58 protein-coding genes and 1 pseudogene (2 of these 59 running past the window's edge) are annotated in these 55948 nt (G+C 65.5%); 43 read left to right on the top strand and 16 right to left on the bottom strand.

Annotated features, from left to right (window positions below; translation table 11 throughout):
- From ACIPR8_RS16195 to ACIPR8_RS16175, 5 genes are all read left to right on the top strand, one after another.
- Positions 1–21 carry the end of a stage II sporulation protein M gene (locus ACIPR8_RS16195; protein ID WP_446541679.1) on the top strand. Its footprint begins 972 nt before the window's first position, so only the last 21 of its 993 coding nucleotides appear in the window; the start codon falls outside the window, past its left edge; the stop codon is at positions 19–21.
- Positions 11–1579 carry a DUF4129 domain-containing protein gene (locus ACIPR8_RS16190; protein WP_192288256.1) on the top strand — a complete coding sequence of 523 codons (1569 nt, stop codon included), beginning with the start codon at positions 11–13 and terminating at the stop codon, positions 1577–1579. Before ACIPR8_RS16195 ends, ACIPR8_RS16190 begins: the two co-directional genes overlap by 11 nt.
- Complete coding sequence (locus tag ACIPR8_RS16185; RefSeq protein WP_446541678.1) at positions 1576–2724, top strand: DUF4350 domain-containing protein; 1149 nt, start codon at positions 1576–1578, stop codon at positions 2722–2724. Before ACIPR8_RS16190 ends, ACIPR8_RS16185 begins: the two co-directional genes overlap by 4 nt.
- Positions 2721–3764, top strand: a complete 1044-nt coding sequence (locus ACIPR8_RS16180; protein ID WP_446541677.1) for an AAA family ATPase — start codon at positions 2721–2723, stop codon at positions 3762–3764. Before ACIPR8_RS16185 ends, ACIPR8_RS16180 begins: the two co-directional genes overlap by 4 nt.
- A gap of 127 nt (positions 3765–3891) precedes the next feature.
- Positions 3892–5190 (top strand): DUF58 domain-containing protein, encoded by a 1299-nt coding sequence (locus ACIPR8_RS16175; RefSeq protein WP_446541676.1) that lies wholly within the window; start codon positions 3892–3894, stop codon positions 5188–5190.
- A gap of 283 nt (positions 5191–5473) precedes the next feature.
- Here ACIPR8_RS16175 and ACIPR8_RS16170 read toward each other — a convergent pair whose 3' ends face one another.
- Together ACIPR8_RS16170 and ACIPR8_RS16165 are read right to left on the bottom strand one after the other, a co-directional pair.
- Positions 5474–6661 (bottom strand): glutathionylspermidine synthase family protein, encoded by a 1188-nt coding sequence (locus tag ACIPR8_RS16170; protein ID WP_132862404.1) that lies wholly within the window; start codon positions 6659–6661, stop codon positions 5474–5476.
- 4 nt (positions 6662–6665) lie between these two features.
- The gene (locus ACIPR8_RS16165; protein ID WP_192288260.1) at positions 6666–7226 is read right to left on the bottom strand and encodes a DUF1190 domain-containing protein; all 561 of its coding nucleotides are present in this window, start codon (positions 7224–7226) and stop codon (positions 6666–6668) included.
- 340 nt (positions 7227–7566) lie between these two features.
- Between ACIPR8_RS16165 and ilvD the strand changes: the two genes are divergently transcribed.
- Positions 7567–9405 carry a dihydroxy-acid dehydratase gene (gene ilvD, locus ACIPR8_RS16160; protein ID WP_446541675.1) on the top strand — a complete coding sequence of 613 codons (1839 nt, stop codon included), beginning with the start codon at positions 7567–7569 and terminating at the stop codon, positions 9403–9405.
- 30 nt (positions 9406–9435) lie between these two features.
- Positions 9436–10032, top strand: a complete 597-nt coding sequence (locus tag ACIPR8_RS16155) for a hypothetical protein (protein WP_446541674.1) — start codon at positions 9436–9438, stop codon at positions 10030–10032.
- Here the strand turns inward: ACIPR8_RS16155 and ACIPR8_RS16150 are convergent.
- A pseudogene (locus ACIPR8_RS16150) lies at positions 9993–11072 on the bottom strand (integron integrase). The gene ACIPR8_RS16155 and the pseudogene ACIPR8_RS16150 sit on opposite strands and share 40 nt — an antisense overlap.
- Positions 11073–11994: 922 nt before the next feature.
- Here ACIPR8_RS16150 and ACIPR8_RS16145 point away from each other — a divergent pair.
- From ACIPR8_RS16145 to ACIPR8_RS16010, 28 genes are all read left to right on the top strand, one after another.
- Complete coding sequence (locus ACIPR8_RS16145; RefSeq protein WP_446541673.1) at positions 11995–12297, top strand: NTF2 fold immunity protein; 303 nt, start codon at positions 11995–11997, stop codon at positions 12295–12297.
- A 411-nt stretch (positions 12298–12708) separates the two neighbouring features.
- Positions 12709–13272, top strand: coding sequence for an NMCC_0638 family (lipo)protein (locus ACIPR8_RS16140; protein ID WP_446541672.1), 564 nt, complete (start codon positions 12709–12711; stop codon positions 13270–13272).
- Between the two features lie 1649 nt (positions 13273–14921).
- Entirely contained in the window at positions 14922–15206 is a 285-nt protein-coding gene (locus tag ACIPR8_RS16135) for a hypothetical protein (protein WP_446541671.1), read from the top strand.
- Positions 15207–16566: 1360 nt separating this feature from the next.
- The gene (locus ACIPR8_RS16130; protein ID WP_446541670.1) at positions 16567–17094 is read left to right on the top strand and encodes a demethoxyubiquinone hydroxylase family protein; all 528 of its coding nucleotides are present in this window, start codon (positions 16567–16569) and stop codon (positions 17092–17094) included.
- A 523-nt stretch (positions 17095–17617) separates the two neighbouring features.
- On the top strand, positions 17618–18484 hold the full coding sequence (locus tag ACIPR8_RS16125) for a DUF1570 domain-containing protein (RefSeq protein ID WP_446541669.1): 867 nt from the start codon (positions 17618–17620) through the stop codon (positions 18482–18484).
- 1280 nt (positions 18485–19764) lie between these two features.
- Complete coding sequence (locus ACIPR8_RS16120; protein WP_446541668.1) at positions 19765–20172, top strand: hypothetical protein; 408 nt, start codon at positions 19765–19767, stop codon at positions 20170–20172.
- A 10-nt stretch (positions 20173–20182) separates the two neighbouring features.
- On the top strand, positions 20183–20764 hold the full coding sequence (locus ACIPR8_RS16115; protein WP_446541667.1) for a hypothetical protein: 582 nt from the start codon (positions 20183–20185) through the stop codon (positions 20762–20764).
- A 421-nt stretch (positions 20765–21185) separates the two neighbouring features.
- On the top strand, positions 21186–21509 hold the full coding sequence (locus ACIPR8_RS16110) for an energy transducer TonB (RefSeq protein ID WP_446541666.1): 324 nt from the start codon (positions 21186–21188) through the stop codon (positions 21507–21509).
- A 66-nt stretch (positions 21510–21575) separates the two neighbouring features.
- On the top strand, positions 21576–22016 hold the full coding sequence (locus tag ACIPR8_RS16105) for a hypothetical protein (protein WP_446541665.1): 441 nt from the start codon (positions 21576–21578) through the stop codon (positions 22014–22016).
- Positions 22017–22501: 485 nt separating this feature from the next.
- On the top strand, positions 22502–22765 hold the full coding sequence (locus tag ACIPR8_RS16100; RefSeq protein WP_225591932.1) for a DUF2695 domain-containing protein: 264 nt from the start codon (positions 22502–22504) through the stop codon (positions 22763–22765).
- A 56-nt stretch (positions 22766–22821) separates the two neighbouring features.
- Positions 22822–23103: a hypothetical protein gene (locus ACIPR8_RS16095; protein ID WP_446541664.1), complete on the top strand. Its 282-nt coding sequence runs from the start codon at positions 22822–22824 to the stop codon at positions 23101–23103.
- Positions 23093–23731 carry a hypothetical protein gene (locus tag ACIPR8_RS16090; protein ID WP_446541663.1) on the top strand — a complete coding sequence of 213 codons (639 nt, stop codon included), beginning with the start codon at positions 23093–23095 and terminating at the stop codon, positions 23729–23731. Before ACIPR8_RS16095 ends, ACIPR8_RS16090 begins: the two co-directional genes overlap by 11 nt.
- A gap of 413 nt (positions 23732–24144) precedes the next feature.
- Positions 24145–24633, top strand: a complete 489-nt coding sequence (locus ACIPR8_RS16085; RefSeq protein WP_446541662.1) for a hypothetical protein — start codon at positions 24145–24147, stop codon at positions 24631–24633.
- 192 nt (positions 24634–24825) lie between these two features.
- Positions 24826–25152 (top strand): hypothetical protein, encoded by a 327-nt coding sequence (locus ACIPR8_RS16080; RefSeq protein WP_446541661.1) that lies wholly within the window; start codon positions 24826–24828, stop codon positions 25150–25152.
- A gap of 27 nt (positions 25153–25179) precedes the next feature.
- Positions 25180–25722 (top strand): NIF family HAD-type phosphatase, encoded by a 543-nt coding sequence (locus ACIPR8_RS16075; protein ID WP_446541660.1) that lies wholly within the window; start codon positions 25180–25182, stop codon positions 25720–25722.
- A 141-nt stretch (positions 25723–25863) separates the two neighbouring features.
- Positions 25864–26214: a hypothetical protein gene (locus ACIPR8_RS16070; protein WP_446541659.1), complete on the top strand. Its 351-nt coding sequence runs from the start codon at positions 25864–25866 to the stop codon at positions 26212–26214.
- A gap of 115 nt (positions 26215–26329) precedes the next feature.
- A complete protein-coding gene (locus ACIPR8_RS16065; RefSeq protein ID WP_446541658.1) occupies positions 26330–26620 on the top strand; it encodes a hypothetical protein in 291 nt (96 codons plus the stop codon).
- A 204-nt stretch (positions 26621–26824) separates the two neighbouring features.
- Positions 26825–27178, top strand: coding sequence for a hypothetical protein (locus tag ACIPR8_RS16060; RefSeq protein ID WP_446541657.1), 354 nt, complete (start codon positions 26825–26827; stop codon positions 27176–27178).
- 29 nt (positions 27179–27207) lie between these two features.
- Positions 27208–27429, top strand: coding sequence for a hypothetical protein (locus ACIPR8_RS16055; RefSeq protein ID WP_192288283.1), 222 nt, complete (start codon positions 27208–27210; stop codon positions 27427–27429).
- A gap of 190 nt (positions 27430–27619) precedes the next feature.
- Positions 27620–27922 (top strand): hypothetical protein, encoded by a 303-nt coding sequence (locus ACIPR8_RS16050; protein WP_192288284.1) that lies wholly within the window; start codon positions 27620–27622, stop codon positions 27920–27922.
- 61 nt (positions 27923–27983) lie between these two features.
- Positions 27984–28370, top strand: a complete 387-nt coding sequence (locus tag ACIPR8_RS16045) for a VOC family protein (protein WP_192288285.1) — start codon at positions 27984–27986, stop codon at positions 28368–28370.
- Positions 28367–28762 carry a hypothetical protein gene (locus tag ACIPR8_RS16040; protein WP_446541656.1) on the top strand — a complete coding sequence of 132 codons (396 nt, stop codon included), beginning with the start codon at positions 28367–28369 and terminating at the stop codon, positions 28760–28762. The genes ACIPR8_RS16045 and ACIPR8_RS16040 overlap by 4 nt, the downstream gene beginning before the upstream one ends.
- Positions 28763–28796: 34 nt before the next feature.
- Positions 28797–29174 (top strand): hypothetical protein, encoded by a 378-nt coding sequence (locus ACIPR8_RS16035; RefSeq protein ID WP_446541655.1) that lies wholly within the window; start codon positions 28797–28799, stop codon positions 29172–29174.
- Positions 29175–29467: 293 nt separating this feature from the next.
- Positions 29468–29722 carry a DUF2164 domain-containing protein gene (locus ACIPR8_RS16030; RefSeq protein WP_132862387.1) on the top strand — a complete coding sequence of 85 codons (255 nt, stop codon included), beginning with the start codon at positions 29468–29470 and terminating at the stop codon, positions 29720–29722.
- A 14-nt stretch (positions 29723–29736) separates the two neighbouring features.
- Positions 29737–30072 carry a hypothetical protein gene (locus ACIPR8_RS16025; RefSeq protein ID WP_446541654.1) on the top strand — a complete coding sequence of 112 codons (336 nt, stop codon included), beginning with the start codon at positions 29737–29739 and terminating at the stop codon, positions 30070–30072.
- 72 nt (positions 30073–30144) lie between these two features.
- Entirely contained in the window at positions 30145–30489 is a 345-nt protein-coding gene (locus tag ACIPR8_RS16020; protein ID WP_132862386.1) for a GFA family protein, read from the top strand.
- A 653-nt stretch (positions 30490–31142) separates the two neighbouring features.
- Positions 31143–32822 carry an electron transfer flavoprotein-ubiquinone oxidoreductase gene (locus ACIPR8_RS16015; RefSeq protein ID WP_446541653.1) on the top strand — a complete coding sequence of 560 codons (1680 nt, stop codon included), beginning with the start codon at positions 31143–31145 and terminating at the stop codon, positions 32820–32822.
- A 91-nt stretch (positions 32823–32913) separates the two neighbouring features.
- The gene (locus tag ACIPR8_RS16010; protein WP_225591934.1) at positions 32914–33312 is read left to right on the top strand and encodes a c-type cytochrome; all 399 of its coding nucleotides are present in this window, start codon (positions 32914–32916) and stop codon (positions 33310–33312) included.
- Between the two features lie 37 nt (positions 33313–33349).
- Here ACIPR8_RS16010 and ACIPR8_RS16005 read toward each other — a convergent pair whose 3' ends face one another.
- Entirely contained in the window at positions 33350–35215 is a 1866-nt protein-coding gene (locus tag ACIPR8_RS16005) for a prolyl oligopeptidase family serine peptidase (protein ID WP_446541652.1), read from the bottom strand.
- Between ACIPR8_RS16005 and ACIPR8_RS16000 the strand changes: the two genes are divergently transcribed.
- Entirely contained in the window at positions 35214–35864 is a 651-nt protein-coding gene (locus ACIPR8_RS16000) for a hypothetical protein (RefSeq protein WP_446541651.1), read from the top strand. The genes ACIPR8_RS16005 and ACIPR8_RS16000 overlap by 2 nt on opposite strands.
- A gap of 93 nt (positions 35865–35957) precedes the next feature.
- Here ACIPR8_RS16000 and ACIPR8_RS15995 read toward each other — a convergent pair whose 3' ends face one another.
- Both ACIPR8_RS15995 and ACIPR8_RS15990 read right to left on the bottom strand, forming a co-directional pair.
- Entirely contained in the window at positions 35958–41423 is a 5466-nt protein-coding gene (locus ACIPR8_RS15995) for an AAA domain-containing protein (RefSeq protein ID WP_446541650.1), read from the bottom strand.
- Positions 41420–42604, bottom strand: a complete 1185-nt coding sequence (locus ACIPR8_RS15990) for a M48 family metalloprotease (protein ID WP_225591936.1) — start codon at positions 42602–42604, stop codon at positions 41420–41422. The genes ACIPR8_RS15995 and ACIPR8_RS15990 overlap by 4 nt, the downstream gene beginning before the upstream one ends.
- 137 nt (positions 42605–42741) lie before the next feature.
- On the opposite strand from ACIPR8_RS15990, the gene ACIPR8_RS15985 reads away from it, so the two are divergent.
- Complete coding sequence (locus ACIPR8_RS15985; protein WP_446541649.1) at positions 42742–43020, top strand: hypothetical protein; 279 nt, start codon at positions 42742–42744, stop codon at positions 43018–43020.
- A gap of 224 nt (positions 43021–43244) precedes the next feature.
- Positions 43245–43817, top strand: coding sequence for an OmpO family porin (locus ACIPR8_RS15980; RefSeq protein WP_446541648.1), 573 nt, complete (start codon positions 43245–43247; stop codon positions 43815–43817).
- A gap of 255 nt (positions 43818–44072) precedes the next feature.
- On the opposite strand, the gene ACIPR8_RS15975 is transcribed toward ACIPR8_RS15980, so the two are convergent.
- The 5 genes from ACIPR8_RS15975 to ACIPR8_RS15955 form a co-directional block, all read right to left on the bottom strand.
- Positions 44073–45101 carry an NAD(P)H-dependent glycerol-3-phosphate dehydrogenase gene (locus tag ACIPR8_RS15975; RefSeq protein ID WP_446541647.1) on the bottom strand — a complete coding sequence of 343 codons (1029 nt, stop codon included), beginning with the start codon at positions 45099–45101 and terminating at the stop codon, positions 44073–44075.
- 19 nt (positions 45102–45120) lie between these two features.
- Entirely contained in the window at positions 45121–45636 is a 516-nt protein-coding gene (secB, locus tag ACIPR8_RS15970; RefSeq protein WP_132862378.1) for a protein-export chaperone SecB, read from the bottom strand.
- 103 nt (positions 45637–45739) lie between these two features.
- Positions 45740–46177, bottom strand: a complete 438-nt coding sequence (locus ACIPR8_RS15965) for a rhodanese-like domain-containing protein (protein WP_192288295.1) — start codon at positions 46175–46177, stop codon at positions 45740–45742.
- A gap of 67 nt (positions 46178–46244) precedes the next feature.
- On the bottom strand, positions 46245–46679 hold the full coding sequence (locus ACIPR8_RS15960) for a hypothetical protein (protein ID WP_446541646.1): 435 nt from the start codon (positions 46677–46679) through the stop codon (positions 46245–46247).
- A gap of 24 nt (positions 46680–46703) precedes the next feature.
- Positions 46704–47162, bottom strand: a complete 459-nt coding sequence (locus ACIPR8_RS15955; protein ID WP_192288297.1) for a YiiD C-terminal domain-containing protein — start codon at positions 47160–47162, stop codon at positions 46704–46706.
- A 41-nt stretch (positions 47163–47203) separates the two neighbouring features.
- Here ACIPR8_RS15955 and ACIPR8_RS15950 point away from each other — a divergent pair, with 41 nt between their 5' ends.
- The 4 genes from ACIPR8_RS15950 to ACIPR8_RS15935 all read left to right on the top strand — a co-directional run bounded on the left by ACIPR8_RS15950 (position 47204) and on the right by ACIPR8_RS15935 (position 50841).
- Positions 47204–48010, top strand: a complete 807-nt coding sequence (locus ACIPR8_RS15950) for a uroporphyrinogen-III synthase (protein WP_446541645.1) — start codon at positions 47204–47206, stop codon at positions 48008–48010.
- A 114-nt stretch (positions 48011–48124) separates the two neighbouring features.
- Positions 48125–49105, top strand: coding sequence for a uroporphyrinogen-III C-methyltransferase (locus ACIPR8_RS15945; RefSeq protein ID WP_446541644.1), 981 nt, complete (start codon positions 48125–48127; stop codon positions 49103–49105).
- Entirely contained in the window at positions 49102–50364 is a 1263-nt protein-coding gene (locus ACIPR8_RS15940; protein WP_446541643.1) for a heme biosynthesis HemY N-terminal domain-containing protein, read from the top strand. The genes ACIPR8_RS15945 and ACIPR8_RS15940 overlap by 4 nt, the downstream gene beginning before the upstream one ends.
- A gap of 39 nt (positions 50365–50403) precedes the next feature.
- The gene (locus tag ACIPR8_RS15935; RefSeq protein WP_446541642.1) at positions 50404–50841 is read left to right on the top strand and encodes a hypothetical protein; all 438 of its coding nucleotides are present in this window, start codon (positions 50404–50406) and stop codon (positions 50839–50841) included.
- Between the two features lie 45 nt (positions 50842–50886).
- Here the strand turns inward: ACIPR8_RS15935 and ACIPR8_RS15930 are convergent, their stop codons facing one another.
- From ACIPR8_RS15930 to ACIPR8_RS15920, 3 genes are all read right to left on the bottom strand, one after another.
- Complete coding sequence (locus tag ACIPR8_RS15930) at positions 50887–51438, bottom strand: hypothetical protein (protein ID WP_446541641.1); 552 nt, start codon at positions 51436–51438, stop codon at positions 50887–50889.
- Positions 51439–51497: 59 nt separating this feature from the next.
- The gene (locus ACIPR8_RS15925) at positions 51498–52334 is read right to left on the bottom strand and encodes a hypothetical protein (RefSeq protein WP_446541640.1); all 837 of its coding nucleotides are present in this window, start codon (positions 52332–52334) and stop codon (positions 51498–51500) included.
- A gap of 316 nt (positions 52335–52650) precedes the next feature.
- Complete coding sequence (locus ACIPR8_RS15920; protein ID WP_446541639.1) at positions 52651–53931, bottom strand: acetyl-CoA C-acetyltransferase; 1281 nt, start codon at positions 53929–53931, stop codon at positions 52651–52653.
- Between the two features lie 106 nt (positions 53932–54037).
- Here ACIPR8_RS15920 and ACIPR8_RS15915 point away from each other — a divergent pair, with 106 nt between their 5' ends.
- Positions 54038–54925 (top strand): hypothetical protein, encoded by an 888-nt coding sequence (locus ACIPR8_RS15915; RefSeq protein WP_192288304.1) that lies wholly within the window; start codon positions 54038–54040, stop codon positions 54923–54925.
- Between the two features lie 130 nt (positions 54926–55055).
- Here ACIPR8_RS15915 and ACIPR8_RS15910 read toward each other — a convergent pair whose 3' ends face one another.
- Positions 55056–55679, bottom strand: a complete 624-nt coding sequence (locus tag ACIPR8_RS15910; protein WP_446541638.1) for a superoxide dismutase family protein — start codon at positions 55677–55679, stop codon at positions 55056–55058.
- A 44-nt stretch (positions 55680–55723) separates the two neighbouring features.
- On the bottom strand, positions 55724–55948 hold the 3' end of the coding sequence (locus tag ACIPR8_RS15905) for a superoxide dismutase family protein (RefSeq protein WP_313254977.1). It continues 345 nt past the right edge of the window; the window shows 225 of its 570 coding nt (coding positions 346–570); the start codon falls outside the window, past its right edge; the stop codon is at positions 55724–55726.

Here is a 55948-nt window from a genome sequence, read left to right as displayed (position 1 = left end):
GGGAGCGCACATGCGCATTGACCAGCTCGACGTGGTGCTGCGCGCCCGCTCGCAGTGGGAGGCGATGGAGCTGGGCACGGCGCTCGTGCGCCGGCATGCCTGGGCCATCTGGAAGCCCTGGCTGCTGGTCACCCTGCCGGTGTTCGCGCTGCTCAACCTGCTCGGCCTGTGGCTGGACAACTTCTGGTTGCCGGCGTTGGTGATGTGGTGGCTGAAGCCGGCATTCGAGCGGATCCCGTTGTACGTGATCTCGCGCGGTGCCTTCGGCGCGGTGCCGACCACCGCTGAGACACTGCGCGCGCAGCTGCGCTGGGGCTGGCGCGGCATCGGCGCCTACCTGGGCTGGCGCCGGCTCAGCCCGGCACGCTCGCTGCTGATGCCGGTGGACCTGCTGGAGGGTGGCGATGGCCCGCAACGCGGCATGCGCCGGCGTGCACTGGGCGGTGCCAGCTATGGCCACGCCACGCTGCTGACCTCGGTGTGCTGGCACTTCGAGGCCATGCTGCAGCTGGCCGGCATCGCCCTGATCTTCATGTTCATGCCGGTGGAAGACCTGCCCGAATCGCTGCGTGCCTCCTGGTCGCTGATCGGCGACGAAACGCCCGCGTGGGCGTGGATCGGCTTCAACCTGCTGGCCTGGGGCGCGATGACCCTGATCGGCCCGTTCTACAGCGGTGCCGGCTTCGGCCTGTACCTCAACCGCCGCACCCAGCTGGAAGCCTGGGACGTGGAGATCGCCTTCCGCCGCCTGCGCGAGCGCCTGGCCCGGCTGGCGCCATTGATGGTGCTGTTCCTGCTGGTCGGCATCGCGCCGCTGCGCGCGCAGCAGAGCAACGCCCTGCCCGACTCGGTGCTGAGCAACCACAAGGAAACCGCCGCGCCGTCGAACGCGATCGTCCCGGCCACGCCGCATGCGGTGTTCGGCCAGGGCGACGCCGACACCGACGGCTTCCGCCAGGCCGCCGCACGCGCCTACGAGGATCCGCAGCTGGGCGCCAAGCGCACGGTGGACAAGTGGGTGTTCAAGGAACGGGACAAGCCCACGCAGGACAACAGCGACCAGACGCGTGACCCGTCGTTCATGACGTTCGTCTCGCAGGTGCTCGCGCTGATCGGCGAAAGCATCCTGTGGATCGTGCTGGCCGCACTGCTGATCGTGCTGGCGCTCACCGCCCGCTGGTGGTTGCCGTGGCTGCGTGGCAGTGGCCGGCGCACGCGCGAAGCACAGACCCCGGTGCAGCACGACGCGCTGCTGGTGCCCGAAGTGCTGCCGCCGGACATCCTGGGCAGCGCGCGCCGCCTGTGGCGCGAAGGCAAGCCGCGTCATGCACTGGCCTTGCTGTACCGCGCGTCGGTGGAGGTGCTGGGTCAACGTGCCGACATCGTGTTGCCACCCGGCGCCACCGAGGCGCAGTGCCTGCGGGCCTCGCGGCGCATGCCGCAGGAAGCCGACCGCACCCTGTTCGCGCGCATGGTGCGCACCTGGCAGTACGCCGCCTATGCCGGCCGCCTGCCCAGCGAGGACGAGTTCGAGGCATTGATGGGTGAACTGCACCGGCAGTACGGGTGGCGCACGTGAGCGCGCGCCTGCGCTACGGGCTGATCGCGGGCATCGGCGTGCTGGTCAGCGCGCTGGTGGTGGCATGGGTGTTCTCCGCCGTCGAACGGCGCAAGGAGGAGATCACCCTGCCCGCCTACGGCGAGCCCACCTACAACCCGCTGTATGCCCTGCGCGAAACCCTGCACCGCGACGGGCAGAAGGCCGAATCGCGGCGCCAGCTCGACCTGGCCGACATGAAGCTGCAGCCCGGCGACACCGTGGTGATGCTGGACGACCCGCGCCTGCTCTCGCCGCCGCAGGTCAGCGGCCTGCTCGACTGGGTGCAGTTCGGCGGGCACCTGGTCCTGCAGATGCCCGGGGCCGATGAGGAGCTTGATGGCGACGACGCGGGCCTGCTGGAGCAGCTGGGCGTGGAGACTAGCGAGGTCCCGGCACGCTGCCTGCCATGGCGCGTGAACGGCCAGGAGGAGCACCAGGAGTTCTGCTCCGGCAACCGCTTCACCGTGGATGGCAGCACCCGGGTCGAACGCCGCTGGGGCGACGGCACGGATGCCACGCTGGCCTGGGCGCGGCTGCGCTACGGCACCGGCCGCATCGACGTGCTGGGCAGCACCGATTTCCTGCGCAACGGGCGCGGCGAATATGAAACCGGCCTGCGCGACATCCCGCACCGCGACCTGGCCCGGCTGGTGCTGGCGCCCAACTACGGCAAGGGCACCACGCACCTGGTCTACGAGATGCAGATGCCGTCGCTGTGGCGGACCCTGCTCAAGCAGGGCTGGCCGGTCTGGCTGCCGCTGCTGCTCGCCCTGCTGGCGTGGCTGTGGGCGCGCAGCCAGCGTTTCGGCGCGCTGCAGCCGTCCCCGCGCGGCGACCGCCGCTCGCTGCTGGAGCACGTGCGCGCCTCCGGCGAACACCTGCATCGCTACGGCAAGTCACCGCTGCTGTACGACGCGGTGCGCCAGTCCTTCCTGGCCCGCCTGCGCCGCCGCGCACCGGTGGCCGCGGCCCTGGTTGGCGACGCCCAGGCCCAGGCCATCGCCGATCACCTGCAATGGCCGCTCGCCCGCGTGCAGAGCGCGCTGCAGGTTCCCCCCTCGCGGGACGACAACGCCCTGCGTGAACGCATCCGCCTGCTCATCCAGATGAGAAACCAGCTATGAACGAGACGCCGTTTCCGCCCGCCCTTCCCGGCGAGGCTCCCGTCGCCGCGCCCGCACCTGCCGCGGCACCCGCGCCTGCACCGGGCAACGCCGAGGTGATCGATCGCGTCGAGCGCATCCGCGAAGCCGTCGGGCAGGCCTTCATCGGCCAGGCCGATGTGCTCGAGCAGATCCTGATCGCGCTGTTGGCCGGTGGCCACGTGCTGATCGAAGGCGTGCCCGGCCTGGGCAAGACGCTGCTGGTGCGCGCCCTGGCCCAGGCATTGGAGCTGGACTACGCGCGCGTGCAGTTCACCCCGGACCTGATGCCCAGCGACGTCAGCGGCCACGCGGTGTACGACCCCAAGACCGAGAGCTTCAAGATCCGCCGCGGCCCGGTGTTCACCAACCTGCTGCTGGCCGATGAAATCAACCGCGCCCCGGCCAAGACCCAGTCGGCGCTGCTGGAAGTGATGCAGGAAGGCCAGGTCACGATCGAGGGCAAGGCCTTCCCGCTGAACCCGCCGTTCCTCACCTTGGCCACGCAGAACCCGGTCGAGCAGGAGGGCACCTACCCGTTGCCTGAGGCGCAGTTGGACCGCTTCCTGCTGAAGGTGCTGATCGACTACCCGCAGCTGGAAGACGAGAAGCGCATGGTCCAGGCCATCACCGTCGGCCGCACCGCCGGCGACTTCGACCTGTCGCAGGTGCCGCGCGTGCTCAGCGGCAGCGACGTGGTCGCGCTGCAGAAGGCCGTGGCCGAGATCACCGTCGACCCGCAGGTGATCGACTACGCGGTGCGCATCGTCGCGGCCACCCGCAAGTGGCCGGGCATCGCGTTGGGCGCTGGCCCGCGTGGCAGCATCGCGCTGGTACGCGCAGCACGCGCCCAGGCGGTGCTGTCCGGCCGCGATTTCGTCACCCCCGACGACGTGCGCGAGATCGCCAAGCCGGCCCTGCGCCACCGCATCACGCTGGCCCCGGAACTGCAGATCGAAGGCCAGTCCGCCGACGACGCGCTCACCGCCCTGCTCGCCAAGGTCGAGGCCCCGCGCAAGTGAGCCCACGCACGGCCACCGCGCACGCCTCTGCCCCCTGCCTTGCGCACGCAGTGCGTAGGGGAGGCAGGGGGAGCGGTGCCGATGCTCCCGCTGTTTCCACCCCCTGCACCACCACGGAACCCCATCAGTGAGACCGTCACCGCTGCTGATCACATTGCTGGTGCTGTGGGGCCTGCTGGGTGTGCCGGTGGCCCTGCATTACCTGCCGCTGCAGGCATGGACGCTGACGGCCGCGGCGATCGCGGTGCTGGCGCTGCTCGATGCGTTGCTGCTGTGGCGCCGCCCCACCCCGCAGGTGCGGCGTGAACTTCCCGACTCGCTCGCCCTGGGCGTCGAACGCGAAACCTGGCTGCAGATCGATGCATTCGGGCGGCAACGCGTGGACGTGTACGACCTGGTCCCGGATGGCTGGGAAACGCCGGGCCTGCCGCGTCGCCTGACCCTGCCGCGCGCCAGCGAAACCCGTTTCAGCTACCACCTCACCCCGTCCAACCGCGGCACGTTCGTGTTCGACGGCGTGCAATTGCGCCTGCATTCGCTGCTGCGCCTGTGGCGTCAATCGCGCATCGCCGGGCCGCCGCAGACCGTGCGCGTCTACCCCAACTTCGCCCCGCTCACCCGGCTGGCCCTGCTCAGCGCGGAAATGGCCTCGCGTCTGGTCGGCGCGCACCTCAAGCGCCGCCGTGGTGAAGGCACCGACTTCCACCAGATGCGCGAGTACCGCGTCGGCGACAGCCTGCGCCAGATCGACTGGAAGGCCACCTCGCGCGCGCGCAAGCTGATCTCGCGCGAGTACCAGGACGAGAAGAACCAGCAGCTGGTGATGATGATCGACACCGGTCGCCGGATGATGGCGCACGAAGGTGGCCTGTCGCATTTCGACCATGTGCTCAACGCCGCGCTGGTGGTGTCCTACCTGGCGCTGCGCCAGGGCGACGGCGTGGGCCTGTTCGCCACCGGCGGCGACAGCCGCTGGGTAGCACCGCAACGCGGCCTGGGGGCGATCGACACCCTGCTGCGCGCCAGCTACGACCTGCAGGCGCGGCCGGTCGCCACCGACTACCTGGCCGCTGCCACCGAACTGAGCCTGCGCCATTCGCGGCGCACTCTGGTGATGCTGGTGACCAACGTCCGCGACGAGGACATCGAGGACCTGCTCGCCGCCGTGCGCCTGCTGCAGAAGCGCCACCTGGTCTGCGTGGCCAGCCTGCGCGAAAGCGAGCTGGACGACGCGCTGGCCCGCGACGTGGAGACCGTGTCCGATGCCATCCAGGCCGGTGCCATCACCCGCTACCTGCAACAACGTGCCGACGCCCACGAAGCCCTGCGCAGCCACCGCGTGATGGTGCTGGACGTCACCGCCGAGGAGCTGCCCGCCGCGCTGGTCGAGCGTTACCTGGCGGTCAAGCGCGACGGCCTGCTGTAGCCGGTAGAAGCGGCTTCGGTCGCGAAGCGGGTGTCGTCACCGGCACGGAAAAGCACCCCTCCCCAACCCTCCCCTTGGCTGCGCCAAAGGGAGGGGGCAAGAGCGGCACAACTCGCATGCTGAAAGGCCATGCATGACCGCCCCCTCCCTTTGGCGCAGCCAAGGGGAGGGGTGGGGAGGGGTCGCTCCTTCGCCTATGCCGACAACGCTTCCACCGTCGAGAACAACCGCACGCAGAAGCCCCCCGGCTTCGCGGCCAAGGCTGCTCCTACCCAGGGCAGCGTCAGACGTAGATCCGCGTGCTCCCCTGCGGCGCGTCATCGATGATGGCGTGCGGCAGGAAACGGGCGCTGTCGCGGGTGATGCGGCTGTTGTCCTCGCGCACGCCGATGCCACAGGCGCGGTCACCCACCACCCAGCTGCCGACCAGCGGATAGTTGCCCTCGAACATGGGCAGCGCGTGGAACGCCTGGCGGATGTTCGGCCCCGCGTACGGGCCCTCGCTCTCCTGCCAACTGCCGTCGCTCATATGCATGGCCACGTTCGCACCCTCGCGCGAATGCAGCGGCTTGCGCACCCAGCCAGCCGGCAGGGCACTGCCATCGTCGAAGTACGATTCCAGCAGGTTGGGATGGCCGCGATGGCGTTCCCACAACAGCGGCAGGATGCCCTTGTTGCTCAACACCGCCTTCCAGGCCGGTTCCAGCAGCTGCACGCCGGAACGGGGCAATGCCGCGCCGAACTCCTCCTGCATCAGGTCTTCGAGCGGGTACAGCTTGAACAGGCTGCCGATCACCACGTCGTCCAGGTCGGTGAAGCGGCCGTCGGCCGACAGGCCGATGTCCTCGATGGCGATGGCCGCGCCATGCAGGCCGGCCTGCGCCGCGCAGTCGCGCAGGTAGGCCACCGTGCCCTGGTCTTCCTCGGACTCACGCACCGCGCTGAAGTACAGCGGCGGCGGCAGGCGCGCCGACAGTTCGGCAAAGCGCTCCACCAGCGTCTCGTGGAGGGAGTTGAACTGGTCGGCCTGCTGCGGCAGGACGCCACGGTTGCGCTGGTCTTCCAGCCATTGCCACTGGAAGAACGACGCCTCGTACAGCGAGGTCGGCGTGTCGTAGTTCAGCTCGTACAGCTTGGCCGGGCCCTTGCCGTCATAGGCGAAGTCCAGCCGGCCGTACAGGTGCGGGTCGCGGCGGCGCCAGCTCTCGGCGATCCAGTCGCGGAACGGCTCGGGAATGGCCAGCTGCGCCATCAGCGCCTCGCTGGCCACCACCTCGCCGACCAGGTCCAGCGCCATCGCATGCAGCTCGGCGCTGGGGTCTTCCAGGTCGTTCTCGATCTGCCGCAGGGTGAAGGCGTAGTACGCGCTTTCGTCCCAGTACGGCGCACCGTCGATGGTGTGGAAGCGGAAACCTGCCTCGGCGGCACGTGCTCGCCAGTTGTCGCGCTCGGCGATTGCTACACGCCGCACCTGATCAACCGCCGACGCTGTTGCTGCGGCCGCCGCTGCGTGCACCAAAGCCGCCACGGCTGGCGGTCACGGCACGGTTCGGCTCGCTGGTGACCGGGGCCAGGCCGGCCTTGCCGGCACCGATGCCGCTGCCGGTGTTCAGGCCACCGGTACCGGCCGGCTTGGCCCAACCATTGGCGTTGTCCTTGAAGGCCGGCTGTGCGGCCGGCGGTGCCGCCACGGCGCCACGGCCGCTGTTGAGCATCTGCGACATGAAGAAGCCCATCATCATCGGGCCGATGAACGAGGTGCCGGCGCTGGTGTGCTGCTGCACGCACTGCTCGGCCGGGTACTCCTTGGCGCACTCTTCCTTGCTGGCGTACTTGGGCGCCGCATCGGCCGACTGCTGCTGCGCGGTGGCAAATGCCTGGCGGCAGCTGGACGGATCGCCCGTGGCCTCGCTGCAGGCCTCCACCGAGGTGTACAGCCCTTCCTTGACCTGCACCGTTTCTTCCTTCTGGCAGGCGGTGAACAGCAGCGGCGCGGCGCTCATCAGCAGCAGCGCGGTGGTCCTGGATCGCTTCATGGTCGATTCCCCGTGAAAGTTGTTTCCGAATGATGCCTGATCCGGCCTGGGAGGCGTAAATCGGCACAGTCCCAAAACTGAACCGGTTTTCAGGTGCGCCCGGCCAGGAGCGGCCTCGGCCGCGAAGCTGGTGAAGGTACCGGTCGAAGGCATGACTGCAATTGCAGGCGTCAGGCATACGGAAGGGCTCCTGGCTTCGCGGCTGAAGCCGCTCCTACGCGCCTGCGCCGCCTCGGTATCGTCCAACCGTTCCACCCCGCCGGATGGTTGCAACAGCAACCGGGATCTTGATGCAGAATCGCCCATACACGCTTCTGCCAGCCCGTACCTGCTCGCCCCCATGCCTGAATACCGCTCGAAAACCTCCACCGCCGGCCGCAACATGGCCGGCGCCCGCGCCCTGTGGCGTGCCACCGGCATGACCGACGGCGATTTCCACAAACCCATCATCGCGGTGGTCAACTCCTTCACCCAGTTCGTGCCCGGCCACGTGCACCTGAAGGACCTTGGCCAACTCGTGGCGCGCGAGATCGAGGCGGCCGGCGGCGTGGCCAAGGAATTCAACACCATCGCCGTGGACGACGGCATCGCGATGGGCCACGACGGCATGCTGTACTCGCTGCCCAGCCGCGAGATCATCGCCGACTCGGTGGAGTACATGGCCAACGCGCACTGCGCCGATGCGCTGGTGTGCATTTCCAACTGCGACAAGATCACCCCCGGCATGCTGATGGCCGCCCTGCGCCTGAACATCCCGGTGGTGTTCGTGTCCGGCGGCCCGATGGAGGCCGGCAAGACCAAGCTGGCCGACCACAAGCTCGACCTGATCGACGCGATGGTGGCCGCCGGCAACGAGGCCATCAGCGACGAACAGGTGGCCGTGATCGAACGCAGCGCGTGCCCTACCTGTGGCTCGTGCTCGGGCATGTTCACCGCCAACTCGATGAACTGCCTGACCGAGGCGCTGGGGCTGTCGCTGCCGGGCAACGGCACCGTGGTGGCCACGCACAGCGACCGCGAGGCGCTGTTCAAGCGCGCCGGCCGCCTGATCGTGGAGCTGTGCCACCGCTGGTACGGCGGCGAGGAGGCCAACGTGCTGCCGCGCGGCATCGCGACGTTCGAGGCGTTTGAAAACGCGATGACGCTGGACATCGCCATGGGCGGTTCCACCAACACCATCCTGCACCTGCTGGCCGCCGCGCAGGAGGCCGAGGTGGCCTTCGACCAGCGCGACATCGACCGCCTGTCACGGCGCGTGCCGCAGTTGTGCAAAGTGGCGCCGAACACGCAGAAGTACCACATAGAAGACGTGCATCGCGCCGGCGGCATCATGGCCATCCTCGGCGAACTGGCACGCGGTGGCCTGATGCATACCGACGTGCCCACCGTGCACAGCCGCACGCTGGGCGCGGCCATCGCCGACTGGGACGTCACCCAGACCCAGGACGCGGCGGTGCACCAGTTCTACAAGGCCGGCCCGGCCGGCATCCCGACCCAGGTGGCCTTCAGCCAGTCCACCCGCTGGCCGTCGCTGGATACCGACCGCGCCGAGGGCTGCATCCGCGACGTCGCGCATGCCTTCTCCAGCGAAGGCGGGCTGGCCGTGCTGTACGGCAACCTCGCCGCCGATGGCTGCGTGGTCAAGACCGCAGGCGTGGACGAATCCATCCACGTGTTCGAAGGCAACGCCCGCGTCTATGAAAGCCAGGACGCCGCGGTCAAGGGCATCCTCGGCAACGAAGTGCAGGCCGGCGACGTGGTGGTGATCCGCTACGAAGGGCCGAAGGGCGGCCCGGGCATGCAGGAGATGCTGTACCCGACCAGCTACCTGAAATCCAAGGGGCTGGGCAAGGCCTGCGCGCTGCTCACCGACGGCCGCTTCTCCGGCGGCACCTCGGGTCTGAGCATCGGCCATTGCTCGCCGGAAGCGGCCGGCGGCGGCACGATTGGCCTGGTCCGCGACGGCGACCGCATCCTGATCGACATCCCGCAGCGCGGCATCAACCTGCTGGTGGACGACGCTGAGCTGGCCCGTCGCCGCACCGAGCAGGAGGCCAAGGGCTGGAGGCCGGCGCAGGCCCGCCCACGCAAGGTCAGCACCGCACTGAAGGCCTATGCCCTGCTCGCCACCAGCGCCGACAAGGGCGCCGTGCGTGACAAGGCCCTGCTCGACGGTTGACGCCCCGCGCGGGGGCGGCAGACTGGTGCGATGGACACCGCCCCGCCCCCGCTGATGCCCCGCGCGATCTGCCACTGGAACGACCAGCCCTACCGGCTGACGGAGGCGCAGCTGGGTGCGTTCGTCGACGAGCACATCCCCGCCCTGATCTGGGACTTCGACATCCAGGCCGAACGCATCGACCCCGATGACGTACTGCTGGACGAAGACGACCTGCCACCGGACAACCTGCACCTGCGCATCCACGACTGCCCCGCCTTCCACAGCGGCCCGGGCGAAGTGACGCGCTGGAATGACATCGCGGGCAAACACATTGCGCTGACCGGCGAGGACGAACCGGAAGTGCTGGTCTACACCGGCGAGCATCTCGGCCTGACCGACGGCGCCTTCGAGCTGCGCGAGATCGACGGCCGGCTGTGGATCCACCTGCACGGACACTGCGATGGCATGCACGGCCCGGCGCGCATCGTGCTGGATGCACCGCTGGACTTCGGCACGATCGCCTGCGGCCGCAGCGACGAAGCCCATGCACGCGCGCGCATCGCCAGCGTAGTGGACCCGGCGCACTACACCTTTGAAAGCGACCGCTATGGCGTGGCCCGCTTCAGGCCGATCGGGGGCCACTGAGCGTCGGCCGCCATCCCCTCCGCCTGCGATGGCGGCACGGGCAACAGGTCCAGCGGGCTGCGGACACCGCCGGCGCCGCGCCCCAACACATGCGTGTACAACTGCGTGGTCGTCACGTCCTTGTGCCCCAGCAGTTCCTGCAAGGTACGGATATCGCACCCCGCGTCGAGCAGGTGCGTGGCGAACGAATGGCGCAGCGTGTGGCAGGTCGCCGGCTTCAGGATGCCCACCTGCAGCCGCGCACGCTTCACCGCCCGCTGCAGTACCTCCTCGCTGAGGTGATGCCGGCCACGACGCCCCGTGCGCGGGTCGCGCGAATGCATCCGCGAAGGGAACAGATACTGCCAACCCGGCGCCGTATCCGCGTTCGGGTACTTGCGTGCAAGTGCATGCGGCAGATGCACCTGCCCCCTTCCACCGGCAAGATCGGACGCATGCAGTGACACCGCCCAGCACCGTTGCCGCAACAAGGCGGCCTTCAAGGATATCGGCAGCGGCACACGCCGATCCTTGTTGCCCTTGCCGCTACGCACGCAGATTTCAGCGCGGGCGAAGTCCACGTCCTTGATCCGCAGCCGCAGGCATTCCATCAACCGCCTACCGGTTCCGTACAGCAAGCGCGCCATCATCGCGGGGGTACCGTCCGGCATCGCGCCGAGAAGCTGACTCACCTCCTCCTTGGAGAGCACTACTGGCAGACGCCTGGGCCGCTTGGCCCGGACCACATTGTCCATTCACGGCAACGTCACACCCAGCACGTGCCGATACAGGAACAACAACGCGGACAAGGCCTGGTTCTGTGTCGCCGCGGCCACGTTGCCGTCCATCGCCAATGCGGTCAGGAAGGCGGCGACCTCATCCGCCCCCATCTCACGAGGATGCCGCTTGCCGTTGGCCAGAATGAAGCGCCTGATCCACCCGACATAGGCCTGCTCGGTACGCCGGCTGTAGTGCAGGACCCGGATCTGGCGGCGCACCTGCTCCAACAACCTGGGGGGCTGACCTTGCGTTATGCCGGATGAAACAGGGGCGTAATCCATATCACGGCTCCAAAGCGGTAGTTTTCCGCGAGCTTGGGGCCGTCAAGGCGCCGCCGGAATGGGTTAATTGATTGATTCCATGTGGGAATTTACTTGTTTGAAACCCGACAGGAACAGGCGATACTCGCGCTACACCGCTGTTCGGCGGTCTACTTAGAGTTAGGCGCCATGACAGAGTTCGAAAGTGTGATTGAGCTGACCAACTGGTATGACGGACCTCGCGACGGCGTCGCCTATTTTCAAGGACGGCCACACGCGTTCAAGTCCCGCATGCTGGATGTATACGGCAACCATGATGCAACAGACCTCTTCGATCTAATACCGCTTGGAGCAACCACTCCCACCGTGGTTGCTCACGCAGAGTTTCGTCGTATCGGATCCGGGTCGCTCCCAGCCGGTGAGTGGCCGGTGTTTGAGGTACTCTGGACTCCGGAGGGCGCGACTGGCGCCTAACAAATCATTCAAGCCGAAGCCGCTTCGCGGCTCGGCTTAATTCAGGCGTTGGGCGTAAAAGACACATGCCTCAGTTCTTTCACAAAGATGGCTGTCACTATGTGACCTACATCACCGGGCCGAAGCACATACTGCTCGGAGTTAGGTTGGGTCGCCCTCCAGTTTCGGGGCCGGCGTTGTTGAAGCAGAGCGCAATTGGCGCATGCAACCATGGCTCTTTTGATGAAACTCGGCTTGCAGCGGCTGTCATGTCAGGTATTCGTGCAGGAGTTGAAGAGTCCGGTCACGAAGTTTCTATTTCAGAGATCATATACGTAGAAGACGATACACCAGCATATGTCTTGTATCAGGCGTGCGCTCGTCTCATCGTGCTGAAGCTTGCTGCTGGTGGGGAGTTCGAGCGCGCCCAACCAGCGCTTCAAGCCGACGCGGCTGCGCCACGCGGCTTAATCTAGGGCGTTAGGTGCTCATGACTATTCCTCTCGCACTCACCTTTCTTCTGGCTGCATCCGCGTCAGATTGTCCTGCTATCACGCCAAGTGCCGTGGCGGTGGTTTCGACAGAATTCGATGCTATTGCCGCCGCCAAGGCCGCTTGGCACGGCAAGTTCAGCCCGGCGGCGGTGCAGGAGCGAGAGCCGTACCGTGCAGAGCTGTCTAACGGCACATGGCGTGTGTTTGGCACCCTGCCCGAAGGCTGGCGTGGCGGCACGCCGGGAGCGTTGGTCTGTGCAAGTAATGGCATAGTGCTCAAGGTGTTCCACGGTCGCTGAGCACCTAACAATTCATTCAAGCCGAACCCGCGTCGCGGGTCGGCTTAATTCTGGAGTTAGGCGCCCAGCACCGCTTGCATGCACGCCTGAAAGCCACCCTAGCCACTGGAGAGGATGTAGTGAGTCTGAGACAAGAAGCGCTTAAAGCGGAAATGTGGATAAAGGTTCACAAAGCCTCCTTTGACAAAAGGGCGGAGGAACTGCGCGCCATTAAGGCAGAAATCGAAAAGCTCCCGCTTAACTCGGAAGAACGCCGAGTTAAGCAGAGGGCCTACGACGATGGATACGCCGCAGCGGAAGAGTTCTTTAATAAGTTCTATGAACCCTCCGTAGGCGCTTAACAATTAATTCAAGCCGACCGCTGCTTCGCAGCGTCGGCTTAATTCAGGCGTTAGCCTTCCGAGACAAATCATGCGCAAGCTCCTAGCAACTGCGGTATTGCTTCCGGCTCTTGCGGCGGCATCTCCGCCGCCAGATAGCATCAATGACCTTTTCGCTGGTACATGCATGAAGCACTTCTATTCGCAGGACAACCTTCGGAAGGCAATGAGCGATACCCCGGAGGCTCCCCCCGAGAAAGCAGAGTTCTTTCTTGGCGGTAATCCTGGCAAAGCATGGTTCGTGATAGCACCGTCCACTGCATACGTGGTTGCACTCCGCGATGATGCGGTTTGCGCTGTTTTTGCACAGCGCGCCAACCCCGATCAAGTTCGTACCGGTTTCTCGGCCTTAGTGGGCACGGCTCCGGAACCACTCGTGGCTGCGGTACAGGAAGCAACTGGGTTAGGCCCCAACGACGTTCACACTCGCACCACGGCGTATTCTTGGTCACGGCCCGAGGACAAAGATGAGCTCCTTTTTGTCCTTACTACTTCCACCAGCAACCATGCCACTGCTCAAGCCATGGCTTCAATGTCACTAGTCGGCAAGGCTAACAACTCGTCCAAGGCGATGCCGCTTCGCGGCACGCCTTAACTCCAGCGTTAGCGCCCTAATCTAGCCTTACAGAGATTGATGGAGGAGTTGATGGCACCAGCAGAAGCCTCTGAACTTTATGCGCACTCAAAAGGGGAGAGTTGCCCGGTCTGCGGCGGCACGAGTCTGGATCGCGCCCTACCTTCCTGGCCTGAGAACGGCGAGATCACCGCTTGGGTTGGCTGCGATAGCTGCCGGCACGTTTGGATGGAGAAGTATTGCCTCTCCGGATACAGTGACCTTGAGTTCTCGCCGCAGCCATCACGTCCGCAGTAGAAGCCCGCCCTTGTCGGCTAGCGGTCAGGGCGCTAACAGTTCATTCAAGCCGAACCCGCTTCGCGGGTCGGCTTAATTCCAGAGTTAGGGCTCAATGAAAAAGCTGCTCTCAGCGTTAGCCTTCTTGCTCATTTCTGGCCCGGGGCACAGTGCGGAGCCCGGCGTTACGGGCACTTTCTCAAGTCTCCACTTCGGCACCGAAGATCTAGTCGGTGTAGAGATATCGGTGGTCGTTGGCGGCAACGGTCACTACGTCGTTGTCCAATGTGCGGAGGGCGCGCCGGGCATCCCTGAGGTGGCCGTTGCACATCTGCAAGGCACTGAACTTTCCTTTCAGCTCTCTGCAGATTCGCGTAGCGGCTGTCCTGCCGCTCAATTTCGCGGCATCATCAGTAGCACGGGGCTCACAGGCACGTTTGAGGGTTCGAGCTGGCCTGGCTTTCTAAAACGCGGGCGGAGCTACTGGCAATGAGCCCTAACAATTTGTTCAAGGCGAAGCCACTTCGCGGCTCGCCTTAAGCAGTGGTTTCAGTTGGCCGGCCGTTGCTGCTTCGGCAGCAGATCGGCATGTCAATAGTCGGCTCCGGGCAGCAGCCATAACCTCACCGGCGTCAGCAGGTTCACTCCTTCGCCTTACGCTTCATCACCGCCCTGTAATCGTTTCATCGGGCTTCGGCTGCAAAGCGCGGCAAGGTTTCCCGAGCAAGCCTCGATCCCCCAAGCTGTGGCATGATCGGCTCGCATCAGCTTGTTCAAGCGGGACGGCATTGGTCAGGGGAGCTTCAACGATCAATGCCGCCCAACAATTCATTCAAGCCGACCGCTGCTTTGCAGCGTCGGCTTAATTCTGGTGTTAGCCGATGAGAGCAGCCGTTGTCGCAGCGCTGGTCATGTCCCTCGCGGGTTGCGGCCATTCCGGGCCCGCAGAGTCGGTTGCGACTTCCGACATAGCGACGATTTTGACCAGTCCATCTGCATTTGACGGCAAGCTGATTCGGGTTCGAGGAGCAGCGGTCGTTAGATTTGAGGCTAGCTTCATCTGCCCGGCTCCCGGGACTCTCGATGCAGCGGGCGGCTCCAAGAACTGCCTATCGCTCGTGCCAGGAGAGTCCGATGGGAAGCCCTACGACATTAGGCAGCTTGACGGAAAGACCGTAGAGATCGTCGGCCGATTCAATTCCAAGTCCTTCGGACACATGGGTGCATACGGAGGCACCATTGCAGCAACTTCGGGCCAGATTACGGGCGGCCATAACATGGGAGTGGCACCGCACCCACCCCCGCTGCCCGGGTCATCGGCTAACAATTCATTCAAGCCGACGTCGCTTCGCGGCGCGGCTTAATTCTAGAGTTAGGCGCCATATCATCTGTCCATGAAAACACCAGACGCTTACGCCGCATTGATCAAGGAATTGGAGGCAATGGGGAAGCTTCCCGCTCCCGATTTGCTCGCGCTAGTGGGTGCACCTGCCAACGTGCGCGCCTTGGACATCTCTGGAGAGGCGATTGAGGTAGAGCTATCTGTCTCTTGGCTCAAGGACACTCATGACGCAGTCTGTATCATCGGCCATGCACGCGGCCCAAGTACCTGGCACACGGAACATTTGCAAGAGAGCATCACAGTTTCAATTCCTTCTGGCGTGGCCGATGGCACCTAACATTTCATTCAAGCCGACGCCGCTTCGCGGCGCGGCTTAACTCCAGAGTTAGACTCGCCACGGAGCTGCAATGAGACTGATACTTCTGACAGCCGCACTCCTCACAAGCTGCGCTACTGCTCGCGCCTCTTTGTCCGAGGAGTCACTTGTTGGCACTTGGGAGTGCGACTCCACCACTATGCAAGGCCCTAACTTTGAGTTGATGGTTATTACTCGCACCACCAACAACGCTGATCACACCTATTCAAGCCTCACCACGTCAGTAATCACTCCTCATGGCCAGTCCGCTGTGACAAACAAGGACATTTCCTATGGATCTTGGCGCTTGGAGGCTGACATTGTTACTTCTTCAGTCGAGCGAGTTCAGTTCCTTTCCTCCTCGGACCCCACGTTCAGCAATGAACTCGGGCAACAGATCCAGGAGGCCCAGCTCAAGAAGAAATCCGTCTATAGATCCCGCATACTGGATTTTGACGGCAACACTTCGCGCTACATCCCCGTCGACTCAATGTACAAAGAGGCAGAAGTTGAGTCTTCCTGCAGGCGCGTCTAATAACTCATTCAAGCCGAAGCCGCTTCGCGGCTCGGCTTAATTCAGGTGTTAGGCGGCGTTGGTGAAAGTGGTTCGGTGGTTCCGTCTTCGGTTGCTGCATCGGCCCGTTGGCAGTCGGCTCCGGACACCGCTCACAACCGCTCTTAGAGCCGGCATGTTCGCCGCTTCGTCTTACGTTTCATTTCCGCATCGCAATGATTTTCCCTGGATTCGGCGGCACCACGCTTCATGGCTTCCCGGGCAAGCCACGCTCATGCTGGCTGTGGCAAGATCGGCCTACGTTGTGTTGTACAAGCGGGCGAGCCGGCTGGCGGTCAGATCACCAGCCCGCATCGCCTAACAATTCATTCAAACCGAACGCTGCTTCGCGGGTCTGCTTAATTCAGGCGTTAGGCGGCTAGGGGAGTTTCATGAGGATCACAATCCTGTGTATCGGGATCGTCCAATTGGCCGCAGGCATACTGAAGCTATGGTTCGTCCTGTGGGCCGGAGAGGCCTCACTTCATCTCGGATCACCCATCCGTAACCGCGACGAAATCTCTCATTGGATTACCGATCAATCGCAACAATCCGCAGCATCCTATCTACATGAGGCGACGCTTCAAGTTATCGACACATTACGATTGAGCCTGGACGTTCATTTGCTTTTCGGCACACTTCTCCTTGCGCTCGGCTGTGCAACGCTCTGCATCTACTTTCTTAGCGCTCAGCGCCTGCATCCCGGGACGCCGCCTAACAATTCATTCAAGCCGAACCCGCTTCGCGGGTCGGCTTAATCCTGGCGTTAGGACTCACATGGAAATAGTCATGCAACCTGTAGCCAATTATCTTGGCGACCGCATCATCAAGGTCAATCACGCCGGCGAGCATGGCGCCATAGGCATCTACACCGGTCAGATCCTCATGGCTAGACTGACCGCGCCAAAGATGGTCGCTGAGCTTCGCGAATTCCGCTCACATGAGCAACGGCACCGGGCCATCTTTGGCGCTGAGCTGCAGCGGCGTGGCCGTCATCGCTGCCGTAGCTACTGGCTTTGTGGCATGGGCGGCTTCCTACTCGGGGCCATAACTGGCTTGCTCGGTAGCAGTGCTATTGCTGCAACTACCACTGCCGTTGAGAGTGTCGTGCTTCGCCACCTTGAGTATCAACTCGTTGTGCTGCAGGGCCATGACCCTTTCGCCGTATCAGCAATCTCATCCATTGTCGCTGAGGAGCAGCAGCACCACGACCAGTCTTTGGGGCACGTCCAAGCTGGTACATTCTGGCCCAGGGTTCTCACGCCCATTGTGTCCGCCTCGACCGAGGCCGTTATTTGGCTGGGCTTGCGGCTGTGAGCCCTAACAATTCATTCAAGCCGACGTCTCTTCGCGGCGCGACTTGACTCCGGAGTTGGGTGGCATGGAAGGTTCTATGCGACTTTTGACGAAAGCTCTGGTCATTGCGACCACGCTCTCACTCATTACTGGCTGTGCGCACACTACGGGGCCACAGATGGAGCCGTCTCATGTCGCAGATGAGGTTGGCTTTCCCAAGTGCCGAGTTTCGGTCCCGCTTAGCCAAGATGAAGTATTGGCAAATGCCCGGCTCACCGGAGTATCAGCTCCGGAAACTCAAGGTGACTGGACCAGAATGAAGGCGACGTACCGCCTAGGCGATCGATTTCGGTTCGTGTCCTGCGTATCGGACAAGCACCTCGGAGCACCTGGTTACTCCTTCTTCGGCCTGTTCCGCGGCAACAGCGTCGCCCTCCAGATGTTCCAGATCATTGACAACTAGAGATGCGTCGCGTGCCGCCTAACAATTCATTCAAGCCGAACCCCCTGCGCGGGTCGGCTTAATTCCGGAGTTAGGGCCCGCATGTCAAAGCTTCCGGCGGTTGCAATCGCGTTGATCTTTCTGACAAGCGGGTGCACTGAGGCGCCGCAGCCTCAAGAACGTTCTGCGGCTGATCGGACCTACATCCCGGTCACATCTCTTCGCACGAGCCACTACATTCTTCATTCGTCGGCGAGTGAGACAGAGACCAAGTCAGTATCGATAGCAGTTGAGTCTCTCTATAACGCATACGTTCGTCTGTTCCCACCCAAGTCGCCCGCGGCTGAGCTCAACCTAGTACTGTACAAAGACCAGGTCGAGTTCAAGCGGCACAGTCGAAGCTCACCGTGGGCAGAGGCTTACTACAAGCGGCCCTACTCATACGCCTACCCAGGAACTGGCGAGAATCCGCATCACTGGATGCTACATGAGGCCACGCACCAACTTCTTGCAGAGGCTGGTGGCTACAGGCCGCGTCGCTGGCTCAATGAGGGCATCGCCAGCTATTTCGGAGCCAGCGCCCTTCTGGATGGTTCTTTGGATCTCGGCCGACCAGACCCGGCCGCGTATCCCATCTGGTGGCTCAAGGACGTGCGTATAAATCCCAATGCTCCGCCAACTTTTCAGGAGAGGCGCCTGCCTTCGCTGGAGCAGCTGGTCGAGGACACTGGCCCGCCTATTGGAGAGAACGTCAACCACTACTACATTGCCTATTGGAGCCTCGTTCACTACCTTTTCCACGGTGACAACGGAGCTCATCGGGTGGCAGTCCAAGCCCTGCTAGAGCAGCGCGGCTCTCCACAGGCATTCAAACAGCTGGTTGGTGCTTATGACGTCGTCGAACCTCGCTGGCATGCTCACCTTGCCGACTTGGCTAGTGGCCAAGCAGGCATCGGGCGTGGACCCTAACAGTTCATTCAAGCCGAATTCGCTTCGCGGCTCGGCTTAACTCAGGCGTTAGGCGCTATACGGATGCTTGGCCAACTTCTAGATTCTTGGCAATTCAATTTTTGGCGAGGCCTCGTCAGCCTTTGTGCTGGCTTGCTGGCCATTTCGCCCTGCCTGTTGGTCCCAAGCTTGCGGCGCAAGATCCTCAAGGCCGCCCCAGACATTGAGGCTATTGGATTGATCGCACTGGTAGTGGCCATCGTTGCCATTGGGTGTTACAACCACTTCGGCAGCGCTAGTGGCGCCTAACAGTTCATTCAAGCCGAACCCGCTGCGCGGCTCGGCTTAAATTCAGAGTTAGGCCGTATGGACACATCTCGGTCAACGACGCAGATAGTGAGGCATGGCTTCAACCGCATTTGTGCTGACTTCACCAAGCAAATGAAGAAACACAGCTTCTCTAGGCACCGAACTAGGTTCTGGATACGCTCGGCTGATGGCTGGATTGATGTCATCCATTTCCATCGCTACGGGATCAGCTATGGAGCTCCTCTCAACAACTCCTTAAGCATTCGCGTCCATTTTGCCAGCCACCCTGGCCAGCTTCTTGATCCCATCCACCTCAATGGCCCATCAAGCAGCGAGCTTAGCGATTCAGATGGAGACGCATTTCACCTCACATTCGACGCGCTAAGTTGGAGCACATATGATCGCTGCCTTGAGGACTTGGTTCGTGTCACGCTTGAGCACGGCTTTCCTTGGTTTGCCAGTCAGCGCGTACGGACCTAACAATTCATTCAAGCCGACGCCGCTTAGCGGCGCGGCTCAATTCAGGCGTCAGGGGCAAAGTGAAAATTCCTCAGGTCGTTGGCATAACCCTACTATGCTCTGCGTTAGTCTGGCTCGGCTACCCGAGGATTTACGCGCACTACATCAAGTGGGCTGCAAAGAAGGCTGCAACTTCCCTGTCCGACAAAGAGGCTTCTGAGCAATTGGGCCTATGCACGATAGCGGTAATGCCACCCTTTGCTTCCAAAGCATCGCTTCAGCCGTGCATAAGGTTCTACGCGGAGTACCTACCACTACGCACCAAAGCACTAAAGCCTGGCGAGTCACTCCCGCTCGATGCCGCCAAGGAACATATCGTCTTCACTTATCAAGAGGTCAATCGTAGGCTGAATTCTTTGGGAGAGCCGCCACTGGATCCCTTGGCGCGGCTATCAAATGGCTGGGCGGTTACGCCCTAACAATTCATTCAAGCCGAACCCGCTTCGCGGGTCGGCTTAGTTCAGGCGTTAGGCATGAAAGCAGCATTGCTGACTATCACCACGTCCACCATGCTTATTGCCGTGGGCTGCACGGTCACCCACACTCCTGCAGAGAAGCGCGTCGTCTCACCGGATACTCGCCATAACGCCGTACTTATCGCCAACGCCGAAGCAATTAGAGTGGGATATGACTTGAGTGAATTTGGGGAACCTATCAACACTGGCCCATCCGGAATCGCCGACCCAACGAACTCGACATGGTCATTCGACTACTCAACTTGCAGCAAAAATTGGACTTTTGACTGCAAGGGATTCACCGTGACGGTTGACAAGACGACCGGAAAAAGCCGAGGCGCTAGCATGGCAGTAGCTCACGCCCAACAGTTTATTCAATCCGAACTCGCTGTGCGAGTCGGCTTAATTCCATTGCTAGGCCGCTAAGGAGTGTTCTTTGCAAATCACAGAAGAGCAAAATCGAGCTGCTGGGGACTTCGTTGATCTGATTGCCGGTCAATTGGGTGCCGGGCGTGCCATCCACCCTGAGACTGCAATTGCTGCTTCAGCTCGCATTTCAGGCAGTTTGCTCCTGCGGTCATTCGGCTTCGACCTCGAGTCACAAGAGCCGGGTACAGTTTTACTTTCCAATGAGGCAAACGAGAAAGGCCCCAATTTGGTCAACCTACTCGGCGCGTTTTTGGCAAAGAACAAAGTTGAGCTCAATTCAACCAAGCTCGGCGGAGCATCGGTGCATCGGGGGGCAGAGCCAAAGCTCAGCACACAACAGTCGTTAGCCCTACTACAGGCAGATGCTTTGCAGATTGCTGCACGACATTCCCTGTCACTACAACAAGCCGCAGAGGCCGCCGCTTTGGCTACTGGCTTCATCGTCAAAGAATGCGTTACATCTATTGGCGGAGAGGTTGGCTTCAATGTTGCAGCTTTCGGATTCGTTGAGGGCAGTAAAACGGTGCCACCGCACCTTAACCCCACTAGCAAACCATCCGCTTCAAAGCCGTGGTACAAATTCTGGTGAGTCAGTCGTAGCGTGCCCAAACAGTTCATTCAATCCGACGCCGCTTCGCGGCACGGCCTAATTCAGGCATTAGGCATCGGCAGATGACCACCGAGATTGGAGAGTTCCGTCAAATGCTTGAGGCCGGTCGGCGCTACTTGGCGGGGACGTGTTCCATCCAGGAGCTCAATGGCCGCGCCAGTGAGCTCGCCGTAGCAGCAAAGTTCTGGAGGGGGCACCCCGCACTTGCGCAGATCGCTGGAGACTGGGCTGCCATGGTTGACCGGCACTGGACGAGTGGAGCCATTGTCCCAATCCAATCTCAGAGCAGGAATTCTTGGCATGGCTAGATGGGGAACTCAGTTCTCTCCGGTAAATGCCTAACAGTTCGTTCAAGCCGAACCCGCTTCGCGGGTCGGCCTAATTCCGGAGTTAGGCGGCTATGAACTTCCACTGGTTGCTCCTTTTACTGGCAACGGCGGGCGCTACCACGCCCCACAACTCATGCATGTCGTCAGACCCAGAGCTCATCTATTGCCCGGCGCCAGAAGCACCTCGTATTGCAGAGCTGCGTGGTCGCACAGTTACACGGGAGCTGCAGATCGATCCGGACGGTTCAGTTCGTTCCTCCACGGTACTTTCATCATCTGGCCACTCAGCTTGGCCTAGCGCCGCACAATCCGCGGTGGCAAAGTGGCGCTATTCGGCGGATTCGGCTTCTCGTACACGAAAGGTTCCTTTCGACTTCCAGGTTGGCAGTCCTTAGCCGCCTGACAGTTCATTCAAGCCGAACCCGCTTCGCGGGTCGGCTTAATTCCATAGTTAGACTTCCATGGATATGTCAAAACAACCGCTGATGAATCAAACAGCGCGATTTCTTATCTGCGCTGTTGTCGTACCCATATTTGTGCTTATAGGCCTGCTTCTAAACGGCATGATTGCACCAAACGTCAACGTAACCGGCGAGTTCGCCGGATGGATGGTCATTTTTGTAATGACCATCGTCCTTCCTATGCATTTGGTCACCCTGGTTGTTACTTACCTGCTGGCGAAGAACAGGTTTTCATTCAGGCGGCCCCTCACAACAATTTTCATGTCGTGCATCTTGATAGCCTTGGCGATCATGCTTTCCAAGTCTTCCAATCCATTCTCTCTTGTGTTCTCGGTGACAACAGTACCTCTATCTCTCGTCTCTTACGTCGCCACTGCTGGGCGCATGGACACCAAGCCTGAAAATTCATCCAAGCCGACGTCGCTCCACGACGCGCCTTAACTCTGGCGTTAGACAAAAATAGTCATCCCCATGAGCGATCCAGTCTTTACATTCCAACCCCGCTGGAAAGAGGAGCTGCTATGTTCCTGCTCCGAAGGTTCGTTCGTCCTGGAGATGCCGATGGGAATTGTCTCGGTTTATCTGCCATCACAGGATCAATGGCCCGTCAAAGCACCGTCCTGGACGAAAGGGTACTGGACCGCACTCCAGACACAACTCAGCCAATGGCGCGCAGAGAATGACCTCCCGCTTTACATAGAGGACTCGGCCCATGTTTGGTAGTTGTCACGGGCAGCGGCCTGACAGCTCATTCAAGCCGAGCCGCTTCACGGTGCCGGCAGGCTCTGTACCTGGGCATCACACGTGCTGTCGCCTTGTTGAAATATGCTTCTCATGGACCAAGGCTTGGCAGTTCAGTCGGACCAAAGCTGCTTCGTGGCCGGATATGGTTCCGGCAACTCGCAACTCGCAATCGGACACATCACATGACAGACGCGCCCCCCATCCCTCTCTCTTCCCTCAGGGACATCTTCGATCACCTGGACCGTACGAGCATGACCGGCTACGAGTGTGATCATACTTTTGCGCTCACAAGTACCTTCCTGCAGAAGAACAATCTGCCCGTCGAGGCGACGCTCGAATGGCTTGGGGAGAACGGCGCGGGCTGCGATTGCGAAGTGATCTTCAATGTTTGCCCGGAATGGGAGGACGCCGTTGGCTACACCCCACCAGACGAGGACGACGCCTGACGGATCAGTCAGGTCGACGCCACTTCAACAGCTGACCAAGCGCTGCAATCCTTCCCATGAAATGGATTCTCTTCCTTTCAATCGCCAGCTCACTCGCCGCCTGTGAAAGGATCACCGAAGACTCCGCAAGGCACGTCGGATGCGCTCGGCTCGATTCTCTGACGGATGGTCCAACATTGAAGGGGGAGGAACTGTGTAAAGCACTGGTGATTTCTTCGCATGAGAACGGCTTGTTTCTGGTTGAGTTTCACGACGAGCAAAAGCGCAAGCGCTGGGCGGTGGTCGTCAGCGGCTCGGGCGCATCCGAGATCAGCACCATGGATGACGATGAGCGCTGAACCGAGACCTATCAATCATTCCCTCCAATGTCGCTTCGCAGATCGGCTTGCTTCGTCGCCGAACATTTGCAAAGGAATTGCCATTTTCACTCGCTGCCTGTTTCTCGTACTGCTGCTCCTGTCACCATCTATTGCCGCTGCAGGGGACAACCCCGAACTGCGCGCGATCAAGGAAGCAGATCAAGCAGATCGACAATCGTCACCGGCACCGGAAAACTGGCGCGCTGTCATGCAGCGGGATGGCGAACGGCGCAATCGTGTTCTGGAGATACTCAAGGAAGGCCAGCTCAAGACTGCCTGGGACTACTTCAATGCAGCCATTGTCCTGCAGCATGGCAGCTCGGCAGAGGACATCCGGCTGGCCCACTCCCTCTCCACCATCGCCATCACACTGGACCCTGAGCACAAACGCGCCAAATGGCTCGTGGCTGCATCCTGGGACAGGCTGATGCTGCGTTTCGAGCAACCCCAATGGTACGGAACCCAGTCCGTACGGGACGCATCCGGAAAGTTTTCCCTCTATCCGGTCGATCCGAATGCTGTTACGGACGCTGATCGCGTAGCGCTCGGGGTACCCACGTTGGCAGAAGCACAGGCACGCGCCGAGTCCCGGAACGGAAGTCGATAGTTGTCCGGGCAGAGCAGTTCCAGTCAGCCTTCATGAGACCAACGTCAGCCATAGGACAGGTACCTTGGTTACCACCTTGTATGGCAGTCTCTCGCGCTCCAGATTTCATTGAAGATCAACAACCCCTCCCCCTGAACTGGCAATCAGAGCAGCCGTATGGATGAAAGGGATCTCAGGCCATGCACGATCGTCTGGCTTGGGCAACCCGGCAGATCACTCGCCCCAGCAGGCTCCAGAGGGCTGAAATTTTGTCCGGCGTGCAACCTTTTCAACGCTTGGCCACCTGCCCGGCGCGCGGCGTCGACGTGGTACAAATTCCCATCCACGTCGCTAATGTGCGTCCTATTCCTTCATTCGAACCAACGCCACGTCGTTGTATGGACCCACGCAGACGCCTCCGTACCATTCGAAACATGGACGAATCATTCGCAAGGGAACTCGAAGACATCCGTTGGTTCCAGTCCTGCGGGCAGCCACTCCCGCAGTCACTGCCCTTTCCCGTCGCGCAGGTCTCGGGCTGGTCACAGGCCCTCAGCCTGTGCAGTGACCAAGCGTGGGAGGACGTCACCCTCGAGGCCAGGAACCGGCTGACGGAGTTCCTGCATACGCGTCATCGTGATGCGTACCAGCAATGGAACCACATCGCCGCCGCTGCGAAGTCGCGCATCGATGCGCCGGTGTGCGATCTGATCTGGCGCCCGTTCGCAGAGCAACAGGGGCTTGGCAAGGCGTTCACGGACGCCGTCTCCTGGGATGTCCTGGCCGCCGTGATGGAACACGCGTATCGGGACTGCTCCGGGCGCCCGACGTTCTTCCTCCAGCTGCTCCAGGTGTATCGCGCCGGGCATTTCCCGTGCGGCTGGTCCGGGGACTGGCCCGACGGCATGCTACTGGTCTGGTAGCGTGGGCAGAGACGATTCATCCAACCGGAACGACACCAGCGAGGGCACGCGCAGATCGCCCGATAGCTGGGGCCGGCATCCACCTCGGCATCGATGGCCTCCTCAACCCGAGGGTGGCCGCTCCCCGGCCGCAGGCTTTGGTACCGTCTCCCAGCGGCATCACTCCAACCCAACGATGGACCCTGCAGTGGCATGAACGGGATTGACCAGGCCAAGGCTCACCGGATGCTCGGCAGGATCGTTCTGGCCGGCATCACTTCGCATGACCGCGAGGGAAACATCCTCAACCAGACGCAGGTCTTCGGCAGCGTCCTGCGCATCAACGCGCACGAAGGCGTGGTCCTGGCCAACGGCATCGACGGCACCGAAATCGCCCTCCCGCCCGACCTGGCGCAGTACTCTGCCGCCGAGCCCGGCACCTACACCCTCAGGTCGACGAACACGGTGGTTCATGACCCCGACTACCTCTCCAGCTGGGACATCCATCCACCATCCGGTGGCAAGGATGATGCAGGCTGATCGCTCACTGCCGAGCCCGTGCGCCCGATGAAGCTGCTGGTTCTCGATCTCGATGAAACACTCATCCACGCCACCGAGGCCGGCCTGGAGCACACACCCGATTTCGAAGTCGGGCCGTACGCGGTGTACAAGCGACCGGGGCTGGATGCATTCCTGTCCACCATGGGAGCCTGTTTCACACTGGCGGTATGGACCTCTTCCACACGCCCCTATGCCATACCAGTGGTTGCGAACATCTTCCCGGCGGGGATCGAACTCGCGTTCGTGTGGGCCAGGGAGCGCTGCACACCGCGCTTCAATCCGGAGCAGCAGGACCATGAGTGGACGAAGAACCTCGGGAAGCTGAAGCCGCGCGGCCATCGGCTCGAGCAGGTCCTGATGGTGGATGACACGCCGGCGAAGCTCGCCCGGCATTACGGCAACCTGGTCAGGATCAAGCCCTTTTTCGGCGACCCTGCGGACCGTGAGCTTTTCCAGCTCGGCGAGTACTTGCCCACCCTGGCCGGTGCGGCGAATGTCAGGACGATCGAGAAGCGCTTCTGGCGCAGGCGAATCGCCGATGATCGCTGAGCGATCCTTTCCTCCGAGCCCGATTGGCGGTGCTGACTCCCGCCCCGGCGGTGCGCGACGATCCACCTGCCTGGCCTGCAACGTCGGCGCTCCCGCGCCGAATCCGTCTTGAGGCTGGCACCACACCGACACGAGCCCGGCATGGACGACTCCGAGAACCCGTACCGCTCCCCGCGTGCAACCGCAGCCGCCGCACCCGGACGCAGGCTGTGGCTGTCGAGCCTGCTGGCCTCCTCACCTGCGGCATTCCTTGCGATTGCCCTGTTGTTCTGCGCCGCCGAGCGCAGGCATTTCCGTACCTCGCAGAATGATCCCGCCCTGCTGTTGGCCGCGCTTCCACAGCTGTTGTGCGTGGCCCTGGTGGCCGGCCTGGTCTGCTCGGTCTCCCGCCACCCCCGTCCGCTGCGAGCCCTGTTTGCCGGCTTGGTAACCGGGCCCATGCTCGCGCTCCTGGCCTATTGCCTGTATCCGCTCCTGAAGCAGTGGGCCTGATGCAGCGTCGCTGCGGGAGCCCTCGTCGCTCACGTATCGGTCGTCTTGAAACCTGTTTGGCACCTGACCCGCATGCACATCCGGCCACCTGATGAACACAAGGACGCTCGAACCCATGTCACCGACGCATATCCAGCTGCTTGCCTTCGCGGTCCATGAGATCCGCCTGCTGCTTGGCCATCACCTCGGCAGCGGCGATGCACCAGACCCCGCCGCACGCGCGGCGGCACACCTGGCCTATGCACTCCACAATCAGGCAGATGCGGCGCTGCAGGGAGGCACCTTCGACGTGCAGCAGGCATTGGGCACCATTGATGCCGTGGACCGGATGCTGGGCACCCGGTTCCAGGAGCGGCTGTTCCAGGTCACCGCGCTGCCCCCTCCAACACCCGAACCCAGAGGATGAGCAGCGCGGTCACAGCCCTTTGCCGTGGCACGGTGGAGGCACAAAGAACGGTCGATCACCTGCTCACCTGCCAGCTACGGACATGCACCCCTATCGTTATGATGCAGAAACACCACACCCCGCACGCTCGCGACCGGGCCCACTTGTCGGCCAGGCTTCATCAGCGCCCATGATGACCTCGTCACTCATTCCACCGGAGGTGCCATGCGTATCCAGCCCGCCGTCATGATGTCTTTTGTGCTCACCGCAGGGCCGGCAGATGCCGTCGACCCGCAGGCGCTTGCGCAGGTGCAGGAGTATGTCGGCGCGGGCTGCCTGGTCGAAGTGCTTCAAGCCAAGGCGGTCCTGTGGGGGAACAACGGTTTCCGCATCGAACACTGGAATGTCAGGACGCGCGATGGCATCGCGCGCTTCGAGGTGAGTTACCACCCCCCTGCCATACTGCCTTCCAGTGCCAACCCGTACTCGGTTCGAGGCACCGATGCCACCGGGGAAGCCCAGCCGCAAGGTCGCCCATGCCTTCCATCCTCAACCCTTGGCAGTAACAACCCCGGTTGATCGCCCTACTCCTGGAGATCGGAAACGACATGCGCAATGAACGGTACTGGTTCGAGGCCAAGCAACATGGCTGGGGATGGCCACTGAGATGGCAGGGCTGGCTGGCGTACGGCATCACCTTCGCCTCGTTGGCGGCACTGTTCTTCGTGGTGCCGCCGACCCGGGCCCCGGGCCCGTTCATGGGAGCGACGGGGGGCATTATCCTGCTGTTGCTCGTGGTGTGCTGGCTGAAGGGGGAGCCGCTGCGGTGACGCAGGGATGGCCCCCTGGGGTGTGGCGCCGAGCGTGGCCCGGCACTACCGGGTGTGGCATGATCGGCTCGCTTTGCGCAACACAGACCGGGCGGCTTCGGCTTGGAATTCGGTGGTTGGCCATGGCTCGCCTGACCCTTCACTCACGTCGGCTCCCCCGGGGCACGGCGCTGTTCGGGCGGCGGTGTGCATGGAATGGATCAACGAGCTTGAGAACGAAGCCTGGAACACGGTGATCGACGAGCTGGTCTGGCACCTCCGGCATGGCCGGGTGCCCACCATCATCACGCGCCGGTTCGCCCCCGCGCGTGGCATCGAGTTCCGCTTCGGCGATGCGCCGGCGGTATTCGCGCCCATCGACGATGCATCGCTGGAAGACCACTGGGACGAAGCCAGCCGCATCATCGGCCGCTTCCCGCAACTGAATGCGACGCGCCTGCGCAGTGATCGCAGCAGCATCCCGGCGGTCATGCGCGCACCCGGATTCGCATGACACGCGCCCATCACCGCGCGCATGCTCTGCTTTCCCTTCCCATGAAGCACCCAGGCGGCCCATGAAGCGCGTGACCGGTATTGGCGGCATCTTCTTCCAGGCGCGCGACCCCGCCGTGCTGCGTGCGTGGTACCAGCGCCACCTGGGCATCGAGGTGCAGCCCTGGGGCGGCGCTGCATTCACCTGGACCGACACCGATGGCCAGCCCTTCGCCGGCACCACGGTCTGGTCGATCAACGCGGCTGGCAGTGAGGCGCTCGCCCCCGGCAGCGCACCGTTCGTCATCAACTACCGGGTGCATGACCTGCATGCCCTGTTGGCGGCATTGCGCGAGGAAGGCTGCCAGGTGCTCGAGCGCAGCGAGGATTCGGAGTATGGGAAGTTCGGTTGGGTGATCGACCCGGAAGGCAACAAGGTCGAACTGTGGCAACCGCCGCAGGGCCAGTGAGCGCACGCTGTCGCCCGATGACGGACGTCTCGCCCTCACCTGCCGCCGCCCGCCCGCCGCGCGGTATGTTCCTCAAGCGCAGCCTTGCCTGGCTGCTGACCGCCATTGCGCTGATAGGCATTCCGCTGTGGGTCGGCAGCCAGAGCCGCGCCGATACCGCGGCCCAGGTAGCCGAACGAGGCTGGGCCTGCGGCATGTCGGTGCTGGGGCTGTTCCTGTTCGGGCTGATGCTGGCGGCACTGCTGTCGTTGGCGTCACTGCTGCTGGGCGGGCTGGCGTACCGGGCGGCGCCACGCCCGCGCCCGGGGTGGCGGCTGGCCGAACTGCTGGTGTTCTCGCTGCCATTGCTGGCTGGCCTCGCGGTGGTGGTGGTGATGTTTGCTGGCGGATGAAAACGCAGCTCCCTGCCCTCGACGCGAGACCCACATGCCCGGCCCCCTTCCCCCGCCACTGACCCGTCCACAGCCGCCTGCACCCAATCGACGGGTGTGGTTGCTGATCGGCCTGGCCGGCAGCGTCTCCGCGGCGCTGGTGGTGAGCTATATCGGGCTGGCGGTCGCGCCGCAGTTCGAGTCGGTCTACCGCAGCTTCGGCGCGCAGATGCCCGCGACCTCCCAGCTGTTCATGCGCTTCTTCGGCCTGGCCTGGCTGCTGCCGGCGGGCGTGCTCGCCATCGGCCGCTGCTGGCCGCGCCCCAATGCCCCGGTCATTGCCGGCGTGCTGGGGTTGGTCGCTCCCTTCGTTGCCGTTCCTGTCGCCCTGTTGCTCATCTACCTGCCATTGTTCCGGCTTGCCGACGTCTAGCCGCGGAGAACCGGATGCCGTACTTCCCCGTGATCGCGCCCCGCCTTGGCTTCGTCGTGCTCTACCGCCGTACGTCATTCACGAATCGACTCAACGTGTTCGCGATCTCCTGACGCAGGCATGGGCAGCAGCTCGGCCGGATGCCAGCCCCGCGTCCCTCACGGATTCGAGCTGCCGGTGCTCTCCGTCGTGTGGTGCCTCATTCACGAGCGGTTGAATGGCGCCGCCGGGAAGTGGGTGCCGGCGGCCGGACCGGTACACTTCCGGTCATCTCCGTTGATGTGTACGACAGCATGGCCAACATCGAATTCAACAAGGACGAGAAAGCCATCCTCGTCCGCAAGCTGCAGGGATATTTTTCCGAAGAGCTGCAGCAGAAGATCGGGCAGTTTGACGCTGAGTTCCTGCTGGACTTCATCGGCAAGGAGATCGGCGCGTACTACTACAACCATGGCCTGTACGATGCACAGGCCGCATTGAGCGCGCGCATGGAAGACCTGCAGGATGCGATCTACCAGCTGGAGCAGCGCACGGAGTTCCGGCGATGAAACGGGCGTCGGGAATGAGCGCGCGCCCCATGCTCCTGGCCGCGGTGCTGGCGATGATGCTGGCCGCCTGCGGCGTGCCGGTGCCCGCGGCCAAGCGCGACTACGTCGGTAGCTGGGCATCGGACACCACCTTGCTGGTCATCGAGCCGAGTGGCCGCGTGCGCTACAAGCACCAGCCCACGCCCAACGTCAGCAAGTCGCTGGATGCGCCGATCAAGTCCTTCGAGGGCGATGACCTGGTGGTCGGCGTCGGGCCGCTGACCACGCGGTTCGTGGTCTCGGCGCCGCCGCATGAGGATGGCGGCGTATGGAAGATGACCGTCGATGGCCAGGAGCTGCGCCGGCGCTGAGTTGCGTTGTGCAGCGTGCGTTCCCGCCGGCAGGCGCTAGGCTGGGCAGCATTCAACGTCGTGGAGAGGCCCATGGTCAACGGCAGCTGTCATTGTGGTGCGGTGCGCTTCGAGTGCGATGGCGTGCCGACCGAAGGCTACGAGTGCAACTGCTCGCACTGCAGCCGCAAGGGGTTCGTGCTGTGGTTCGTGCCGCGGCAGGCCTTGCGGGTCACCGCCGGCGAAGGTGCACTCACGACGTACCTGTTCAACCGGCACGTGATTGCACATCAGTTCTGCCCGACCTGCGGATGCCAGCCGTTCGGGCTGGGCAAGCAGCCGGACGGGACCGAGACGGCGGCGATCAACCTGCGCTGCCTGGAAGGGTTTGATCTGGAAACGGTGAAACGGATCGCCGTGGACGGACGGGCCTTCTGAGGACCTGTCGGGGGAGCGCGGGCATCGCCATCCTCTCCCGCGTACAGCCCGCCGCTTGCGCATACCCGATGCACGGGAAACGTATGGTCGGCCTGCCGGCCAGCGCCGCTTCGTCGCGCAACTGAATGCCTCCCGCGCATTCCGGGCGAGCCGACGCAACCTTCGTCCGGCTCCCGCCGACCGCCCGATCCCTGCCCGCCGGCAAACCGGTAACGGGCCCGAAACGTGGCAAAGGCCGGCCTGGCGTGGTTTGCGCGTGGCGGCAACGACACCTTGCGCGCGCTTTCCCGCCCGCCGACGGCCCCTTGATCGTCCCGCCGTTGCCACCGGCATTGGAAGATCGCGTCAACGTCGGCGAAAATCCACGGGCCGAGGCCGAGCATGCGCGTCCGAGGGTCAATGCCCGCGAGTTCCCAGCGGAGGAAACGCGGCGCAGGTGACCCGGTCGCCTGCTCGCGCCCACCGCCCCGCGTGGGTGATGGGCCAGCGACACCGCATCAGCCACCTGGAACGCAGGTCCGCCCAGCAGGGCAACCGCGCCGGGCCGATCTGGAATACTGCGCCCTCGGAGATCGTCGCCGCCTCGTGTCGAGGTGGCGGTTCCAGGCAACCGTCGTCGCCACGTGCGCCGGCCTTTACCCAAGAGCCCCTGCATGAACATTGAAGCCACTTCCGCCCTGCCGCCGCGCGAAGCGATGGAGTTCGACGTCGTCATCGTCGGTGCCGGCCCCGCCGGCCTGGCCACGGCCATCCGCCTGCGCCAGCTGGCCGTGGAGAAGGGCCAGGAGCTGTCGGTCTGCGTGCTGGAGAAGGGCTCCGAGCCGGGCGCGCACATCCTGTCCGGCGCGATCATGGACCCGCGTGCGCTCAACGAGCTGTTCCCGGACTGGGCCGAGCGCGGTGCGCCGCTGAAGCAGGCCGTCACCCGCGATGAGTTCCTGTTCCTGGACGAGACCGGCGCCAAGGCCACCCCGCACGCGCTGCTGCCGGAGTGCTTCCACAACGATGGCAACTACATCATCAGCCTGGGCGAAGTGACCCGCTGGCTGGCGCAGCAGGCCGAGGCGCTGGAAGTGGCGATCTTCCCGGGCTTCGCCGCCGCCGAGGTGCTGTACGACGACAACGGCGCGGTAATGGGCGTGGCCACCGGCGACATGGGCATCCACAAGGACGGCACCCCGGGCCCGAACTTCGAGCGCGGCATGGAGCTGCACGCCAAGTACACGATCTTCGCCGAAGGCTCGCGCGGCCACCTCGGTCGCCAGCTGATCAGCAGGTTCAAGCTCGACGCCGGCAAGGACCCGCAGTCCTACGGCATCGGCATCAAGGAGCTGTGGCAGATCGACCCGGCCAAGCACGAGCCGGGCCTGGTGGTGCACGCCGCCGGCTGGCCGCTGGACAACGACACCTACGGTGGCGCGTTCCTGTACCACGCCGAGGGCGGCAAGGTGTCGATCGGCTACGTGGTCGGCCTGGACTACAAGAACCCGTGGCTGAGCCCGTTCGAGGAGTTCCAGCGCTTCAAGACCCACCCGGCCATCCGCAAGCACCTGGAAGGCGGCAAGCGCATCGCCTACGGCGCACGCGCGATCACCGCCGGCGGCATCCTGTCGCTGCCCAAGACCGTGTTCCCGGGCGGCGCGCTGGTCGGCTGTGAGGCCGGCTACCTCAACGTCAGCCGCATCAAGGGCAGCCACGCCGCGATCAAGACCGGCATGCTCGCCGCCGAGGCCGCGTTCGACGCGCTGGTCGCCGGCCGTTCGCGCGATGAACTGAGCGCGTATCCGGAAGCGTTCGAGAACAGCTGGCTGAAGGCCGAGCTGCTGCAGTCCAAGAACTTCAAGCAGTGGTTCAAGAAGGGCCGCACCCTGGCCACGCTGATGACCGGCATCGAACAGTGGCTGCTGCCCAAGCTGGGCATCCGCAACGCACCGTGGACCATCCACCGCACCAAGGCCGACCACGAGTGCCTGGAGCCGGCCGCCACCCAGCCGAAGATCAACTACCCCAAGCCGGACAACGTATTGACGTTCGACCGCCTGAGCTCGGTGTTCCTGTCCTCGACCAACCACGAGGAAGACCAGCCCAGCCATCTGACGCTGAAGGACCCGTCCATCCCGGTGACGGTCAACCTGGCCACCTACGCCGGCCCGGAAGCGCGTTACTGCCCGGCGGGCGTGTATGAGTTCGTCGGCGAAGGCGAGCAGACCCGCCTGCAGATCAACGCGCAGAACTGCGTGCACTGCAAGACCTGCGACATCAAGGACCCGACCCAGAACATCGTGTGGGTGACCCCGCAAGGTGGCGGCGGCCCGAACTACCCGGCGATGTAAGCGGCCCCTGCTGCAGGGCTTCGCCGTGCCGGGCAGCACCTGGCCTGGGCGGGGCACCTGCGGCAGCGCCTGCCGCCCCCTGGACGACCCCATGTTGATGCTCCGCCCGCTGTCGTTGTCGTGCCTCGGCCTGCTGCTGGCCGCCTGTGGCCAGCGCGACGCCTTCAACCACACCGCCAACGCCGACCCGCACCAGCAGCAGCTCGAGCGCGCCTTCGCGATCTGCGCTGGCTGCCATGACACCCGCGCCGACCTGGGCCACCGCGTCGGGCCCAACCTGCAGGGTGTGATCGGCCGCAGGGCCGGCACCGCGCCGGGCTATCACTATTCCGATGCGATGAAGGCCAGCGACATCACCTGGGATGCGCAGACGCTGGATGCCTTCCTGAAATCCCCGACCCGGCAGGTGCCGGGTACGCGCATGCTCAATGCCACCTCCGACCCCGCCCGTCGCCAGGCGGTGATCGAATACCTGTCGCAGCAGAAGTAGGGCCAGCGGCACCGGCCGCTGGCCCAGCCATCGGCGCCTACTGGCCGATGTTTTCCTGCAGGAACGTCTCCAGCGCACGGTAGAAGGCGATGCTGTTGTTGTCGTTGTAGAAACCGTGCCCCTCACCGGCCACCGCCATCCACTGCGGCGGCCTGCCCGCCGCGGTCAACGCGCTGCGCATGGCGTTGGCCTGGGCGATCGGCGTGCGCTCGTCGCGCTCGCCGTGGGCCAGGAACACCGGCACGGTGATGCGCGCGGCCACGCCGGTCGGCGAGTTGGCCGCCAGTTCCTCGTCACTGCGCCCGATCACCCGGCCCAGGTAATTGCGGCCGTAGGCGCTATCCTTGATGTCGCCCTTCTTGTACATCATCTTCAGGTCGTACAGGCCGGCCAGTCCCACCGCGCAACGGATCAGCTGCGGCTCGCGCGCGGCCAGCATCATCGCCGAGTAAGCACCGAAGCTGGCGCCATAGCTGCAGACCCGCGAGGTGTCGGCCAAGCCCTGCTTCTCCGCTTCGCGCAGCCCCTCAACCAGGTCCTGCTGCACGCGCGTGCCCCATTGCAGGTAGCCCCGTTCCTCGAACGCCTGGCCGCGTCCGCCGCTGCCGCGGTAGTTGACCTGCACCACCAGGTAGCCTCGGTTGGCCAGGAACTGCGCATCGGTGTCGTAGAACCAGTCGTCCCGGACCCCATGCGGGCCACCGTGCGGCAGGATCACTGTCGGCAACGGGCCCTGGGCGTTCTTCGGCACGGTGAAGACCGCTTCCAGCTCGAGGCCATCACTGGCCTTGAAACGCACCGGCCGGCGTTCGGCCATCTGCGTCGGATCAATGCCCTCGCGCGGGGACAGCACCTTCTCCAGCTTGTTGGTGCCGCGCCGGAAGGTGTACCAGCTGCCCGGGTCACGGTCACTGGCCAGGTGCACCAGCACGGTCTGGCCGTCACGACTGACATCGTCGAAGGTGACGTGCTGCTGCGGCAGCAGGTCGGCCAGGGCCTTGTGCAGCTCGGCTTCCGGCCGGCCCGGATCGAAGTACCGGAGCTGCGGACGCCCGGCCAACGGCGCGGCCGCGAACGGCGTGGCGGGCGTGCGCGTCCACTGGCTCAGCCCGATGCTGCCGAACCCATCCTCGACCAGCACCTCGCGCTGCCCACCGTCCGGGTTGCTGAGCACCAGCGCCGAAGGTCCATCGGCACGACTGAAGCGCCCATAGACGCGCTGGTTGTCGCCGCTGAAGGCAATCGGCGTCCACACGCCGCCCACCTGTTCCTGCGCGATGGGCTGCCAGTGCTGTCCATCGCCGGAGGCGAACAGTTGGTAGTTGTCCTGGTCATCGCGCCCCCACGCGTAACGCGCCACGCCGTTGCGATCGATCACGAACTCCAGGTTCGGCACGTTGACGCTGGCGACCAGCTTGAACGAAGGACGCAGCCCCGCATCCACCAGGTACAACATCGAGTTGGTGGGACTGCGCTTGAGCTGGCGCATGTAGAAGCGCCCATCGTTGCCCTGGCCGATGCCCTCGATGAAACCGAAGCCACGGTCAAGGCCTGCCGCAGCGTTCTGCTGTTCGTACCCATAGATGTAGCGCTGGTTCTCGCCGTCGAAGTCGCTGGCGATGATCTCGCCGGTCGGAATCGGCTTCTCGAGCGAGCCGTACCGACGACCCTTGGCGACCACCAGGCGACGGTCGCCCACCCAGATGATCTGGTACGGGCTTTCGTAGCGCGGCAGGCGCAGCACCGCGGTGCGGTGCATGTCCGACAGTCGCACCACCTGCAGTGCATGGTTGCCTTCGCCGAAATCGGTGGCGAATGCCAGGTACTGCCCATCGGGCGAGAGCCGCGGCATCGAGAACGGACTGGCCTTGGCGAAGGCTTCCACTGGAACGGTTTGTGCCATGAGCGGCAACGGTGCCGTGCTTCCCAACACGGCCAACAGCAGGAACATCGTGCTCCTGATCCCCATCACAACCCCCAAGCTAATGATCGGACGCACAGCCTATGCGATCAGCCGGCGGCGCAGAAGTGCCCGGTTTCGCCGCGTTCGGCGGGAGGCGGGCGCGGTGGCCCGTGGCGTGTCCGGGGCGGCGATCGACCGCCTCGCCCGCCGCCGCATCACGCCAGCGTGCGGGGTTGCCCAGCGTCGGTTGGGTGCCTGCGTGCCCGGGCGGCGCAACGCATGGCCGGCATTTCCATGGCAGGATGCTCGCCAACCACGACTTTGCGGGAACCTGGCGTTGCGACACCTGCGTTGCCTACCCATCACCTTGCTGGTCATCAGCTTGTCCTGGCCGGGGCTGGCTTGGGCAATGCGGCAATGCCCACCGGAGTTCGGCGAGAAATCGACCGGCTTCTGGCTGCTGGGCTGGATGGTCTTCGCGCTGTTCGTGATCGCCGGCATCCTGCTGCCGATCCTGATGTTCCGCGCCACCCGACAGGCGCCGCGGGGGATGCGCTGGTGGCTGCGCGCGGCCAGCTTCCCGGCGATGCTTGCGTTGTGGATCCTCGGCTTCGGGCTCTTCCTCGGCCGGTTCGTGCTGGTCTGCTGAGCAGGACATCGGCACCGACGCCGGCTTCGCGACCAAGGCCGCTCCCATGGCAGGAGCGCCTTCAGCCGCGAAGCCGGTGGCCACGCACCTGCATCACGCGTCGCGATAGCCCTTGCCCAGTTTCTCGGCAACCAGCTTGTCCATCTCGCGACGCGCACGCGCGGGGCTGTCGAACTGCTTCACGTTGCGCTGCCCGGCGCTGCCGATGCGCCCGTAGGTCACCACCAGTTCGCCGCCGCTGACCGCTACGCGCCAGAACTTGTTGGATGTGCCCTGTTCGAACACCAGTTCGCGGCTGAGCACATCCTCGGCCAGCGCCGCCGGCACCTCGGGCGCGGCCTCCTCCACCGCCGTCTCCATCGCCGGCAATGACTCCAGTGCATCCAGCGCCGTCTGCGCATCGACCTCCCGGCCCTGCAACGCCGCATCGATACGCGCCAGCACCGCCTCGGGCGCGCGCAGCCAATCGCGGCCGGGCACGTCGATCACCTGCCAGCCGAAGCCGCGCAGCACGCCGGGACGGAACACGTAGCGTTCGCGGGTATCGGCCACTGCCTGGTCCGGCCCATCGAGCAGGATCGCCAGCTGGTAGTCGCCGCCGGCCGGGTCCACGATCGCCAGGTCGCAGCGGAACTGCGAACGCCCCACCTGCTCGTGCACGATGTGCCCACGCTGGCGCAACGCCTCCGCCATGGCCTGGCGGATGGCATCGGCCGACGGCGGTGCGGCGAACGCCTCCCGTGCGCCGGCATTGAGCGAACCCAGCACCAGCTGCGCGCGGTCGAAATCCCCGCGCGCACTGGCCTGGGCGAACTGCAGGAACGCACGCAACGCCGCCGCGCCGTCGTTGTGGGTATTGGTGATGGCCTCGGCATGGATGCTGGACACCACCGCCATGCGCAGCCGGGCACGGCTGAAGATCACGTTGAGGCGCTTCTCGCCGCCACGCTGGTTGATCGGGCCGAAGTTCATCAGCATCCGGCCGTCCGCACCGGGTGCGTAGCAGATGCTCAGGATGATCACGTCACGCTCGTCGCCCTGCACGTTCTCCAGGTTCTTCACGAACAGGCCGTTGAACTGGTCCTCGTCCTCGCGCACGTACTCGCGCTCAAGCTGCAGCGCGAACTCGGCATCCTCGCCGGCCAGCGTTTCCAGCGCGGTCTCGATCTCGCCCTGCTGTGCCTCGGAGAAGGCGACGATGCCGATGCTCTGGCCGCCGCCCCGGCGCAGCAGCTCGCGCACCATCTGCGCGATGTAGCGCGCCTCGGCGGCATTGCGACGCGCACCGTACACACCGTCGGCGATGTGGTGGAAGCTGACCGCACGCTCCTGCAGGGCATCGGCGCCGATCGCGCCGGCATCGTCCCGGGTGGACGGCACCGATGCCGGCGCGTCGGCCGAAGGCTCGATGCGACGGTCGGGGATGGTGACCAGGCGACCGTCGTAGAAGGCGGCGTTGGAGAAGCTGATCAGCGTCTCGTGGCGGCTGCGGTAGTGCCAGGCCAACAGGGTCGCCGGCAGGTTGCGCGCGGCCTGGTTGAGCAGGCTGTCCGACTCCATGTTGATGGCGATGCGCTCGCCATCCTCCTCCACCACGACCTCCTCGTTGTCCTCGCCGTTGGCGGCAAAGAAGCTGGTCGGCGGCAGCTGCATCTCATCGCCCACCACCACGATCTGCCGCGCCCGGCTCAGCGCCGGCACCGCTTCCTCGGTGGGGATCTGGCTGGCCTCGTCGAAGATCACCACGTCGAACAGGTCCGGCGACAGCGGCAACGTGTCGGACACCGACAACGGGCTCATCAGCCAGATCGGCTTGAGGTCGTTGACCACCAGCCCGGTCTCGTCGTCGGACAGGTCGCGGATCGAACGGTGGCGCATGCTCTTGCCGAACTCATGCTCCAGCTCCCGGCGCCCGGTGGAATAGAGCTTCTTGAATGCCTTGCCTTCGGCGTCCAGCTGGGTCGCCGACAGCGACGCGGTCTGCACGTGGTCGGTGAACAGCCGATGCAGCGTGGCCTGCACCACCTTGGCGTTCAGGCCCAGCAGCTCGCGCTGGCCCTCGCCGATGCGCCGTGCGGCCACCGCCAGTGCCGCGCCATCGAAGCGGGCCAGCTCCGGATGCGCACGCTCCAGGCGACGCAACGCTTCATCGGCAACCACCGCCTCGATCTGCAGCGCCGGCAACGGCAGCTGCCGCAACGCCGCGCTGACGGCGGCATCACCGGCGTGCACGGCACGCAGCAGCGGCAACAGGTCCGGCAGTTCTTCCAGCCCTTCGCGCAGGTCGCGCAGCAGCTCGCCGACCCGCGCCAGGCTCAATGCCGGTTCGCCCTCCACGTTCTCGTCCAGGCGCTGGCCGAGCTTGCGCAGCGGTTCGGCGGCCACGGCTTCGTTGCGGGCGGCAGTCACCGGGTCCAGCGCAGCGCGGAGGTGGTCGAGCATCGCCCGCATCGGTCCGCTGCTTGCCTGGCGTTCGCGCAACTGGGTCACCGCATCCAGCAGCCCGCGCATGCTCTGCACGCCGAACTGCCTGCAACTGCTGGCATCGGCTTCGGCCAGCGCCACGGTGGCGGCCTGCTCGGCCGCCAGCGACTGCAGCACCCGCGCATACCCCGGATGCACCGCGTGCTTGCCGAAGTCGTAGCGACGGCGCAGCTCGCCGCGCAACCGCCACCAGGCCGGCTGCAGCCAGCGCATGAGCGAGCCTTCCAGCTGCTGGGCCAAGGCAAGCGCGGCCTGGGTGTCGCCCGCATCGAGCTTGTCGCGCCAGTGCGTCGTGGCCTGCGCGGCCTGCTGCACTGCTGCCTGCTGTTGTTCAAGCCGCTCGCGCGCGCGTCGCAGCTCCAGCGCCTGCGAGGAGTCCTCTTCCAGCAACGACAACTGCCCGGCCATGCCATTGTCCAGCAACCAGCGGGCCTGCTCGGCCAGCTGCAGGGCCTGTGCCGGCGTGAGCCCGGCCTTGATCAGGCCGGCGCTGTCATCCAGCACCGGGTCCAGCTGCTCCAGCAATGCCTCACCATCGTCGATCAGGTGCTGCACGCGGCCATAGGCGCGCTCGTCACCGACCAGCGCCGCGGACAGGCGCGCAAAGGGATGCCCGGCCAGGCTGTCGATGCCGAAGCGTTCGCGCAGGTTGCGCTCCACGCGCAACGCCAGTTCACGCTGCGCATCCCACGCGGCCAGGGTGGGCAGGGTTTCGCGGCGCGCGGCATCCAGCTCCGGCACGCCAGGCAGCTCGGCCATGCGCCGTACCAGTTGGCGCACGCTGGTGCCCAGCGGTTCGGGGACGACGGACATCGACTGCTCGAACGCATCGACGCGCGCCTGCAGGCGCTGCAGGGTATCCAGCACCGCATCGCGCTGCTGGGCCAGCCGCTCGCTGTTGTGCGGCTGCGCGATCCAGTTCTCGTAGCAGCTGCGCAGGTCGGCGATGAAGGCCTTCTTGTCAGCCTGCGAATCGTGGATCAGGCAGCACAATGCATCCAGGCCGGCCTGCTTGAGCCGGTGGAACACCACGTCCAGCGCGGCGCGTTTCTCGCATACGAACAGGATGCGCTTGCCGCGCCCGGCGTAGTCGGCGATCAGGTTGGTGATCGTCTGCGACTTGCCGGTGCCCGGTGGCCCCTGGATGATGAAACTGCGCTGGCTGCGGGCCAGGCCCACCGCCGCGCCCTGGGTGGCATCGGAGGCGATCACGTTCCACTGCTCGCGCAGCGGCAACGGCGCCGGCGGCGCGGCGTCCACGGCGCGCGGCTCGATGGAGAACACGCGGTCGAAGGCGGGGTTGTCGGTGTTGTCGTCCAGCAGCTGCGTGTAGTCACGCACCAGCGACATCTTCTTGTAGTTGAAGTTGGCCAGCGTGACCTGGGTCAGGTCCAGGTCCCATGCGTAGCGATGGCCTTCGGCCTCCTGCAGCGCATAGCCCACGCGCTCGGCATCGGCCACCTCCTCCACCATCCACGCATGGCGCGGCCCGGCCACCGGCGCGGCACCGGCCTCGAACCGCTGCGGCAGCGCGCTGGGGCGCACCCAGCGCTCGAACAATGCCTGGCCCAGTGGCCGGTAATCCTCGCGCTCGTAGCTGTAATCGGGCAGGCGCCCGGCCACGGCGCGCGTGCCACGCCCGGCCGGACGGCGACGCTGGTACTGCTGCAGGCGTTGCAGGGCCTTCTGCCGGACCAGCCGCACCTGCGGCTTCTCGATCAGGCGCAGCTCGACCGACGGTTCGGTACGGCGGATCTGCGCCAACAGGTCGGCATGCACCTGCGCGATGGAAGTCTTCTGCAGGTCCACCGTTTCCGGCAGCTGGATGTCATAGAGCTGGCGTAGCTGGTGACGCAGCACCGGGTTGAACTCGGCCTCGCCCTCCTCGGCCTGCAGCACGTACTGGTCGCGCACGCCCTTGCGCCGGACCAGCTCCACCGGCAACCACAGCAACGGCGTGGTGATGCGTTCCTCTGGGAATTCCTTGAGGTTGTGCCAACGCAGGAACGCGACCACCAGGCGCAGGTGGCTGAAACCATACTCGGCGCGATCACGGCGGGTTTCCTGGATCAGCTTGTCCAGCGCGGCCGGCAGGAACGGCTGGTCGTCGAAGCGCAGCCAGCGCTGCAGGTCGACCGCCTTGCCGGCGGTCATGTCCGCCGCGAACGGCCCGCCCCAGGTGCAGATGTGCTCCGGCCGGATGCTCTCCACCTGCAGCATCAGCGGCACGCTGGACACGGTGAGGTTGACCGAGCCGGCGGTGGGCCGGAAGAACAGCAGGCGGTTGCGACGCGACAGGTCGAACAGGCGGTCGCGCAGGTAGGACAGCACCGCGCCACGGCGCGAGGCCAGGCCGCTGACGCCGGACAGCGCGCGTGCCACGTCCAGTACGTCCGGCTGGTCGCGCCAGGTGCGCAGGCGCGTGGCCAGGCTGTCCAGCTCGGTGCTGCGGTCGTGCCGGTTGAGCGCGGTCATCTCCACGATCACGCTGGCCAGCACCGGATGCAGGCGGGGGGCCAGCTGGAACAGGTTCTCGCGGTTGCCGGCGAAGCTGCGCAGGTCGTCGACGTCGTCGAAGTCCAGGCCGCAGGCCAACGCCGCCAGCACCATGCCCAGCTGGAAGATGTCGGTCAGCTCGTCATGGTGGCCCAACGCCAGTTCCCAGCTGCGATAGCCCGGCAGGTACACCGGATGCTCGATCGCCGCCTCCAGGTCGGCCTGCACCGCCAGGTCGTCCAGCCGCTCGTAGCCCTGCGCGTCATGCGCGACCCGCAGGGTGCCGACGATGTTGAGCGTGGACGCCGAACCGGGCTGCACGCGGCTGATCGCGGCCAGCGCCATCGCCGGTGCCTGGCCGGCCGGGTTGTGCAGGGCCAGCCCGCCCGCCGCATCCAGCACGATCGCTTCGGGCGACAGCGTGGCGACGCGGCCACCGGCATGCAGCGACGCCACCTGCGCGAACAGCGGCAACACCAGTACCAGCACGTCATCGGTGGACAGCGCCGCGCCGGCCTGGGCATCGACCAGCGCGGCGAAGTTGCCCGTCGGCACCGGGGTTTCAGTCATCTCGCTCATGCACTCAGGGCCCGTTCGGTGTTCTTTTTCAGCTTGTCCAGCTCACGCTTGCCCAGCCGTGCATCGCGTTTGAGGTTGGCCTGCAGTGCCTGCGCGCTGCCCAGCGCGTGGGCCAGCGTGCTGGCGCGCAGCAGCGCGGCGTCCTGCACGTCGGGGTCAACCAGCGCCAGGTCCAGCATCAAGGCGTTGAGGTAGCCACGCACGCTGTCATCGATGTTGCGTTCGACGATGGCCTGGGGCGCAACCGTGGCCTCGCCCGGGTTCCAGTCCGGGAACAGCTGCCGCACCTGGTTGAGCACCAGCGCGCTGCGCAGCGGCACCTCGTCGAGGAAGTGGCCGAGGAAGCCGCGCGTGATCTGCTGCAGGGCCTGCTGGTCGAGCAGGTCCAGTGCCTCCAGCGACAAGGCACCGCAAAGCTTGTCGCGGACCCAGCCGTCCAGCCGGTCGGTGCGCTGCCACCACTGCTCCAGCGCACGTGCGCGGATGAAGGTCTCCGGGTGGGTACGCATGGTGCTGCCCTGCTTCTCGTTGGCATCCACCTCCGCGGCCTGGCGCAGGTAGGCCACCGGGTCCGGGTTGGCCACGCCGGTCTGCACCTTCAGCAGCGTGCTGACCGCCGGCCCGGGGGCGGCGGCTGCCACTGCACCGCCGCGGTCGGCGAACAGCTCGGTATGCAAGGCATACCGGCGCAGGGTTTCGGCCTGGCTGGGGCTGGCCTGCGGCGAGGCCAGGGCGTCATTGAGGATGCGGTCGGCGACGTGGAAGTCGCCGCCGTCCAGCGACCACAGCACGTAATGCGCCAGTTCATGCCCGAACAGCGCCAGCCGCTCGTCATCGCTCAGGCGTTCGAGCAGCGGCCCCTGCAGCACCATGTGCACTTCGCCGGGCACGAACACCAGCGCGGCATTCATGTCCTGGCTGCCGGCCTGGTACAGCGTCGCCGGGGCCTGCATGCCCAGCCGTTGCATGGCCAACTGCAGGCTCGCATGCACCTCCGGGTGGGCCTCGGCCTCCAGCCGGTAGGTATCGCGCAGCAGGTCGCTGCGTACCTGCGCGATGTGTTCATCGCGGATCCGCTGCGAGGCCGCCCAGCGCCATACCTCCGGCTCGTGCTGCTTCAGGTACGCCACCAACTGGCGGTGGTAGTGGAGCGGTTCCAGTGCCGGCCTATCGCTGGGCATGACATCCATTTACTGATTTTCCCGTGTTTACCCCACCCGAAGTTTAGGAGATTCGCCGCTGCACCCGCGACCGCCAGCTGCGCGTGCAGCATCGGCGCGGGAGCGGCACCGGGCATGGATGGCCCGGCGCCCAGCAGATGTTCTGGAACACCGACAGCGCCCGCTACGTCCTGCAGGCCCCGCCGCATGCGATGACCTGGAGTGTGGGCCAGATCGGCGAGCGCGTACCGGGCAAGTTCCCCCCGGAGGAACCGGCCGGCATCGTGCAGTCCCCGCATGCGGTGGTAACGCCGCGCAGCCTGTACCTGCAGCAGCTGCATGATCGCCCGGGCGAACAGGCAGTCATCAACGTCACCACCGCGGCCCAACGACAGGGCCGCCTCTGGGATGAACTGGCCGCGCGACGCGGCGAGTAAGCGCAGGACCCCATCCCCGGCGCTACATGCCTTCCGGTCTCTTGGGCGGACCGGGGACGTGGCGTTGTTCCGGCACGGAAGTTCCCCGATTCGCCGCCTAATTTATGTACTGGTCAGTTTGATATTCAGGGTCAGTTCCATTGGCTAACGGATAATTCACAACCATCGAACGGCCCCAAGCATCACGCCGCATCGATCAAACCAATAAAAAAGGTAATGCCGAAATGAAGACTTCCCTGATCGCACTGGGCCTGATGGCCGCCCTGCCGTTCGCTGCCTCGGCTGCCGATGGCCTGTCCTACAACTATGTGGAAGGCGGTTACGTGAACACCGACACCCGCGGCGGCGACGCCGATGGTTGGGCTCTGAAGGGCTCGGTTGCCGTGCACCCGAACTTCCATGTTTTCGGTGAATACAACGCCCAGGAAACCGACAAGGGCAAGGTTGACGTGGACCAGTGGCGCCTGGGTGTTGGCTACAACTACACCGTGGCCCCGAACACCGACCTGCTGGCCCGCGCCGCGTACCAGAAGTTCGACCCGGACTACGGCCCGACCTTCAACGGCTACAGCGCTGAAGTCGGCGTGCGTACCGCCTTCACCCCGAACTTCGAGGCGTATGCCCTGGCCGGTTACGAGGACTACAGCAAGAAGAACGGCTACAACCCGGATGGCGAGTTCTACGGCCGCGTCGGCGCGACCGGCAAGTTCAACGCCAACTGGGGCCTGACCGGCGAAGTGAAGCTGGCCAAGGCTGGCGACAAGGAATGGTTCGTCGGCCCGCGCTTCACCTGGTAAGCCGTAGCGGCAACAACGTGTTGTAAAGGCGCGTGCTCTCTCTCCCCCGCGCCTGAAGCCCGGTTCTCCCCGACCGGGCTTCACCTTTTCCGGGGCCGGCGAAATGCTTCCCCCTGTCCACCCGTTGGGGCAGGAGCAGGTTCCACTGGCCCTTCCTGCTTTCCCTCGTCGAAGGCAGGAAGGGCCAGGGGCATTCCATCGACCCAACAAAAAAGCCCGGCAATCGCCGGGCTTTTTGTTTCAACGTCGGTCAAATTACTTGAACAGCGTGTCCGGATACTCCGGCTTCTGCTCGCGTGCCAGCAGCTGCTGCAGGCCCTCGGCCGGGCTCAGCTCACCGTGCAGTACCGATTGCACCGCCTTGGAGATGGGCAGGTCGATGCCATGGCGCTCGGCCTGGCGCATCACCTCGTCGGCGGTCTGCACCGATTCCACCACCTGGCCGATTTCCTTCACCGCGTCGGGCAGGCTCTGCCCACGCCCCAGGGCAAGGCCCAGGCGGCGGTTGCGCGAGAGGTCGCCGGTGCTGGTCAGCACCAGGTCGCCCAGGCCGGCCAGGCCCATCAGGGTTTCCGGCTTGCCGCCGATGGCGGCGGCCAGGCGCAGCATCTCGTTGAGGCCGCGGGTGATCAGGCCGGCACGGGCGTTCAGGCCCAGCTGCATGCCATCGGCCACGCCGGTGGCCACGGCCAGCACGTTCTTCATCGCCCCCCCCAGCTCGGCGCCGACCATGTCGTCACCGGTGTAGGCACGGAAGGCCGGGCCATGCATCGCATCGGCCACCTGCTGGGCGAAAGCGTCGTCATCACCGTGGACGGTGATCGCCGTGGGCAGGCCCAGGGTCACTTCCTTGGCGAAGGACGGGCCGGTGACGACGGCCAGCGGCACGTCCGGGCCCAGCACTTCACGGGCCACTTCATGCAGGAAACGCCCCGAGCCGGGCTCGAAGCCCTTGGTGGCCCAGGCCACGCCGGCCCCGGCCGGCCGCAGCGGCGCCAGCGCGCGCACGGTCTCGGCGAAGGCATGCGAAGGCACCACCACCAGGATCCAGCTGGCACCGGCAACGGTGGCAGCCAGGTCGGTGCTGGCGCGCAGGGAATCAGGCAAGGGAATCCCCGGCAGGTACCGGGGATTCTCGTGACGCTGGTCGATCGCCTCGATGACGGCGGCATCGCGTCCCCACAGCACGGTCGGGTGACCGTGCCGGGCCAGCAGGGTGGCCAGCGCGGTGCCCCAGGAGCCCGCGCCGAGGACGGCGATCTTGTTCGCGTCGGTCGTACTCATCCGATGTCGCGGACGCCGATCAGGCGTTGCCGGCCGGCTCGGAGTCGGCCAGCGAGGCTTCGCCCTGGGCCTGGCGCTGGCGCAGGGTTTCGGCGTACAGGCCTTCGAAGTTGATCGGCTGCAGGTAGAACGGCGGGAAGCCGCCGGCCTGGATCAGGTCCGACACCATCGAACGCACGTACGGGAACAGGATGTTCGGGCACTGGGTGCCGAGCAGCACGTCGATCGCCTGCGGCTCCAGGCCGATCAGGCCGAACACGCCGGCCTGCTGCACTTCGGCGACGTAGGCGGTCTTGTCACCGGCCTTGCAGGTCAGGGTCACGCCCAGCACCACTTCGAAGGCGGTGTCGGACAGGCGCTGCACCTTCTGGTTCAGGTTCAGCTGCAGGTCCGGCTGCACGTTCTCATTGAAGATGACCGGCGAGTTCGGGGATTCGAAAGAAACGTCCTTGACGTAGATCTTCTCGATGGTGAAAGCCGGGCCGTTGGCAGCTTCGTCAGCCGGGACTACGCCGTTGGTGTTCTCTTCGGACATTTCTCAAGACTCCAGAACAGATTGTTCAATGATTGGGATTGTTACCAGACCAGCGATGGGGGCGGTCCACGCCGTCCACAAGGCCTTAACGCAAATTAACTGATCAGCCGCGGCCCTTGACCAGCGGCAGGTCCGCCGCCTGCCAGGCCGGCAGGCCGCCGTCGAGCACGTACACCTGCTCGAAACCGGCCTTCTTCAGCACCTTGGCGGCGGTGGCGGAGGCGTTGCCGGTGCGGCACAGCAGCACCACCGGCGACTGCTTGGCCGAGGCCAGCAGCTTGTGGGTCGGGCTCACCTGGGCCGGCTGCAGGTTGCGGCTGCCGACGATATGGCCCTTCTCGAAATCGCTGGCGGCCGACAGGTCGATCACCACGGCCCCACCGGCATTGATCAGGTGAGTCAGCTCGGACGGCTTGAGCGACTTGTAGCCGCGGAACAGGCGCGCGACCTCGGTGGCGATGATGGCCACGGTGAGGCCGACCAGGGCCAGCGACAGCATCGGATTTCGGCCAGCGAAGGCCAGCAACTCTTCGTAATTCACTCAGGTCACGGGTCGATTAAGCGGGCGGGGATTGTCGCATATGCCGGCAACGGGGCGCCCAGCGGGCTCATTGGCCCTGCCACAGGTCCGGCAGGCCGCCCGCCTGCCACCAGCGCTTGCCCTCCGTGTCCCAGCGCCAGCGTTCGGTGACCACCACGGTGCGCTCGGCCTGGGTGTTGCGGTTGATCACGCTGATTTCCATGCGCCGCTCGACGTTGCCGTCGGCGGCGACGCTGCTGCCGCGTTCGCGGTAACCGGACACCTGCACCTGCTGGTAACGCTGGCGCTGCAGGTCACCGAGCGGGTGGGCCTGCAGGTAGACCGGGTCGAGGAAGCCCTCGGCGGCCTCGAAATCGCTCCAGCGCACCGCGGCCGTGTAGGCAGCCTGCGTCGGCACCAGCTTGGCGCGCTGGCTGCGGCTGGGGCCGTCACCGGCGCTGGCGCCGGCCGCGACCAGCAACGACAGGACAAGGGCGGCTTGGAACAGGCGTCTGAGCATCATGGAATCCCCGGTTAACGGCCCATCCTAGCCTTTGCCGAGGGCCACGAAGCGCCCTTCCAGCTCGGCGGCACCGCCCTCGATCTCGGCCCGTACGGTCACCCGTGCCCGGCCACGCTTGTTGAACAGGGCCAGGAAATCGTCCCAATCCTGGTCCGGCGCGGCCCGCGCGACCGCCAGCAGGTCGCCGTAGACGGGCGCGCGATAACGGATGTTGCTGTCGGCGACGTAGACCTCGGCCTGCTTGCCGGCCAATGCCAGGCGCAGGCTGACCAGCGCCCAGCCGGCCAGGGTCATCACCGAGGCCAGGCTGCCGCCGAAGGCATTGCCCTTGTCATTGACGTTGGCGGCCAGCGGTGCCTGCATGCGCAGCACGCCATTTTCATAACCCGCGATGCGGATGTTCATCGCGGCCACCGGCGGCATGGCATCCAGGGTGGCCTGCACCTGCGCGAGCAGTGCAGCGGAATCGGAAGCGTCGGACATGGAAGAAGTAAGCAACACACGGACAGGAAAGCGCCCGCATAATGCATGGAATGAACCGCCGCGCCTATGTGCCAGCCGACACGGCCTGGCACCTGATCTCCCTGCGCCCCCAGGGGCAGCACGACACCCTGCGCAGCGCCGCTGCCCGGCTGGGAGGACATACGCTGGCACTTTCGCCCTGGCGCGTGGCCCTGCGTACCGACACCCTGACCCGTGCGCAGCTGGCCCATGCGGCGACCGCCGACCGCCTGGTGTTCACCAGCCCGACCGCCGCCGAGGCCGCCGCGCGCCTGCTGGCACTGCCCGAACTGGGCGAAGGCCGCGTGGTCGCGGTCGGCGAAGGCACCGCGCGGGTGCTGCGCCGCCATGGCGCGCGCGACGTGCAGGCACCGCAGCGCATGGACAGCGAGGGCCTGCTGGCGCTGCCGCGCATGCAGGGCCTGCAGGGCCTGCGCGTGGCGCTGGTCACCGCCCCCGGTGGCCGCGGCATGATCGCCACGCAGATCGTCGAGCGCGGTGCCACGCTGCAACGGGTGGATGTGTACGAACGCGTCGGCCTGCCGCTCAGTACCGCCGTCATCGAGCGGCTTGAAGCCCTGCAGGGCCCGACCGTGCTTGCGCTCAGCAGTGGCGAGGCGCTGGAGACGGTGTTGCCGCAGCTGCCGGCGGCGCTGCTGCGGCGCTGGCAACGGATGCCGGTGGTCGCCGCCAGCGAACGCCTGGCCGCCCTGGCGCGCACGCATGGCTTCACGCATGCCAGCGTGGCGGCCGGCCCCTTGCCGGCACAGCTGGCCAGCGCCGCGCAGCGCGCGATCACGGCGATGGCGGCAGGTCACGCCAGCGCCTGAGCCTGTACGGCGCGTGGCTTGCAGGCATCCACCCGCGCCGCCATCCTGTTGCAGCATGACCCGGTGCCGCGCCGTCCGTGGCCCCGGTGAGCCCGCCAAGGATGCTGTGCCCCGATGAATGATGTTTCCCCCGCTCCCACGCCCCGGCGCCCGCTGCGCTGGTTGATCCCACTGGCCGTGGTCGGCGTGCTCGCCGCCGCCGGCTGGTTCGGCTATCGCGGCTGGCAGGCCCAGCAGCAACAGGCCCACCAGGCGCGCGATGACGCCGCGCGCCAGCTGACCGCCCTGCAGGACAGCATGGAAGCCCTGCGCCGCGACCAGCGTGCCAATGCCCGCAGCATCCAGGACGCGGCCGCCACCAACCGCGTGCTGCGTGACGAAGTGCTGGGCCTGAGCCAGCGCAATGCGCTGCTGGAGGAGAACTTGGCACGCCTGGCCGACAGCTCGCGCCAGGGTGCGCAGGCGCTGCGCCGCGAGGAGGCCGAGCTGCTGCTCAGCCAGGCCGCGCAGCGGATGAACCATGCCGATGACCTGGACGGTGCGCGCCGCCTGTATGCCTTGGCCGCCGGCGTGCTGGAGAGCATCGACGACCCGGCCTACCTCAACCTGCGCCAGGCCCTGATCCAGGAGCGCAACGCGGTCGATGCGCTGGGTCCGGGCGTCCGCACCACCACCGCCAACCGGCTCACCCAGTGGGCGGCCAGCCTGGAGCAGTTGCCCGAACAGGCACGCGCGGCGACCGATGCCGAGCAGCCGTGGTGGCAGCAGCTGCTTTCCCCGTTGGTGGAGATCCGCCCGGCCGATGCCTCGGTGCTGGTCGCCCGCTCCGAGCGGCTGGCCGCCACCGACTCGCTGCAGATCGAGTTGAGCCTGGCCCGTGCCGCCCTTGAACGCGGTGACGACACCGCCTGGCAGCAAGCGCTGGACCGCATCGATGGCTGGTTGCAGCGGCTGTGGCCGGATTCGCCGCAACGCCAGCAGCATCGCGCCGAGCTCAAGGCCCTGCGCGCGGTGGAACTGCGCCCCGCCCTTCCCGAACTGGGCAGCACCCTGCAGCAGCTGCGCAGCATGCGCGCGGCCAAGGAGTCGCCATGAAAGCCTTCCGTTCCCTGCTGATCGTCCTGCTGGTCGCCGCGCTGGGCATCTTCGGCGCGCAGTGGATGGGCCAGGCGTCCGTGCGTGCGCTGGGCGAGGTGATCGTCCGTGCGGGCAACCACGACTACATCGCCACGCTGCCGCAGGCGGTGCTTGCGCTGCTGATCGTCCTGTTGCTGCTGTGGCTGCTGTGGACCCTGGTGAGCACGCCGTTCCGCGTCTGGGCACGGCATCGCCGCGGCAAGGGACGCGCCCGCTTGATCGATGGCCTGCAGGCACTCGATGGCGGGCAGTGGCAGCGTGCCGAAAAGCTGCTGCAGAGCGCGGCCACCGAGAAGGAGGTGCGACCGATCGCACTGGTTGCGGCGATGCGTGCGGCCGAAGCCCGCGATGATGCCGCCAGTGCCGGCCAGCACCTGCAGCAGCTGGGTGCGGTCGACCCCACCCTGCACGCACTGCACAGCGCCGAGCGCTGGCTGGAACTGGACAAGCCACTGGAAGCGATCACTGCGCTGGACCTGCCCGGCATCCAGCCGTTGCCGCCACGCGGGCTGTCGCTGCGCACCGAGGCGCTGGCCCGCGCCGGTCGCGCCGAGGAGGCCTACGGGCAACTTGGCGCGCTGCGCCAGCAACAGGCCCTGCCACCGCCGGCGGTGGCCGCGCTGGAAACCCGGTTGGCCCTGCAGATGCTGGACGAGGCCGTTGACGTGAGCGCGCTGGCCGCGCGCTGGGAAGTGCTGCCCAAGACCCTGCGCGTGTCGCCGCAGGCGGTGGCGCGCTATGCCAGCCGCGCGGTGGCGTTGAACTGGAACGACGTGGCGCTGCGCGTGATCGAACAGACGCTGGACAGCAGCTGGGACGAGGCGCTGGTCACGCTGTACGGCACCCTGCCGGTGGACAAGCTGGACTCGCGGCGCGCCAGTGCGCAGCGCTGGCTGCAGTCTCACCCTTCCAGCCCGGCACTGTTGCTGACCCTGGCCCGTCTGGCACGCGGCCAGGGGCAATGGACGCAGGCCGAGGAATTCCTGCACCGCGCGATCGCGCAGGGCGCCGGCCCCGACGCCTGGGAAGCCCTGGGCGAGGGTTTCGCCGCGCAGGGCGAGGACGCGCTGGCGCGGCAATGCCTGCTCAACGCCCTGCACCAACGCCGTGGCGATACCCCGCTGCCACTGGAACGCCGTGACCTGCGCCAACAGATCCAGGACCAGGCCGTGGCCGAGGAGCGCGACGAACATGGTTTCCCGCGCCTGCCCGGCTGAGCCCATGGAATCCAGTACCCACGCCTTCTTCCAGACGCCATGAACATCCCTCCGGACATGCACGCGCATGTCGTGGCACTGACCGATGCCATCATCGACGCCGGCCAGGCCGGCGACGACGAGGCGGTCCAGGTGCATTACGCCGAACTGGCCAGCTACTGCGAAGCCACCGCCCGCAGTGGCCGTGACCACCCGTTCCTGTGGGAGACGCTGGCCGATTTCACCGGTGATGACCCCACCGCGATCGGCTTCTACCTGCGCGCCCTGCCACTGGCGTCCGCGGCCAATGCCGCCGGCTACGCGGCCTCGATCTGCCTGGCGCTGGCCGAGCGCTACTCCAACCTGGAGGAGTTCGACGCCGCACGCGATCACGCGCTGCAGGCCGATGCCTACGCGCGCGCCACCGACGACCTGCCGCTGCGCCGCGAAATCAGCCAGTTCCTGCTCGACCACGCGCCCACCACGGGCGGCGGCTGAGATCCGGCCTGCATCGCCCGGCAACGCGGCCGGGTGCACCTGCGGTCAATCGCGGCGGTGGGGATAACGGGGCAGCGAGGCCAGCAACCGGGGCGAGACGCCGGCATAGACCGCCAGTTCCGGGGTGATCTTCTTCGGCTTGAGCACACGCATGCCGAGCAGGCCCCAGAACAGCATCACCAGGAACAGCAGCACGCCGAGCAGGATCATGCCGCCGCGCTCGAACATGAAGCCACCGATCAGCGGCACCAGCGACAACCACGCCATCAGGATGAAGTTGCGACGCTGGCCCTGGTGCCTGGCGCACAGGCCCACCTGGTGGCTGGCCGGCTTGCGCACGATCAGCGCCACGATCAGGTAGACCACCATGTGCAGCAGGATCAGCAGGTACAGCCACGGCGAATGCCAGTAGAAGGTACGGCTGCGATACTCGCTGGCCGGGTCGCCACATTTCACGCACGAACGCGGCAGGTCCGCGCCGGGGCGCACCAGCAGTTCCGCGCCGTCGCGCCAGCAGCGGTCGTCGCCATGCGCGTACTGCAGTGGTGGCGGCTGCGGCGAACTCTGTGGCGCGGCATACGGGTTGTCGTCATTCACTGCGGGTTTTCCCCTGTGTCATGGCCAATGAAAGGCGCCCCCGCGCCCGTGCGTCCCGCTCAATCCCTGCGGCCACCTGCGGCGGCGGCTGCATCGGCCGCCTGGGCCGCCGCCTGGGCCGCGGCGGCGCTTTCCTGCGTGGCGGCCTCAGCGCTCCTGTGCGCAGGTGCATTGGCATCGACCGCCACCGTGTCGGCGTTGTCGCCTTGCTCGATCAGCTGCAGCTGCTGGGCGATCTCGGCGCGGAACTGCCGGGCACTCCGCTCGCTGTCCTCGCCCACCACCAGCGCTTCCACCTGCGGCTGCAGGCCGGTGAAGCGTGCACGGGCCGCATCGAAGCGCGACAGGCGGCGCTCCCATTCGCCCAGGATCATCTGGCAATGCAGCCAACGCTGGTCACGCCGGGCGGCGGGGCGTTGGTCCGGGCACTGTTCGGCGAAGGCCGCCGCAGCCGCGGCCACGTAGCGCGGATACTGCGCCGGCGAGGCCTGCCAGGTGGCACGCTGCAGCACGCCGGCCTGTTCGTCCGCCGGGGCATCGATCGCCTGCATCAGCCGTGAAACCAGCCAGTAGCTGGTTTCGCTCTCGCGCATGCGCCGGTACTCCTCACCCTGCACGTAGGCGTCCAGCGCCCGGACCTCATCGGCACTGAAGGTCTCGCGGAACATCACAAAGCCATTGCCCGGGCATTGCACCAGCGGCCATGGCGACTTGATCGCGCCATAGGCGCGGCCATCGAGGAAGTGTCCGAAAGAGGTGCCCGAGCCCATCGTGTGGGCGCTGAAACGTTCGCCACCGACCGGGCAGACGTAGTCCACCTTCATGAACGTCATCGCTGCTGCCGGGGCAGCCAACACCGACACCATCATCCCCAACCCGATCGCGATGCACCTCATCCGTGTTCCCTCGTCCTTGGTGCGGCGAAGATACAGGCTTGCCACGCAGCCAGAAAAGGCCTTGGCCGCGAAGTCGGGATATATCTCGAAGGCGCAAAGACACCCCTCCCCAGCCCTCCCCTCTGCTGCGCAGAAGGGAGGGAGCAGATCCGCCGCGGATCAAAGGATGCGTGCCTGCACCCGGCGCAGGAGCGGCCTTGGCCGCGAAGTCGGGATACATCTCGAAGTCGCAAAGACACCCCTCCCCGACCCTCCCCTTTGCGGCGCAGAAGGGAAGGGGCAGATCCACCGTGCCTACCGGTTGGGGTGCGCTGGATCAGCGCTCGACGATGGCCACCACGCCCATGCCGCCGGCAGTACAGATCGACACCAGCGCGCGGCCACCGCCGCGTTCGGCCAGTTCCTTGGCCACGGTGCCGATGATGCGTGCACCGGTGGCGGCGAACGGATGGCCGGTGGCCAACGACGAACCCAGCGGGTTGATCTTCTCCGGGTCGATGCGGCCCAGCGGTGCGTCCAGGCCCAGGCGGTTGCGGCAGTAGTCCTCGCTCTCCCAGGCACGCAGCGTGCACAGCACCTGCGCGGCGAAGGCTTCATGGATTTCGTAGATGTCGAAATCCTGCAGGGTCAGGCCATTGCGCTTGAGCATTTCCGGCACGGCCACGGTCGGGGCCATCAGCAGGCCCTCGCCATGCACGAAATCCACCGCCGCCACCTGCGCGTCGCGCAGATACGCCAGCGGTGCATGCCCGTGCGCGCGTGCCCATTCCTCGCTGGCCAGCAGCACCGCGGCGGCGCCGTCGGTCAGCGGGGTGGAATTGGCGGCGGTCAGGGTGCCGCGGCCGGAGGTCTTGTCGAAGGCCGGCTTGAGCGTGGCCAGCTTTTCCAGCGAGGTGTCCGGGCGCAGGATGTTGTCGCGCTCCACGCCGCGGAACGGTGCGATCAGGTCGTTGAAGAAGCCGCGCTCGTAGGCGGCGGCCAGCTTCTTGTGCGAGGACACCGCCCACTCGTCCTGCGAGTCACGCGAGATGTTCCACTCCTTGGCCATGTCCTCGCAGTGGTCACCCATGCTCTTGCCGGTACGCGGCTCGGCCACGCCGGGGAACTCGGGCTTGAGCTCGGAGAACTTGAAGCCCTTGGTCAGCGCGCGGAGCTTGTCGCCGGTGCTCTTGGCGCGGTTGGCCGCCAGCAGGCGTGCGCGCAGCTTCTTGCCATAGACGATCGGCACGTCGGAGGTGGTGTCCGAGCCGCCGCCGATGCCCGACTCGATCTGGCCCAGCGCGATCTTGTTGGCGACGGTGATGATGGTGTCCAGCGAGGTGCCGCAGGCACGCTGCAGGGTGATGCCCGGGGTCAGCGGCGACAGCCCGGAGGACAGCGCGGCCTCGCGGCCCAGGTTCCAGTCGCTGGGATGCTTGATCACCGCGCCCATCGCCACTTCGCCCAGCTGCTGGCCGTGCAGGCCGAACCGTTCAACCAGGGCGCCCAGCGTACGGACCGACATGCCAAGGTTGCCGACATCCGAATAGGCGGTGTTCTGGCGGCAGAACGGAATGCGGACACCACCGAGGATGGCTACGGGACGAGCGCTGGTCATGCGGGTACCTGATGACTGGAATGTGAGTGCAACGTGGCCTGCACGCGATAGCAGGCATAATGGCGTTGAGTGTAGCTTCGAGCCCGTGACGGGCCAACCGCGAACCATGAGCAATTCCAACCCCGACATGAACGCACTGGGCGTACTGGCACTGGAACTGGCCGGTGGCCAGCAACCACGCAAGGCCGCGCTGTCCTCGGACCAGGCCGGCGAACTGGCCGCGCTGGTCGGCCGTGACCTGGCCAAGCTGGTGCCGCAGGTCAGCGGCCTGGACCTGGTGTTCGCCGCGGCGCATTTCGACCCGGCCGAGGTGTTGCGCCCGGGCCTGCCGATCCATCGCCGCCTGGAAGAGCTGCAGGCGCGTGCGCCCGGCCGCAACCAGGGGCCGCGCCTGCTGGCCTTCGGTGCCGATGCCAACGGTGAGGTGCCGCTGCCGCTGCAGGCCGATCCGGGCCTGGTCGGCGGTGGGCTGCGGGTGGTGCCGTTCGTGTTGACCGGCACCGATACCGGGCTGCTGCAGGAAGCGCGTGATGCGCTGGAAGAGGTGCTGCTGGCCAATGGCATGGCGCAGCCGGACACCGCGCTGCTGGCGCAGACCGGGTTTGCCGCGCAGATCGAGCACGCACGCTATTTCACCTTCAACGACCTGGCCGCGATGATGGCCATGCAGTACGACAACCAGGGCCTGGCCGACCTGTGGCCGCTGCTGGAGACGGCGATGTTCGCGCCCGGCCAGGAGCAATGGCTGGAAGCCCCGCCGGAACCGCTGCTGCGTTATGTCGGTGGCGAAGTGCGCATGGCGCTGTTCGACCCGGCCGGCTGGTGCGCGCACTACGGCCATGAGCGCAATGCCTGCGATCGCCTGCAGCGGGTGTACGAGCAGTACCTGATGCGCCAGCGGCAGATGGCCGCGGTGCTGGAGGCGCATGGCATCGACGTGCTGTACGTGCATGTGCATGCCGGCCAGGACGCCAAAGCGATGCTGGCGCACTGAGCGCGCTGGCGGATGGAACCCGAAGGGCCGCGCAAGCGGCCCTTTTGTTTGGAGCGGTTCGGCCCGGAGGCGAACCCCTCCCCCGCCCTCCCCTGCTGCGCAAGGGAGGGGTTTGGAGCAGCGCGGCCGCTTACGGCGCCTTGTTGATCACCGCGCAGGCCAGGCGTGCGCCGGCGTTGCCGGTCGGCTGGGTCTTGTAGTCGTCCGGGTCGGCGTGGACGATCAGGCCGCGGCCGATGATGTCGAACGCATCGCCCTTGCCCGCATTGACGTTGCTGGCCACCGGGCCGTCGATGTGGGCGTTGCCCTGGGCATCGGCCTTGATGTTGGGCATGTCGCCGCCGTGGTGGGCAGTGGCGTCGATGCTGCCGTGTTCGCTGCTGCCCGGGTTGAAGTGGCCACCGGCGCTGGTGCCGTCCGGCGCACTGCAATCGCCCTTCTCGTGGATGTGGAAGCCGTGCTCGCTGTCCGGCTGCAGGCCGCTGATGTCGCCGCTGGCGCGCAGGTGGCCGTCAACCACGGTGAAGCTGATGCTGCCCTTGACCGTGCTGTCCTTGGTCGGCTCCAGCTGGGCGACGGCGACCGGCGCGGCCATGGCCATGGCCGGCGGAGCGGCCGGATCGGCGGCCGGGGCCGCGGCGGCAGGTGCGTCGGCGGCCAGTTCGGCCGGGACGGCATCAGGTTCTGCGCCCTGGTTGCAGGCGGTCAGCGCGAGCGCGCCGGCGAGGAACAGCGTGGTGTGGATCAAACGCATGGTCTTGCTCCCTATGAATGGGTGGATCAGAACGACAGGCGCATTCAGCGTACGACGCGGATCACCGCGCAGGCGACACGGGCACCGGCATTGCCGGCAGGCTGGCTACGGTAGTCGTCGGGTGCAGCGTGCACCACGAGGGCGCGACCGGCAATGTCGTTGACTGCGCCACCGCCGAGGGTGACGCCGCGCAGGTGAACGTCGACATTGGCCACGCCTTCGGCATTGGCCAGCAGGTTGTCCATGTCACCGGCATGGTGCGCGCCGGC

This window comes from Stenotrophomonas sp. LARHCG68, from assembly GCF_052871705.1.
This window is presented reverse-complemented; position numbering and strand designations above follow the sequence as displayed.

Bases quoted from the DNA above. Each gene is read 5' to 3' on its own strand.
- ACIPR8_RS16070 (WP_446541659.1), top strand. From the start codon at position 25,864: ATGGACGACTCCGAGAACCCGTACCGCTCCCCGCGTGCAACCGCAGCC.
- ACIPR8_RS16045 (WP_192288285.1), top strand. From the start codon at position 27,984: ATGAAGCGCGTGACCGGTATTGGCGGCATCTTCTTCCAGGCGCGCGAC.
- ACIPR8_RS16190 (WP_192288256.1), top strand. From the start codon at position 11: ATGCGCATTGACCAGCTCGACGTGGTGCTGCGCGCCCGCTCGCAGTGG.
- ACIPR8_RS16015 (WP_446541653.1), top strand. From the start codon at position 31,143: ATGAACATTGAAGCCACTTCCGCCCTGCCGCCGCGCGAAGCGATGGAG.
- ACIPR8_RS16060 (WP_446541657.1), top strand. From the start codon at position 26,825: ATGCGTATCCAGCCCGCCGTCATGATGTCTTTTGTGCTCACCGCAGGG.
- ACIPR8_RS15975 (WP_446541647.1), bottom strand. From the start codon at position 45,101: ATGAGTACGACCGACGCGAACAAGATCGCCGTCCTCGGCGCGGGCTCC.
- ACIPR8_RS16035 (WP_446541655.1), top strand. From the start codon at position 28,797: ATGCCCGGCCCCCTTCCCCCGCCACTGACCCGTCCACAGCCGCCTGCA.
- ACIPR8_RS15985 (WP_446541649.1), top strand. From the start codon at position 42,742: ATGTTCTGGAACACCGACAGCGCCCGCTACGTCCTGCAGGCCCCGCCG.
- ACIPR8_RS16020 (WP_132862386.1), top strand. From the start codon at position 30,145: ATGGTCAACGGCAGCTGTCATTGTGGTGCGGTGCGCTTCGAGTGCGAT.
- ACIPR8_RS15925 (WP_446541640.1), bottom strand. From the start codon at position 52,334: ATGAGGTGCATCGCGATCGGGTTGGGGATGATGGTGTCGGTGTTGGCT.
- ACIPR8_RS16125 (WP_446541669.1), top strand. From the start codon at position 17,618: ATGTCAAAGCTTCCGGCGGTTGCAATCGCGTTGATCTTTCTGACAAGC.
- ACIPR8_RS16075 (WP_446541660.1), top strand. From the start codon at position 25,180: ATGAAGCTGCTGGTTCTCGATCTCGATGAAACACTCATCCACGCCACC.
- ACIPR8_RS16155 (WP_446541674.1), top strand. From the start codon at position 9,436: ATGGACACCGCCCCGCCCCCGCTGATGCCCCGCGCGATCTGCCACTGG.
- ilvD (WP_446541675.1), top strand. From the start codon at position 7,567: ATGCCTGAATACCGCTCGAAAACCTCCACCGCCGGCCGCAACATGGCC.
- ACIPR8_RS16100 (WP_225591932.1), top strand. From the start codon at position 22,502: ATGACAGACGCGCCCCCCATCCCTCTCTCTTCCCTCAGGGACATCTTC.
- secB (WP_132862378.1), bottom strand. From the start codon at position 45,636: ATGTCCGAAGAGAACACCAACGGCGTAGTCCCGGCTGACGAAGCTGCC.
- ACIPR8_RS16105 (WP_446541665.1), top strand. From the start codon at position 21,576: ATGGATATGTCAAAACAACCGCTGATGAATCAAACAGCGCGATTTCTT.
- ACIPR8_RS16120 (WP_446541668.1), top strand. From the start codon at position 19,765: ATGAAAGCAGCATTGCTGACTATCACCACGTCCACCATGCTTATTGCC.
- ACIPR8_RS16090 (WP_446541663.1), top strand. From the start codon at position 23,093: ATGAGCGCTGAACCGAGACCTATCAATCATTCCCTCCAATGTCGCTTC.
- ACIPR8_RS16135 (WP_446541671.1), top strand. From the start codon at position 14,922: ATGAAAACACCAGACGCTTACGCCGCATTGATCAAGGAATTGGAGGCA.
- ACIPR8_RS15960 (WP_446541646.1), bottom strand. From the start codon at position 46,679: ATGATGCTCAGACGCCTGTTCCAAGCCGCCCTTGTCCTGTCGTTGCTG.
- ACIPR8_RS16145 (WP_446541673.1), top strand. From the start codon at position 11,995: ATGACTATTCCTCTCGCACTCACCTTTCTTCTGGCTGCATCCGCGTCA.
- ACIPR8_RS15950 (WP_446541645.1), top strand. From the start codon at position 47,204: ATGCATGGAATGAACCGCCGCGCCTATGTGCCAGCCGACACGGCCTGG.
- ACIPR8_RS15915 (WP_192288304.1), top strand. From the start codon at position 54,038: ATGAGCAATTCCAACCCCGACATGAACGCACTGGGCGTACTGGCACTG.
- ACIPR8_RS15910 (WP_446541638.1), bottom strand. From the start codon at position 55,679: ATGCGTTTGATCCACACCACGCTGTTCCTCGCCGGCGCGCTCGCGCTG.
- ACIPR8_RS16110 (WP_446541666.1), top strand. From the start codon at position 21,186: ATGAACTTCCACTGGTTGCTCCTTTTACTGGCAACGGCGGGCGCTACC.
- ACIPR8_RS15940 (WP_446541643.1), top strand. From the start codon at position 49,102: ATGAAAGCCTTCCGTTCCCTGCTGATCGTCCTGCTGGTCGCCGCGCTG.
- ACIPR8_RS16085 (WP_446541662.1), top strand. From the start codon at position 24,145: ATGGACGAATCATTCGCAAGGGAACTCGAAGACATCCGTTGGTTCCAG.
- ACIPR8_RS16080 (WP_446541661.1), top strand. From the start codon at position 24,826: ATGAACGGGATTGACCAGGCCAAGGCTCACCGGATGCTCGGCAGGATC.
- ACIPR8_RS16065 (WP_446541658.1), top strand. From the start codon at position 26,330: ATGTCACCGACGCATATCCAGCTGCTTGCCTTCGCGGTCCATGAGATC.
- ACIPR8_RS16050 (WP_192288284.1), top strand. From the start codon at position 27,620: ATGGAATGGATCAACGAGCTTGAGAACGAAGCCTGGAACACGGTGATC.
- ACIPR8_RS15945 (WP_446541644.1), top strand. From the start codon at position 48,125: ATGAATGATGTTTCCCCCGCTCCCACGCCCCGGCGCCCGCTGCGCTGG.
- ACIPR8_RS15920 (WP_446541639.1), bottom strand. From the start codon at position 53,931: ATGACCAGCGCTCGTCCCGTAGCCATCCTCGGTGGTGTCCGCATTCCG.
- ACIPR8_RS16030 (WP_132862387.1), top strand. From the start codon at position 29,468: ATGGCCAACATCGAATTCAACAAGGACGAGAAAGCCATCCTCGTCCGC.
- ACIPR8_RS15990 (WP_225591936.1), bottom strand. From the start codon at position 42,604: ATGCCCAGCGATAGGCCGGCACTGGAACCGCTCCACTACCACCGCCAG.
- ACIPR8_RS16130 (WP_446541670.1), top strand. From the start codon at position 16,567: ATGCAACCTGTAGCCAATTATCTTGGCGACCGCATCATCAAGGTCAAT.
- ACIPR8_RS16005 (WP_446541652.1), bottom strand. From the start codon at position 35,215: ATGGCACAAACCGTTCCAGTGGAAGCCTTCGCCAAGGCCAGTCCGTTC.
- ACIPR8_RS16165 (WP_192288260.1), bottom strand. From the start codon at position 7,226: ATGAAGCGATCCAGGACCACCGCGCTGCTGCTGATGAGCGCCGCGCCG.
- ACIPR8_RS16000 (WP_446541651.1), top strand. From the start codon at position 35,214: ATGAGCGGCAACGGTGCCGTGCTTCCCAACACGGCCAACAGCAGGAAC.
- ACIPR8_RS16025 (WP_446541654.1), top strand. From the start codon at position 29,737: ATGAGCGCGCGCCCCATGCTCCTGGCCGCGGTGCTGGCGATGATGCTG.
- ACIPR8_RS15995 (WP_446541650.1), bottom strand. From the start codon at position 41,423: ATGAGCGAGATGACTGAAACCCCGGTGCCGACGGGCAACTTCGCCGCG.
- ACIPR8_RS15935 (WP_446541642.1), top strand. From the start codon at position 50,404: ATGAACATCCCTCCGGACATGCACGCGCATGTCGTGGCACTGACCGAT.
- ACIPR8_RS16055 (WP_192288283.1), top strand. From the start codon at position 27,208: ATGCGCAATGAACGGTACTGGTTCGAGGCCAAGCAACATGGCTGGGGA.
- ACIPR8_RS16095 (WP_446541664.1), top strand. From the start codon at position 22,822: ATGAAATGGATTCTCTTCCTTTCAATCGCCAGCTCACTCGCCGCCTGT.
- ACIPR8_RS16140 (WP_446541672.1), top strand. From the start codon at position 12,709: ATGCGCAAGCTCCTAGCAACTGCGGTATTGCTTCCGGCTCTTGCGGCG.
- ACIPR8_RS16180 (WP_446541677.1), top strand. From the start codon at position 2,721: ATGAACGAGACGCCGTTTCCGCCCGCCCTTCCCGGCGAGGCTCCCGTC.
- ACIPR8_RS16010 (WP_225591934.1), top strand. From the start codon at position 32,914: ATGTTGATGCTCCGCCCGCTGTCGTTGTCGTGCCTCGGCCTGCTGCTG.
- ACIPR8_RS15955 (WP_192288297.1), bottom strand. From the start codon at position 47,162: ATGTCCGACGCTTCCGATTCCGCTGCACTGCTCGCGCAGGTGCAGGCC.
- ACIPR8_RS15980 (WP_446541648.1), top strand. From the start codon at position 43,245: ATGAAGACTTCCCTGATCGCACTGGGCCTGATGGCCGCCCTGCCGTTC.